26 protein-coding genes are annotated in these 41,966 nt (G+C 67.5%); 13 read left to right on the forward strand and 13 right to left on the reverse strand.

From position 1 onward, the window contains the following. Positions 1 to 334 precede the first annotated feature (334 nt). On the forward strand, positions 335 to 760 hold the full coding sequence (locus VGR37_12440) for a peptidylprolyl isomerase (protein ID HEV2148204.1): 426 nt from the start codon (positions 335 to 337) through the stop codon (positions 758 to 760). Between the two features lie 86 nt (positions 761 to 846). On the opposite strand, the gene VGR37_12445 is transcribed toward VGR37_12440, so the two are convergent. Beyond that, positions 847 to 2,325: a YdiU family protein gene (locus VGR37_12445; protein HEV2148205.1), complete on the reverse strand. Its 1,479-nt coding sequence runs from the start codon at positions 2,323 to 2,325 to the stop codon at positions 847 to 849. 273 nt (positions 2,326 to 2,598) lie between these two features. Beyond that, on the reverse strand, positions 2,599 to 4,218 hold the full coding sequence (locus tag VGR37_12450; protein HEV2148206.1) for a M20/M25/M40 family metallo-hydrolase: 1,620 nt from the start codon (positions 4,216 to 4,218) through the stop codon (positions 2,599 to 2,601). A gap of 843 nt (positions 4,219 to 5,061) precedes the next feature. Between VGR37_12450 and VGR37_12455 the strand changes: the two genes are divergently transcribed. From VGR37_12455 to VGR37_12485, 7 genes are all read left to right on the forward strand, one after another. Then, the gene (locus VGR37_12455; protein HEV2148207.1) at positions 5,062 to 6,450 is read left to right on the forward strand and encodes a hypothetical protein; all 1,389 of its coding nucleotides are present in this window, start codon (positions 5,062 to 5,064) and stop codon (positions 6,448 to 6,450) included. A 631-nt stretch (positions 6,451 to 7,081) separates the two neighbouring features. Beyond that, positions 7,082 to 9,829, forward strand: a complete 2,748-nt coding sequence (locus tag VGR37_12460) for a CHAT domain-containing protein (protein HEV2148208.1) — start codon at positions 7,082 to 7,084, stop codon at positions 9,827 to 9,829. Between the two features lie 24 nt (positions 9,830 to 9,853). Continuing rightward, positions 9,854 to 10,762, forward strand: a complete 909-nt coding sequence (locus VGR37_12465) for a hypothetical protein (protein HEV2148209.1) — start codon at positions 9,854 to 9,856, stop codon at positions 10,760 to 10,762. A gap of 762 nt (positions 10,763 to 11,524) precedes the next feature. Beyond that, complete coding sequence (locus tag VGR37_12470) at positions 11,525 to 12,688, forward strand: hypothetical protein (protein HEV2148210.1); 1,164 nt, start codon at positions 11,525 to 11,527, stop codon at positions 12,686 to 12,688. Between the two features lie 84 nt (positions 12,689 to 12,772). Beyond that, complete coding sequence (locus VGR37_12475) at positions 12,773 to 14,248, forward strand: MBL fold metallo-hydrolase (GenBank protein ID HEV2148211.1); 1,476 nt, start codon at positions 12,773 to 12,775, stop codon at positions 14,246 to 14,248. Positions 14,249 to 14,516: 268 nt separating this feature from the next. Continuing rightward, positions 14,517 to 15,890, forward strand: coding sequence for a hypothetical protein (locus tag VGR37_12480; GenBank protein HEV2148212.1), 1,374 nt, complete (start codon positions 14,517 to 14,519; stop codon positions 15,888 to 15,890). Between the two features lie 172 nt (positions 15,891 to 16,062). Beyond that, positions 16,063 to 18,000 carry a hypothetical protein gene (locus VGR37_12485; protein ID HEV2148213.1) on the forward strand — a complete coding sequence of 646 codons (1,938 nt, stop codon included), beginning with the start codon at positions 16,063 to 16,065 and terminating at the stop codon, positions 17,998 to 18,000. Between the two features lie 346 nt (positions 18,001 to 18,346). On the opposite strand, the gene VGR37_12490 is transcribed toward VGR37_12485, so the two are convergent. The 8 genes from VGR37_12490 to VGR37_12525 form a co-directional block, all read right to left on the reverse strand. Beyond that, the gene (locus VGR37_12490; GenBank protein HEV2148214.1) at positions 18,347 to 19,648 is read right to left on the reverse strand and encodes a DUF234 domain-containing protein; all 1,302 of its coding nucleotides are present in this window, start codon (positions 19,646 to 19,648) and stop codon (positions 18,347 to 18,349) included. 366 nt (positions 19,649 to 20,014) lie between these two features. Then, on the reverse strand, positions 20,015 to 20,908 hold the full coding sequence (locus VGR37_12495) for a hypothetical protein (GenBank protein ID HEV2148215.1): 894 nt from the start codon (positions 20,906 to 20,908) through the stop codon (positions 20,015 to 20,017). Positions 20,909 to 20,935: 27 nt separating this feature from the next. After that, the gene (locus VGR37_12500; protein ID HEV2148216.1) at positions 20,936 to 21,622 is read right to left on the reverse strand and encodes a hypothetical protein; all 687 of its coding nucleotides are present in this window, start codon (positions 21,620 to 21,622) and stop codon (positions 20,936 to 20,938) included. Between the two features lie 62 nt (positions 21,623 to 21,684). Next, positions 21,685 to 22,206 (reverse strand): hypothetical protein, encoded by a 522-nt coding sequence (locus VGR37_12505; protein HEV2148217.1) that lies wholly within the window; start codon positions 22,204 to 22,206, stop codon positions 21,685 to 21,687. A 455-nt stretch (positions 22,207 to 22,661) separates the two neighbouring features. Continuing rightward, positions 22,662 to 23,150 (reverse strand): JAB domain-containing protein, encoded by a 489-nt coding sequence (locus VGR37_12510; protein HEV2148218.1) that lies wholly within the window; start codon positions 23,148 to 23,150, stop codon positions 22,662 to 22,664. 214 nt (positions 23,151 to 23,364) lie between these two features. Next, positions 23,365 to 23,826, reverse strand: coding sequence for a hypothetical protein (locus VGR37_12515; protein ID HEV2148219.1), 462 nt, complete (start codon positions 23,824 to 23,826; stop codon positions 23,365 to 23,367). A 211-nt stretch (positions 23,827 to 24,037) separates the two neighbouring features. Further along, on the reverse strand, positions 24,038 to 24,583 hold the full coding sequence (locus VGR37_12520) for a hypothetical protein (protein ID HEV2148220.1): 546 nt from the start codon (positions 24,581 to 24,583) through the stop codon (positions 24,038 to 24,040). 1,737 nt (positions 24,584 to 26,320) lie between these two features. Beyond that, a complete protein-coding gene (locus VGR37_12525; GenBank protein HEV2148221.1) occupies positions 26,321 to 27,442 on the reverse strand; it encodes a MobA/MobL family protein in 1,122 nt (373 codons plus the stop codon). Between the two features lie 552 nt (positions 27,443 to 27,994). Between VGR37_12525 and VGR37_12530 the strand changes: the two genes are divergently transcribed. Together VGR37_12530 and VGR37_12535 are read left to right on the forward strand one after the other, a co-directional pair. Then, a complete protein-coding gene (locus VGR37_12530; GenBank protein ID HEV2148222.1) occupies positions 27,995 to 28,192 on the forward strand; it encodes a hypothetical protein in 198 nt (65 codons plus the stop codon). Between the two features lie 935 nt (positions 28,193 to 29,127). Further along, complete coding sequence (locus VGR37_12535; GenBank protein HEV2148223.1) at positions 29,128 to 29,661, forward strand: hypothetical protein; 534 nt, start codon at positions 29,128 to 29,130, stop codon at positions 29,659 to 29,661. Here the strand turns inward: VGR37_12535 and VGR37_12540 are convergent. Both VGR37_12540 and VGR37_12545 read right to left on the reverse strand, forming a co-directional pair. Continuing rightward, positions 29,647 to 31,032: an IS5 family transposase gene (locus VGR37_12540; GenBank protein ID HEV2148224.1), complete on the reverse strand. Its 1,386-nt coding sequence runs from the start codon at positions 31,030 to 31,032 to the stop codon at positions 29,647 to 29,649. The two genes, VGR37_12535 and VGR37_12540, sit on opposite strands and share 15 nt — an antisense overlap. A 601-nt stretch (positions 31,033 to 31,633) precedes the next feature. Further along, positions 31,634 to 33,265 (reverse strand): GNAT family N-acetyltransferase, encoded by a 1,632-nt coding sequence (locus VGR37_12545; GenBank protein HEV2148225.1) that lies wholly within the window; start codon positions 33,263 to 33,265, stop codon positions 31,634 to 31,636. Between the two features lie 419 nt (positions 33,266 to 33,684). Between VGR37_12545 and VGR37_12550 the strand changes: the two genes are divergently transcribed. The 3 genes from VGR37_12550 to VGR37_12560 are packed head-to-tail and all read left to right on the forward strand — an operon-like array spanning position 33,685 to position 41,725. Continuing rightward, positions 33,685 to 36,192 carry a hypothetical protein gene (locus tag VGR37_12550; protein HEV2148226.1) on the forward strand — a complete coding sequence of 836 codons (2,508 nt, stop codon included), beginning with the start codon at positions 33,685 to 33,687 and terminating at the stop codon, positions 36,190 to 36,192. Further along, positions 36,189 to 39,830: a helicase-related protein gene (locus VGR37_12555; protein ID HEV2148227.1), complete on the forward strand. Its 3,642-nt coding sequence runs from the start codon at positions 36,189 to 36,191 to the stop codon at positions 39,828 to 39,830. The genes VGR37_12550 and VGR37_12555 overlap by 4 nt, the downstream gene beginning before the upstream one ends. 29 nt (positions 39,831 to 39,859) lie before the next feature. Continuing rightward, positions 39,860 to 41,725: a hypothetical protein gene (locus VGR37_12560; GenBank protein HEV2148228.1), complete on the forward strand. Its 1,866-nt coding sequence runs from the start codon at positions 39,860 to 39,862 to the stop codon at positions 41,723 to 41,725. A 120-nt stretch (positions 41,726 to 41,845) separates the two neighbouring features. Here the strand turns inward: VGR37_12560 and VGR37_12565 are convergent. Continuing rightward, positions 41,846 to 41,966, reverse strand: a 121-nt coding sequence (locus VGR37_12565) for an IS5/IS1182 family transposase (GenBank protein HEV2148229.1), incomplete at its 5' end; no start/stop codon positions are given.

The following is a 41,966-nucleotide window of genomic DNA, read 5'->3' on the forward strand; positions in this document are numbered from 1 at the left end:
GGCGGGTTCCGGTATGCCTGCACCGCGGCGGCGGAAAGGGCGGGGCCGGTGTCCTGGCCGGGGGCCGCCCCGGGAGCGGCAGCGAGCGCGAGCGTCAGCAGGGCGGCGGTCCGGATGCCCCGGCCGAACCGGGACGGGCGAGCTGTATTCATCGTGGATCTCCGTTCGTGTAAGAATCAGGTGCCTCGATCGAACGGGAGGAAGCTACGCCGACGCGGTCAACCGGGAATTAACGGGCGGTAAAACGGGGCGCGTGGGCCGGCATCTTGCGTCCCGTCGCCCGCTTTCGGCGTGGTCCGCGCGCCGGGATCGGAACCCCAGACGGGAGGTGAGAATGGCCCAGGCGAAGAGCGGCGACACGGTGCGCGTCCACTACACCGGCAGGCTGGACGATGGGACGGTGTTCGACTCCTCCCAGGGGCGCGAGCCGCTTGAGTTCACGCTGGGCGCGCAGCAGGTGATCCCCGGCTTCGAGCAGGCGGTGGACGGGTTGAGCCCGGGCGAGGAGCGCACGGTGGAGATCCCCGCGGACCGGGCGTACGGCCCGCGCCGCGACGAGATGATGCTCACCGTGGGGCGCGACCAGTTCCCGCCCGAGGTGCAGCCCGAGGTGGGGCAGCAGCTGCAGATGAGCCAGGGCGAACAGGTGGCGGTCGTCACCGTGGCCGAGGTCAGCGACACCGACGTGACGCTGGACGCCAACCACCCGCTTGCCGGCAAGGACCTCACCTTCGACGTGCGGCTGGTCGACATCGTCTGAGACAAAGGAATCGGCGGCCAGATCGGCCGCCGATTTTCCGCTGACCGCTGCGGCCTCTGTGGCTCCGGCCACGCTCCCCGATCGGGCTAGGTTCCGCAGAAGGTCCGGAACACCCGTTCGTCCTCTTCGGGCGGGTCCGCGTATCGGGCGAAGGGCGCCTGCTCCTCGTAGGGATTCGACAGCACCGCCACCAGCTCGTGGAACGGGGCGAAGTCGTCCTCGTCGACGGCCGCCCGGATGACTGCTTCCACACGGTGGTTGCGCGGTACGTAGGCCGGATTCACCGCCAGCATGGCGGCGCGGCGCGCGGCTGCGTCTGTGGGCTCCTGGTCGAGCCGCCTCCGCCACCGGGAGGCCCATTCGTCGAAGGCGGAAGGGTCTGCGAACAGGCTCCGCACGCCCGCGTCGTCCGCGTCGCCGGACGCCGCCCTGCTCAGCCGACGGAACGTGAGCGTGAAGTCGGCACCGTTCGCACCCATCGCCTCCAGCAGGTCCCGCCCGAGCTCGGCATCGCCCTCGCGTTCACCGAGCAGGCCCAGCTTCCGTCCGAGCCCTGCCTGGTACGCCCGTTCGTATACCGATCTGAATGCGTCGAGGGCTTCTTCCGCCTCGGCGATTGCGGCGCCTGTATCGTCCGAGAGGAGAGGCAGCAGGCACTCGGCGAAACGGGCGAGGTTCCACTCGCCGATCGCCGGCTGCCTGAAGTACGCATACCGCCCCTGCCGGTCGATCGCGCTGAAGACCGCCCCGGGGTCGTAGGCATCCATGAAGGCGCAGGGCCCGTAGTCGATCGTTTCGCCGGCAATGGACATGTTGTCCGTGTTCATCACCCCGTGGATGAACCCGACCAGCATCCACTCTGCGATCAGCCCGGCCTGCGCTCGGACGACGGCGTCGAGCAGCGCGCGGTACGGTCGCTCGGTGCGGGCCGCGTCCGGGTAGTGTCGCGCAATCACGTGGTCCGCGAGCAGCCGCAGGCCTTCCACGTCCCCGCGGCTCGCGAAGAACTGGAAGGTGCCCACCCGGACGTGGCTGGAGGCGACGCGCGTCAGGACTGCACCCGGAAGGATCGTCTCACGAACCACGACCTCCCCGGAGGTCACCGCGGCAAGCGCGCGGGTCGTGGGGATTCCCAGCGCGGCCATCGCCTCGCTGACCACGTACTCGCGCAGGACCGGGCCCAGGGGGGCTCTTCCATCCCCGCCGCGCGAGAAGGGCGTCCGACCCGAGCCCTTGAGCTGGACGTCGCGCCGTACTCCGGCACGGTCGACGATCTCGCCGAGGAGGACCGCGCGGCCGTCCCCGAGCTGCGGGACGAACACGCCGAACTGGTGCCCTGCATACGCCGTCGCGATCGGCTCGGCCGTTTCGACGACGCGGTTGCCCGCCAGCACCTCCACACCCTCCTCGCTGGCGAGCCAGTCCGGACCGAGGCCGAGCTGGGCCGCCAGGGGACCATTGACCCGAACAAGCCGTGGGCCCCTGACCGGAGTGGGGGCGACTCGCGCGAAGAACCGCTCGGGGAGCCTCGCGTAGGTGTTGTCGAAGGGGAAGTGAGCTGGCATCTGGCGCTCCGGTCCCTCTCTCGTGCAGTCCGCGCAGAAGCACACGCCGTCGGTGCAGGGATCCCGCTTCCCTCGCACAACCCGCGCCCTCACCTGGAGCGCGAGCGCGTGTCCGGCGCCGTCCCGGCGTTTGCCGCTGCCACGAGGCTCACCCCCTGACGCCGTGCGGCCCTGCTCCCACGTGGACGAGTGGGGGTGTACGGCGGCAATGGACGGAACGAGGACAGGGCGGGCCGCACCCCGTGCGGCCCGCCCTGTCCTCCTCCATCACGATCACTTCGCCGCCGTCAGGGCGTACAGCAGATCGACGTAGAACTTCTCCACCTCGGCCAGCGAGGCGATTCTCGAGCCGGGCTTGGGAGCGACGACCATGTACTCGTTGGGCGCGTGCGCCCCCGAACCGTGGCCGATCCCCCCGGGGATCATGGGGAGGCCGAGCCGCTCCGTGAACACGTAGTACGGCGCGCTCCCCGCGAGGCGAGGAGTCACGCTCGGGGTGAAGCCGTGCTTCTTGTACGCGCCGATGGCGGCCTGGACCAGCGGCGCCTCCACGGAGGTCTGCGCAGGCGGGTAGCCGCTCAGCTTGCGGACCTCGACGTCCCTGAACCCCTGGGCGTCGAGGTGGCGCCGGATGAGGGCGAGCGCGCTGTCGGGTGTCTGGTTGGGAACCAGCCGCGAGTCCAGCTTGGCGGTGGCCCTGTGCGGCAGGATGGTCTTGACCCCCGGGCCGGTGTAGCCGCTCCAGATGCCGTCGATGTTGAGCGTGGTGTTGAACAGATGGTTCATGAGCGACTTCTCCCCGCTCATCCCATCGATCCAGCGCTGCACGCCCAGGCCCTGGCGCATCCTGGGCTCCCGCTCGGTCCAGGCCGGGAGCATGCCGTTGACCAGGCGCTGTTCCTCTTCCGAGGGGGGACGGATGGGGTCGTAGTAGCCCGGCACCAGGATGGTGTTGCCATCCGGGGTGGTCAGGCTGGAGAGGGCCTGCACCAGCCGCCACGCCGGCGCGTCGGCGATCGCCTTCAGCGAGCTGTGGATCTCCGCCTCCGCCGGCCCACCCTGCGCGCCCCCGCTGACCTCCATCTCGAAGTAGACGATCCCCTTCACCCCGAGCGTCATCCCCACGTCACCGGCCGGATCCTGCCCGTTGAAGGGGAAGAGCACGCCGTCCGCACGCTCGAGCCGCTCCGCGAACCGGTCGATCAGCTCAGGGTAGTGGGGGGAGCCCAGCTCCTCCTCGCCCTCTGCGAGCACCATCAGGTTGACCGGCAGGCGCCCCTTGGTCTTGAGGATCGCCTCCACCGCGTTCAGGAAGGCACGCTGGGGTCCCTTCTGATTCGTGGCCCCGCGCGCCATGAGGACGCGCCCGAGCGGGTGCTCCACGATCTCTCCGGCAAAGGGGTCCACCCTCCACCCCTCCGGCTCCACCGGCTGGACGTCGTACATCATGTAGACGGCCAGGGTCTTCTCCGCGCCGGCATCGAGGTAGCCCCACACACCCGGATGGCCGGACGTCGGGACCACCTCTGCCTCCTGGAAGCCGACCCTCTTCAGGTCGTCGCGGAGCATGGCCGCCATTTCTTGCACGCCCTGGTTCTGTGCGCTGATGGACGGCTGCCGGACCCAGCGGCGCAGGTTCTCCAGGTGCGCTGTCTGGTGGGCATCGATGTAGGCGTAGACCTCGGGATGGCTGCCGCCATACAGGGGAATCGACGCCGGGTCGAAGCTCTCGGTCGTGGTGATCTCGAAGTCGGGCCGCCGGGTCTCAGCGGTCCGGGGCGCGGGCTGCGGGGCCGGAGCGCTGGCCTGGCTACCGCCGCGAGGGGAGGTGCAGCCGGTGAGTGCCAGCACGGCGAGAAGCACGGGCACGGACGTGCGGACGTAGGGACTCATGTGCGCGTGGTGTGTGGAGGAGGAGCCAGGACTGCGGCGGCGTTTGTTCACTGGAGCAGAGTAGCCCACCCCGGAAATGTCCGCAAGCAAGGCCTGAACCGTCCCGGGACCGCCGAGGAGGCCTCCGGTCGGGGTGGTCCCGGCGTTCCGTGACCGAGCGTTCGGCAGGCCTCCCCGCATGGCCCTGCATCTGGCTCCGGAGGGGCGAAGAGGGGGTGAAGAGGAATGGGCGGCCACGCGGGCGGCCCATCTTCGAAACAGAGTTTATCGGGAACTGCAAGAGGCGCCTCTGTACCGGTAGTGCTCCGGTGGATCACCGCGGCAACACTCCTCAGTAACTTCACATCCTGCAACCAGTTGAGTGCACGACTCCGTTCAAAGGTGTGAAGAGGGTGTGAAAAATTCTGCCGGGAGGCTGCGTGTCTGACCGACGGAGCCGGGGCGCTGAAGGGGAGGTTTCCCGTGTCAGGGCTGGTCATCCCACGATCCGCGAGATCCGCCTCTCGACGTTTCAGGCAGCGCGTGTCGCCCCGCTATAGCACCAGGCCGACCGTTTAGATCGAGCCACTGAGATCTGCTCGGGAACGGCCGTCGAAGTGGATAGCGGGGAGGAAAATGCCGACTTGTGTCCATCTTTATCCACTGGGAGCGGCGAGCGAGCCGGGTAGTCGCCTGAACCCAAGCCTCGCTCGCGGTTCGGATGACTGTCTGGTGAAGCGGAGAGGGGAGCGTTAATACCAGGCGCGGTGCGCGCATCATCTACTAGCAGATGAGCGCAACAGTCGGGAAGATGGCTGCTGCAGGGCTGCGCCTCTGTCCCTCACGCAACGTAGCGAGGGTCTCATGAACGATCAACCACTCCGGGGAAACTGGGCTGGTGAGGCCGGCGAGATTCCCCCGTCCTTCTTCGTGAAAGGGAACGTGGCGGTGCCCATCGATGCGGTGGGGCTACACCTGGAGTTCAGCCTCGACATCGCGCGCAGGCGCGCCCACGGGCGGGGCAGACTCCGGTTTACCCTGCCGCAGCCGGGTCGGCCCCTTCTCGACCTGGTGCCGGATCCGACCCAGCTGGTCCTGGAGGGGCAGTCGCTCTCGCCGGAACGGCTCCGTCTGGTAGCGCCGCCTGACGAGACGGCGCCGTTACGGATGCTGGATGAGCCGCTCGCTGCCGGGGTGGAGCACGAGCTAGACATCCGATATCCACTCCCGAAGGATGTGGTCGGGTTCGGAGACGGAGGGGTCCGGCTGGGGCTCTTCATGACCGACCTGGACCCCCGGGGTTACCTGGAGCGATATGCTCCCGCCAACCTGGAGTTCGATCAGCTCCCGATGACGATGGAGGTCCGCGTCTCCGGAAGCAGCCGCGCGCATCGGCTCTTCACCAACGGCCAAGTCACCTCGTGCGAGGACGCCGCTTGGCAGGTCACCTTTCCCGACTACTTCACCTGCTCGTCGTGCTATCTGCACCTGACGGACGCCCCGTTGGCGGTCCGGGAGGGGACCTTCGCGGGGGTGAAAAGCGAGGTGCCAGTGACTATCTACGGCGAGGACACGGACGAGGTGGAGCGGACGCTGATGGACGCGAGCGGCATCCTGCGGGAGCTGGAGTGTACCTACGGGCCCTACGCTCACGAGGCGCTGCTGGTCTACTGTACCGGCGAGATCGGCGGCGGCATGGAGTACGCCGGGGCCACTATGACCCAGCGAAGCGTCCTGGGGAACGAGATCACCCACTCCTGGTTCGCGCGGGGTGTGATGCCGGCCAACGGCAACGCCGGCTGGATCGACGAGGCGATCGCGAGCTGGCGCGACCAGGGTTACCCCCGGGCGGAGGCCGCGCCCCTGCGCCCGCCCGTGCAACTGGCCGGGTTCTCCCCTTACCGCCGCCACACGCACGAGGACTCGTACTGCCTTGGCTCGCTGCTGCTCAGTGAGCTGGATCTGCTCTTCGCCCCCGGTGGCCTCCTGCCTGTCCTGGCGAAGCTCTTCTGCGAGAGGAAACGCCGGCTGATCACCACGGCCTCGTTCCAAGCGTACCTGGAGCAGGAGACCGGAGTGCCGCTCGGAGCAGTCTTCGACCGATACGTATACGGCAAGGCCGACGCAGACGACACCCATCCACCGGGGTGGGCCATGCGACCGGGCGAGTTGTTCCGGGCAGCAGGGCTGCAAGTGCCGCCGTCCCCGCCTCCACGGTCGTTCACCGCCGCCGAGCTCCGCTCCCTCCTCTGAGGGCAGCCTCCCGCCCGGAGATCTGCCACGAACCGGGAGCATTACGACAGCATTGTCTTTCCGGCGGCGGACACGCACCTTGACGTGAACGTCCGTCGCATGGCATCGCCTTGCTCGCCACCCCGGAGCAGATTCGACCCCGGCGCGTTATAGGGCATCGCTCCTCCACTCGCGCTCGCGCGTGCGTACATCCGCAAAACCGCCGCTCGCGGCGCGGACCCATCCTTCCCCACGGGTGGCGCGCCGAGTCGGCCTCATCCTAGTTCTCTGCGTTTTCGTGGGCACCCGTTCCAGTCCGGATCTGGAGCGGAGTGGCTCCGCTCCCGTTGGGCTGGTGGGCGAACTGGAACGGCTCGGGCTGCAGCAGACGATCGGGCCGCGGCTCTCGATCTCGTCCGCAGAACGGTCGTGTGCGCCGCCCCGCCCGGAAGCCACCTCCCCCCGCACCGACTGTGCGGCCGTCTCCGCTGTCGGGCCACGGCCGGACCGTCTCGGCGACATCGCCAGCCGCGCGGAGAGGGCCATCCGCGAGAGAGCCGACCCCGATGCCATACACGCGGCGGCGCTCATTGATCTGCTGTACGAGCCGGGGGTGGGAAAACCGCTCCACCGGTCCATCTCATCCTTGCAGATGGCCGCGTGGCGGGCGGACCGTCCGGGCGCTGTGCTCGCCGACTTGGCTGCGGCCTATCTGGTCCGTGCGGAACGCGCGCGCACCCCACGCGACCTGCTTGCTGCGATTGAGGCCGCCGAGGAGGCGCTGGAGCGCGAGCCGCGGAACCCGGCGGCCCTGTTCAACCGCGCGCTGGCGCTGCAGCGGTTCGGCTTGGTGGAAGAGGCCGAGTTCGGGTGGCGCAGCTACCTGGCGGTCGATTCCATGTCGGGGTGGGCAGGCGAGGCGAAGCGGAACCTGAGGGAATTGCTCACCGTCGACCCGCCGCCGCCCCCCCCCGGGCCCGATGCTCCGGAGTCCGACTACGCGGCGTACTCTGCCGCCGATCCGCAGGGCGCGCGCGTGCTGGGGTGGTGCCGTGTGCTGGACCGCTGGGCCGGGGCAACCCTAGCCGGGAATACAGCGCGTGCGGAGGAGCACCTGCGCCGAGCGGAGACTCTGGGGAGGGCGTTGGAGCGGCGCCCTGACGGAGACGCGTCGCTCGCTGACGGAGTGCGCGCCATCCGCGCACAGGCGGGCCGGCACGGGGCGCAGCAGCTGGCGCATGCGCACCAGGAGTTCGCCGCCGGCTGTGAGCTTGAGGAGCGGGTGGAATTCCCCGCCGCGGCGGCGCGGTACAGAGCCGCAATCGCCGCCGCCGCCGACTCCCCCATCCTGCAGAAGTGGGCGCGACTTCTGTACGGGAGCACGCTCTTCCGCAGCGGCGGTGCACGCCGGGGGGAGACCATCCTCCGGGAGGTTGCCGAGGCGACCGATCCGGTGCGCCACCCGGCGCTAGCCGGCCAGGCCAGGCTCCTGCTCGCGAGCGTGCTGCTGCGCGAGGACCGCTACGAATCCGGGCTGGCGGAGGCGTGGCGAGCCGCAGGTTTGTTCGAGCGGAGCGGCGAGCGTGAGAGCGAGGCGGCGACGCTGTACGCACATTCCGTCGCGCGGTTCAGGTTGCGCGAGATGGACGAGGGGTACGCCTTGGCGCATCGCGCTCTCGAGCGGCTGCGGCCGTACCGGAGCTCGTACCGAATGCACAATCTGCTCTCTTCCATTGCTGGGATCGCTGTCACCGACGGGTTTCCGAGGACGGCGATCCGGCTGCAGGACGAGGGAGTGCGGGTGGCGACGCGCAACGGCAATCCCGCCTACGTGGCGGAGGCCCGCCTGCTTCGCGCCCGGCTACTAGCGGCCGCGGGAGCCCTGCCGCGCGCGGCTGAGGATGTGGCTGTGGGGCAGGAGGCCATCTCCAGGCTCGCTGATCGTAGAGCCAGGGAATGGATGGTTGCCCGACAGCAGATGGCCGAAGCGGTCACCTCCCTCCGCGCCGACCCCGCACGGGCCGCCGCGGCCCTGGATTCGGCGGCGGCGTACTTCCAGCGGATGCACGCCCCGCTGGTCGCCCTCCCCGCCGTGGTGGATGGAGCCCAGGCCTGGCTCGCGGCGGGAGACACAGAGCGCGGGACAGCCCGCCTGGAGGCGGCCCTTGCAATCCTGGAGCAGCGACGCGACTCCATCCGCATGGAGCCCCGACGCGCGGCGGTGTTCGAAGCGGCGCGCGCGGTGGTGGACCGGGTGGCGATGCTGAAGCTGGCCGCCGGCGATACGGCCGAGGCGCTGAATTACCTGGACCGGGGGCGAGCCTCGCTCGCCCCGGTTGGCCGGCCGGACCGGGCGGACTCGGCCCGACCCGTGGCGGGGCCTCCGGGTGAGGTAGGGCTGGAGTACGCGCTGGTCGGAGACACGCTCCTGGTCTGGACCGTGGCCGGGCGCCGGGTGGAGGTGTTCCGCATAGTCGTCGACACGGTGCGCCTCGCCCGCACCGTCGAGCGCCTGCGGCAGCAGCTGGAGGGGGCGGCCGGAGAAGCGGAACTCCGGCCCGGGCTCACGAGGCTCTACGATTGGCTGCTGCGCCCGGTGGAGGACCACCTGGGCCGAGAGGGAGTCCCGCTGGTGATCGTTGCGGACGGCGATCTCGCCTCGGTTCCGTTCGCAGCGCTCTACAATGCGCGCCAAGGGCGCTACCTCGTGGAGGACCGCCCGCTCCGCTTCGCGGCGAGCCTGCGCGAGGCATGGCGCCGGCCGGACCGGACGGGCGCCGCAAAGCCAGCACTGTTCGTTTCCGATCCAGCGTTCGACCCGGAAGAGCACCCGGGCTTTGAGCGGCTGAAGGGGGCGGCGGACGAGGTCAGGGAGGTCGCTGCGGGATATCCGCGCCAACGATTGCTGTCCGGAGCGGGCGCGAGCAGGGAGGCTTTCCGCGAGGCACTCGCCGGAGCGGGCCTGGTGCACTACGCGGGACACGCGGTGTTCGACGACGAGCGGCCGGAGCGCTCTTACCTGCTCCTCGCGCCGACGCCGGGATGGACCGCCCCACCGACGCTCGCCGCTGCCGAGATCGCCCAGATGGACTTGCGCCACCTGTCACTGGTGGTGCTGGCGGCGTGCCAGACGGTGCGCACGGGGCCAGGCCGGGCCGCGGGGTTCTCCGGGCTAGCGGGCGCCTTCTTGGCGGCGGGGGCGGGCGGCGCCGTAGGGAGTCTGTGGGACGTGGACGACCGGCTCACCCGGGCGCTGATGGTCGAGTTCCACCGCGCCTACCGCAGTTCGGGCAACGGACCCATGGCCCTCCGTGCGGCGCAGCGCCACGTGCTGCGGTCCGGCGACGAGGCGCTCCGCTCGCCAGCCGCCTGGGCGGGATTCCAGTACGTGGGAAACTGAACCCATTCAACCACAGAGGAAGACATGGCTACGCTGGAGATCTCCCTCAACTGCCTGTGCCTCTTCGTGCCCGACCCCGACCCGCAGAAGCACGTCGTGCACGTCCTGCTGCCCGCTTCGAGCGCCGGTCACCACCCCCACGTCGCCAGGGTGCTGCACCCGAAGAACGAAGAGAAGTTCAAGGACGTTGGCCTGCCGCTGGAGGGGTGGGTGCTGAAGCTGGGGGATGTGAACGGCGCATCGGCGGACACCGACCTCCGCCCGAAGGAACCGCCCAAGAACGGCGATCAGATCTTCGACATCACCGACCTCGCGGGCAAGCTCAAGACGAGCGTCATCACCGACCCGGCCGCGGTGGTCTCGCGGGTCGAGCTCCGCGCGGGGGGAGTCAAGGAGCTTAAGGCGGACGCGGTCTGGGAAATCAACGGGGTGCCCGTGGCGATGGCGCATCGGGTCACCTGGGAGATCCCGGATTTCACCGCCGACAAGCTGGACTGGGCCCCCCAGGGAGGCAACGGCGGCAATCCCCCCTTCACCCACGCCGACCTCATGGCCGACGACGGCGGCGTGTTCACGGTCAACGTATTCCACGTGACTGAGGATGCCCTCCCGCCGAACGACAACGGGACCCTCAACCCGACCGCGGTGCGGCACCACTTCCTCGAGTTCTATCGTCTCTACGGCATTGGCGATCCGGGAGAAACGAAGCTGCCGAAGAACCCTCGCAAGATCAAGTCGTCGCGGGGCCGGGTAGGACGCGTAGCGGCGGCCGCCCGCGAAGGCGCCGACCCCGAAGCGATTGAGGCGCTGGCGAATTTCGCTGAGCAGATCGAGGCCGCCTTCCACGAGCGGGGCGGTGTGGCCGGCGTGCTGGAGGCCTTCCGCGCGATCGAGAACTACAACTGCCCGACCATCAAGGGGAGGTTCGGATAGGGCGGATTGCGCCTGAGGGAACCGTTCAGGGGAGAAGGAGCAGGGACTAGGATGGACGGGAACCGCTCGAGCGTGGTAGTCGATCGCACAGACGCCATTCTGGCGCGCCGTCTTGGTGAGTGTGAGGATGCGCTCGCCAAAGCTCAGTCCCGCTCCGCTCTGGCTGCCGAGGCAGCCTTTCCTCCAGATCATTGCGCGCCGCAGCGCCTGTTCGGCCTTGTTATTGGTCGGCTCGACCTCCTAACGCGCGTTAAGGTGCAGAGCGCAGTGGCCTGCGGGGCAGCCACTTTTCTCAGCGAGGCGCACCTGCGCAGCCTCGCCTGGCATGGGATCGGATGGAGCGGCGAGTGCCAGCCGCCTCGGCCGCTTCGGACGCGTTCGCAACTCCAAATTCCTCCTCGGCTTTGTTTCCACAACGCGAGCCAGAACCCTGGATCTCAAGAGCATGCTCTGAAGTGGACATGTGGCCCGCCAGAGAAAACCTTCGGGCGTGTCCGTCCAAATTCACAGTGCCCCGGGTGGAGCTCGTCCAGATCGGGCGGTCTTTCGATCCTGCTCCGCGGGAGCCGACCGCGACCCGCACTCGCGTGCGGGGAGTCCGCGATTGACGGAAAGGGCCTACAGCTTCGTCCACCTTGACCGCCGGAGGCCATCATGCGGATGCTGTGCACACTGTGCCTAATTGTACTGTTCGTCCCGGCGTGTATGCCCCTGCGCCTGAGCCCGGAGGTGACTCGGCGCTACAGGCAGAGGTCGCACGTCGTGGATACCACTATTCACTATGCTGAGCTCACCGCGTTCTCGCTGCCGGTTCCGAATTCTGACCCCAACAACATTCTGGCCCTGGCACCGGAGGCGCAGGCGGAGTTCGTCAGGGGGGTAGCCGCGCACGCTAGTACGGGACGAGCGATCGCGGCGGGAATCGCCGCACCCATTAAGTCCGACTCCCCTCCTCCCGGCGCGCGGAACCTCGCCCGCATCTCTCGTCGTGTGGTCTTCTCCATCGAGAATCGGTCTCCGAGTCCAGCCGACCGACTCCACTCCGTACGCATCCGGATGGAGCTGCCAGACAGCAACATGTCCTACGTTAGCTGGGACAAGATCGCGACCAAGCACAACACGGTAGACGTGGGGACACTGTCATTTACGCAGGGGACAGAAGTCGGGGCGGAACTCGGCCTAACGCTCCCGGTGCTGAGCGCGGCGCCTAAGGTATCCGGTTCCGCCACCAGCGGCATGAACGAGAGCGTCACCCTGCGGCACCGCTTCGTGGATCTGAATGGTGCACTGACGGAGCGGCAGGCCATTCTGCTGCAGCAGAGCACCGCTGGGATCGATCTGACAGGAAACGTGATCGCTGATTTCGTGGTGGACGTTGAGGAGAGACAATCCGAGTGGTTCTACGCCTTCTCGGGGGATTCGAGGACGTGCGAGCAAGCGGTAATCCGGGGAGAGTTCAACGACATCGCTAGGAGCACGCGTCCGCGCAACGCAAGAGTAACTCTCGAATATGTTCTCCGGCGCGTAGACGGAGGGGATGCCACCATCACGGAATCCGACGATGTAGTGAGTTTTGTCTCTGCCAAACACGACACTACCGTTGAACTGATCCCAGAGTCCGCATTGATCGTCAATTCGTGGTACGTTCGAACCAACTCCACACCGAGCGGTGTTCTGCATCTACGCTCAACCGTAGGTGGATTGGGCCTGGAGAGGTTCCAGCCAGTGCAGTTCGCTTCATACGAGGACGCAGAGCGCATGGTGCAGTGGCTGCGTCGCTGCAAGGGCAGCATTCCCGGCTTCAACATCTCCATCCCAGGGCGAGATCTCGACGCAAATAGCCTCTACATCGACCGCGTAATAGCGAACACAGACCCCATCGTCGGCCCGAAGACGCGCTCACCGGAACAGCGCCTGGGCCAATGAGGAACGCGTCGGGCCGCTGTTCTGCGGAGTCGCGGATCCGGGTGTTCTGATCCGATCTTACCTGAGCCCGATTGGAGGCGCGCCGTGACTGAAAAGCGTCGCTTGGCGGTGGACTTGGCGAACGTGTTCGACCGCGAAGGGGAGGACGCGCAGCAGATCGCCACCCTCGCCTGGGGCGACATCGTACAGTTCGAGGAGTCCACGGAAAGGGGAGTGCTAGTAACGTTCGACGGGAAATCCGCCTTCATCAAGGGGAAAGCGGCGAAGCTGTTCGAGAAAGACGGTGAGGCCGACCGCGTCCTGCGCGTCGACTTCGTGGACGTCCAGCAGGGCGACGGCGCAGTAGTCGAGACGCCGGAAGGACGCACGATGCTGATCGACGGTGGCGAGTTGCAGCTCTTCGCGCGCTACCTAGCTGCACGCTTTCGCGGCACCACCGCTGAGCATCCGAAGGAGATCGACTGCATCGTAGTCACCCACGGCGACGCCGACCACTTCGCGGGGCTCACCGAAATTCACGCCGCCGAACGGAACGAGCGGGCGCCGCTGTTCATCCACCCGAAGCGGGTGTACCACAATGGCCTCGTAAAACGACCCGGTAAGCTCGACGGGAAGGAGCTCCAGGATGAGGAGATGCTGGGCGCCACTGAGCGGCTCGAGGACGGGACGCTGGTGATCACCGGTCTAGTCAACGATCCACGCGAGGTCCCCGCGAAGGAGCGGAACAAATTCTTCAAGCCGTGGTGCCGGGCTCTGGACGGCTGGGAGACGCGCGGCGGGATGGAACTCCGGCGGCTGGACTTCGGGAGCAACGGCAGGGAGCTCTTCTCGTTCTTGGACGAGGGGGTCCAGGACGGCCCCCGCTCCGAGGTGGAGATCCTGGGCCCGATTCCGGTGGACGTAGATGGGGAGCCTGCTCTCAAGTTCCTCGGCGCGCCTACCCGCAGGGTCGGCCGCAACCCGGGCGAGCCGAAGTTCAAAGGATACTCGGCCGGACACACCATCAATGGCCACTCGGTGATCTTGCGGTTGAGGTACGGCAACGTCCGCTTGCTATTCGCTGGTGATCTGAACGAGGAAGCGGAGGAGATGCTCACCACTGAGCACCCCGACTCGCTCCGGGCGGAGGTGCTGAAGGTGCCGCACCATGGGTCGGCGGACTACTCTGCGGACTTCCTCCGTGCGGTCGCGCCGGTCGTTTCCGTGGTATCGTCGGGCGACGAGAGCGAGCGTGTGGAGCACATCCACCCCCGCGCCACACTGGTCGCCGCTCTGGGGCGGCACTCGCGCGAGGAGGTCGATGAACCAGTTGTGCTCATCACCGAGCTGGCCGCCTTCTTCAAGTACGAGGGCAAGGCCACCCTACCCGCCAAGACCGGCCGGCGAGCCAAGGAGATCCCCGCGGCGTTCTCGCGCACGGCGTTCGGGATCGTGAAGGTGCGCACCAATGGGGAGCGGCTCCTGGTATACACCTACTCGGGCGCATCTGACATGAAGGAAGCGTATGCCTTCAACGTCGACGCGGAGGGGAACGTTACCGCTACAGCGATCCGGAAGTAATGGGCGAGCGATCCCCCCATATGGGAGCGGTGAGGAGGCGCGAAACGAGATCGGCGGCGGAACCGTCGCATCCGAATGATGCCACTCCCGGCACGTCGCCGAAGGCCAGGGCGCAAAGAACGATAATGTGTCGCGGCTCTCGCCGGATCGGTCGTCAGTGAAACGATGAGCATCCCTGGAAGAGAAACAGGCTGCATCGGACCATCAAATTGTGAGCCGTGCGCGCCGCCACCCCGCGGCGCCAATCTCATCTTCTCTGGATCCTGACATGCTCAAACTCTCCATCCTGTCCGTTGCAATCGCGGTACTCATCGGCAGTCCATCGGCTGTGGGCGCTCAGTCGGCCCCGCCCGCCGCCTCGAATCCGAACGCGCCGCCAGCTGGGAAAGACAGCAGCTACGTGCACATGCTGAACATTCCCCTTCCCCTGATCAAAGGAGCCGCGACCACGCAGATCCAGAGATGTAGAGCCAACACCCCGGACCCGATTGTGGCCGACACGTCCGCAAAGACCCGGGGCGATACCCTGATCGTGCGGGTGATGGATGGCGATACCGCCGTCTCACCCCCCGAAGACGCCCAACTCCTGGTCCAAGTACTGGACAGGACGCAGGCATTCACGCATGGGATGAAGAGCGTACGGTTCACAGGGAAGCCCCGGGAGTTCGCTGGCCAGGTAGTGGTCGTAACCGCACTCGCCTCCGGACGGGTCATCTGCACAGGACTGCTAGCCCGGCCCGCCCGGGGTCGCGAGCCCGGTACTCCGCCGGGTGCTGCGGGGAGGCCAAGAGAGTTCGAGATCCCCCGAGACGACGAGGCTGTAGTATCTATTGGAGCCAGCTTCGACTTCCTCGACGGAGTTCGGGCCGCGGACCTCTACTCTGACCTTCGCGTTTTCAGCCCATCGCTTTGGAGGCCCAAGTTCCTAGGAGCAACATTGCCGATGGGGGTGCATGGGGGCATTTACCAGGGCCGCATCAGTTCCTCCGCGACTTCGACGCCGGACAGCCTCGATCGATTCGTGTTCGAGTCGCCGGTGGAGCCCCGCAACGTAGAGGGAGGTCTGCTTATCCGGCGGAGAGGCTTCGAGCGCCATGCTTCAATGCGGCAGAACAACCTCGGCCTATACGTGGGACTCAACGCCGAGATCGCTCCGACCCTGTACTGGATCGTAGGTCAGGTGGAGGTCCGCAAGGAAGACGTCCGCCTGGCGATTCGGGACTCGGTAATCAGCGATACGACTGTCAGGGTTCCTCTAGACCGGCCACTTCGGATGACCGTAGTTCCGGTGTCCCGCGTATTCGGCGAGACTGTCTACGTCCCGTCCTTCACGACGGGGCTGAGGCTGGATATGCATCGTCCGGGCTTCGATGTAATCATTCAGCCTTTGATCGGTGCCACGTTGCGGGACTGCTCGTTCGACCTCCATCCTGCCCCCCGCTCCGGAAGACGACGTAACTGTACGACCAAGTTCCGGATGGTCCACTGGGAGATCACCTACGAGGTGGAAGCGGCAAAGAGCGGGATCAAGCTGGGTGGTGAGGTCCGGGGTTTCGCGGTCAGAGAACCCGCGATCCTCGTCTATCTAGCGAAGGAGTTTGCTGTCGAAAAGCTGGCCGAACTTATTACCGCGAAGCGGTGACGGAGGCGCACACCTGCGGATGATTCGGGACCAGAGCCGCGTCGGCACGCGAACTCCTGCATGCCTCCGGCTGTCCGGGCACCTAAGCGTTGAAGTGGCATTGACGAGAACCGCGGGGTTAGCTGCGCTGCTCTTGGTGGTCACGGCGCCTTTGCTCGCGCAGCACGCGCCGGTGATCGGTCGCATCACCCCGGAGGTGCTACGGCCGGGAGGACAGCTGGTGGTGGAGGGACAGAGGCTGACCGCTCGTGGTCAGCGCCCCTCCAGCGTCACGGTCGATGGTATCCCCGTTCCGCTGATGTCTGCCACCACGGGTCGGCTGGAGGGTCGGCTTCCGGAACGAGGGTTCCGCTGTGCTCCGCAGACCGCCGTCTGGGTCGCAATTCAGGTTGGGGACAGCCTGGACTATACGGAGCACCCCCTGGAAGTAGCCTCGCAGGTGCAACTGGAGACCGGCGAGGGCCGGCGCCTGAACGGGGCGTCCGATCATTGCCTCGAGCTGGTCGGCGCGAGTAGCTACCTGGTGCCTGTGGTGAACGCTTTCCCGCATCCGGACTCGCTCCTGGCTGTGCTGTTCCGGACGACAGGTAGTGCGGCGACGGAGCGGAGTCCGGTCACTGATACAACCATACTCGCTGTCGAGCCCGCTGCCGCGGGCACCCCGCCGGTGCAATTCGAATCCCTGCGCTCGGAAGCGCTGGCGCATGCCCTCACCCTGGAGCGCAACCAGGAGGTGATCGCGATCCAGAGCAGCGAGGCTCGCGCCCCGCTCGGCCGGTCCCGCTCCCCCGCGGATCCAGTATCCGGGCGCCGCCGGGACCTGAGGCGGAACGATGTCCTTCCCCTGCGGTTCGCACTCGATACGAACTGCCGCGACTTCGACTCGATTCAATCGCGAGCCGTCTACGTGAGCCGAAAGGTGGCGGTCCTCGAGGATGTCGCCGCACCACTTGGCGGGCAGGTGGACTCGCTCTTGGAGGCGCTGGGCCGCGAGTACGATAATGTCATCCACCCGATGCTGCTCGATTACTTCGGTGATCCGACCGCCTTCGACGGATACCTCGACGGGGATGGGCGGTTGCTGGTCCTCATCACACCACGTGTGAGCGGTAGGCTCGGCCTCATCAACGCGTGCGACTTCTACGACCAGACGCAGGATCCCGCGAGCAATCAGGGAGAGATCGTCTACATCCGGAGCCTGGCACCCGAGGATGTGATCGAAAGATGGTGGCGGGAAACACGGACCACCGTAACGCACGAGGCCGCCCACGTGGCCGCATACGCGGGGCGCTTCCGGAACCGCCTCGACCATCCTTTCGACATGCTGGAAGACTCCTGGCTCATGGAGGCACTGGCCATGCAGGCGGAGGAAATCTTTGCCCGCCGCTTCTCAGGGGCCCGGTGGAAGGGGAATGCCAACTTCGATGAATCGCTGGCGTGTTACTTCTGGCCGGAGAAGCCGGACTGTCAAGCCCGGCCGCAGGGTGTGGGAAGCCACTTCGATTTCATCTGGGATTTCTACCTCCAGCCCGAGACGAGGTCTCCCCTGCGCGACCTGGACCAGAGCGCAGAGGACATCGCCCCGGAGAATTGCATGGCGGACGAACCGTACCGTCGCTCTGGGGCCCCATTCACCGCCGACCTGTCATTCTTCGGCAGTGGCTGGTCCCTGCTGCGATGGGCCGCAGACCACTTCGGGGGGGACGAGAAGGCATTCTTCAGGAAGCTCACGCAAGAGCACTGCCTCAGCAGCACGCGGAACCTCGAGATCCAGACGGGCCGGAGGTTCGCTGACCTGGTGGTGGACTGGTTGGTGGCCACCGCTCTCGATGACCGACCTGGCTTCACGCCACGCGACCCGCTCCACACGATCCCCAGCTGGAATACCTACGAGATCCTCAGTAGGCTTACCCCCGAGGGCATGTTCCCACTGCGAGTCACCCGGGTGGATGCCCGCCCGTTCGAGGAGCCGTTCGTGGTGCGGGGGGCGAGTGCCCGCTTCTTTGAGATCGAGGTGCCCTCGGGGATGCGGCGCATCGTCGAGATCCGTGCGGGGAGCGGCCCGCTCGCGGGGGGCTTCCTTCACGTGCCCGTGGTGCGGACACAGTAACGGCGCGGGATGGATGAGTACCCTCTCCCCTGCGCCAACGCAGTGCGGGTCGGCCCCGGGTGGAAGCAGAGATGTACCGCCCGCGGGCGCTGAGTGCGTGACCATTACAGTACGGGTGGAAACGGCGGATGAATATGATCGTTTGACATGACCACCCCCCCTGTTTCTCAATGTCGGTTGTGATCCGATTAGAGCCAGCTACGCCGAATGCACATCCCCCGCCTTACCATGTACTTACGAGTTCGAAAGCGCCAGCTTCGTGAAGAGGGTGTGAAGCTGCGCTGCTGCGAGTTTCGGGCGTAGCGATCTCATATCGGCGCGGCGGGAAGCTCACGTGCGCGGAGGCTCAGACAGCGTACAGATCTTCGAGCCTCCAGCACACCACGCGGTGGCCGCGCGCCTCCGCGGCGGCCTGGAAACCTGGGGCGAAGCCGCCCGCCGCCGTGTACAGCAGGAGCGAGTCCGGCTCGAGCGCCTGGTGGGCCCAGCGCCGCCCCGCATCCGCTGCTCGCCGCAGCATGTCCAGATGGTCCCAGTGGACCTTCGCCCCGATGGGCTCGCGGTCCCACTTCACCGCTCCGGTCAGCGCGCCGCCACCTACCAGCGAGGCGACCAGGTCGATCTCCAACGGCCGCCGCGCTCGATCCACCCCCTCCCACCGCCCCCATTCCTGCACCATGGGGAGGCCCAGCGCGGCACGCCGCCGGTCGTACGCCTGGGTGGCGATGCGCTCGAACTCCAGGCCCATGTAGGCATCTACGTGCGGGGCGACGTGGGACTCCCAGACCTGCTCCGCGGGGTAGCGCTCCAGCACGGAGGTGTTCGGCTCCACGAAGCGCTGGTGAAAGCGGAACGCCGGATCCGCGATCCCGTACCGGACCGCCTCGTTGGGCCTGGCGTCCACGTTCTGCCGTGTCTCCAGGTAGCCCAACTCGATCAGACGCGCCAGCTTGTCGCGAAGCGCCGCGTCGTTGGGGAGACCCGCGCGCTGGGCGATCTCGTTCCGCTCCGTGCAGCCGCCCGCCACCGCCCGCAGGATGGCGCGGTACTTGGACGCGTCCCGGAGCCCCTCCTCCTGGTCCAGCGCGGTCTCCACCAGGAGGCGGACCTCCCCGCTCTGCGAGAGGAGGAGGCGCGTCGCGTTCTCGGCGAAGCTGCGGTTCGCATCCACGACCGAGAGGTACCGCGGCGTCCCCCCGAACACACCGTAGGCGAGGGCGCGCTCGCGGAGGTCGGCGAAGGGCGCCATCTCGCCCGCGTACCAGTAGTCGAACGGCTGCAGGCGGTGCTGCCAGGCGAAACGGCCGTACAGCGGCCCCCCTCCGCCCGCCAGGGCCTCCATCGTCCCCACCGCCGATCCGGAGAGGACCAGCAGGAAGGGCCGGGGAGGCCGCCTGCGCTCCCAGGCCGCGTTGAGCTCCGACGCGACCGCCGCCACGCCCGCCTCGTTGTCGGCGAGGTACTGGAACTCGTCGAGGACGACCACCAGCGGCTCCGGAGCCCGGAGGTCCAGGAGGAGGTTGAAGACCGCGCGCCAGGTCGGGTAGTCGTCGGGCCGGAGATCCTCCCCGCTCCAGCGAGCCAGGTCCGTGATGAGCTGGTGCCGGTTGATCTCGGGCGTGGTCCGTGCGGCCGTGAAGAGGAACATCGGCTCCGGGTCCCACGCATGGGTCAGGAGATACGTCTTCCCAATCCGGCGCCTCCCGGTGAGGAGGGCGAGCTTCGGCTCTCCGGAAGCAAGAACCTGGCGCAGCTCAGCGCGCTCTCGCTCTCGATCGACTAACACCGGGTACGATATCGATTCGGCAGGCATGCCTGCAACTATATCTGCATGCAATCGTACATGCAAGCATGTGTGGCGGTAGGCACCAGCAGATGATGGGCCCCGTGGGTGCTTCACCCGCGCCATGTGGACGAGTGATTCCGTACCTCGTCGGGGAGCGCTTCTACGAGAGCATTCGGCGTTCCAGCAGGACTGGATCGCCGGCTGATCTAAAGGCAGGAGCGAAATGGCTCATTCCGGTGCGAGCTTCGAGAGCAGCATCCCCACCCGCTTGATCTGGGCCTCCATACGCGCCATCTGCTCCTGGCTCGCGGTGTGTTGCTCCTTCATCTGTGCCAGGCGGGCCATCAGCTCTGCGTTCTCCATCCGCAGCTTCGCGTTCTCCTCTTTCACGCCCGCGGTCGCCTGCCGGTACTCCGCTTCGATCTCGACCGGCCGCATCCCCTCGACGGCTGCGTAGAGCAGCCGCGGATCATGCATGACGTACCGTACCTCCTTCGCGCTCCCGTTTTTGCACGACCAGCCGATGATGAAGTTCACGTGCGCCGCACGGTGCTGGTTGTTCTCCATCTCCGTCGCCCGCAGACCGCGAAACCCGTGGAACACGGAGTTGAACAGCACCGGCACCTCCTTCTCGAATCCCTCTGCCCGTGCAAGCTCTTCCGTGGCGTGCAGGAGCTCGATGAACTGCACGACGGTTGTAGGCTGGCGCGGGTCCTCTGCGCTCGGGAAGAGAGGACCCTCGGGGTCGAGATCGGGGTGCCGCACGAGATAGAGATCGATTTCCTGGCGGATCAGCGTAGAGTTGGGAACGAGCCGCTGATACCCCTTCTTGTCCCGGTCACGGTCGAAGAACGTCCCACCTCGCAGGAACTCGCGGGCAAAGCTCTCCGACTGGATCCCGTCCCGGGCCTGGTGACCACGCTTCTCGATCAGCCGGATGGTTTCCAGCATCTCGGCAGGGGTGAGGCGGAGGTCTTTCCGCTGCAGCCCTGCAATCGACCCGAGGCGGCGGCCAAGCCACCGGGCCAGGACCAGTAGGAGCCGGAGCTGCCCCGTGGGATCGATCCGGTCGACGAAGCGCATCAGCACCTCGTACCGCTCTGCGGTGGGCTTCGTGCGCAAGGCCTTCTCCGCCTCGGGAAGGAGCAGCTAGTCGAAAGGATTGACCTTGAAAGGCATCTCCTGTGTCTCCGCGTCGACCTCCGACTGGAGCCTCCGACAGAGTGCGGCGAGCACCTGAAGGTCGTTGGCCGCCGTGACCAGCTTGCACGGCTGGAGCCGGGGTCTCCTCGAGAACTCCGACGGTAGCACGAGGCCGGTCTCCACACGGACTTCGATGTACCGGGTGATGTCCCGCCCGGAGAGACTGGTGTACGGGCGATCCAGGTTCCAGACCCGCTCCGTGCAGTGGAGGATCATGAGGATCTCGCGCCACCGCTTCTCGTTGTAGCTGTCCCGGAAGTGCGCCCGGATGTAGTCGTAGGCGTCGCGAATGGTGGCGGTGGACTGCTTGAGACCCTCGGGGGCCTCTTGCGGTGTGCCGGAGCGGAGGGACTCCGCCACCTTCTCTCGCAGGTACGTGTCCGCGAACAGGAACGCATCACCCACCGCCCGCGCACCCGTGCGAGCCCGGTCGGTGCCATGCGGCCTGCCATCGGGCGGCGTGTAGCGGTAGGCGATCGTGCCCCTGTCTTCATGGTACAGGGCGATCCGGTGGCCATACAGCGTGCATTCACCGATCACCCGTCGCGGGCTGTCCTTGGTCGAGGGCTCGAAGGCGCAGATCAGATCCTTCTCGCGCGCGATGCGGGCGAAGAGTTCCTTGGTGTCGGACATCGGTCAGACTTCGACGGGGCCTGTGGGGGAGGTTTGGGGAGCGGGAGTGCCGTCCAGGGAGCTCAGGCGGCGCCTCCCTGGCGTTGACGGCTGGCTTGCTCCTTTGCACGGGACTTGATGGCCGCGTCGCGCCCGCGGCGACCGGGCTTCGACCAGACCGCATTGGTGGAGGTGGGGGCCAGGGGGGGGTCGGCAGCCCCAGGAGCCGGCATCTGGCCAGGGGCGGCGATGCCGGCTGGCGAGCTCACCGGTTGAACCACGATCTCCCCCTTGGGCTCGGGGGGGGTGCGCTGTCCGGGCCTCAGGGGCAGCTCACCGGCCCGGTACAGGGGCGAGCGCCGCCGGCCGTAGTTCGTCAGCCGCCCCTCCGACACGAGTCGCCGGAGCTGCCGCTTCGAGTAGCCGCTGATCTCGCTAGCCTCACCGGGACCGACCAGACGATCGCGACCGCCGGTCAGGGCACGCTCAACCTCGTCGATCGCGTACCGAATACCGGCCGCAACGAACTCGGGATGAAGGGGATTCACCATCTTGTCTGCCTGTTCTCGCAAGGCAGTCAGGGTGGCAAGCACGTGGTCCACCATGGTAGTTCCCTGAAGCGCTCGGGTTAGACCTGTCCAGGGAGCAGGAGGTGATCGCCTCCTGCTGCGTCGGTCACGAGCCTCCTCTTCGCATACCCCGGGAACCCATCACTCAGCAGGGCAGGAGTCGCTGCGCCGATGGCGGGCATCCCCGGCTCGCTCACAAGCAGCGTGGTGCGCTTCTCCCGGAGGTCCCTCTCGACCCAGCGGCAGACCGCCTGTAACGTCGAACTCATCTAGACTCCATCGGCTCAGGGGTGGGTTGTACCTGCAAGGCCACGCTCGAACGTGTCCCTACAACCGCATACCCCGCACGGCCGGGGTGCAGAACGCATTCGTCCAGCCGGTGGTGATCAAGCACCCTGGGTGAGCTCCGCCTGAGCAGGCGCGTCGCTCATCCCTGGCCTCCGGGCTGCCCAACCTCGTGAGGTTCACCCGCCCGGAGTCGCGACACCCGCCTACTTCTTCGTCTTGCGCCGACGCCGCGGCTTCGGCTCCGGGAGGTCGTAGTCGAGCAGGCCCATCTCCATGAAGGAGGCGTAGGAGGCCTCCCCCACGACGATGTGGTCCATCAGCGGGATGTCGAGCAGCTCGCCCGCCTTCTGGAGCTCCCGGGTGATCCGGACGTCCTCCTCGCTCGGGGCCGACTCGCCCGAGGGGTGGTTGTGCGCGAGGACAAGGCTGGAGGCGTTGCTGAGGATGGCCGCCTTGAAGACCTCCCGCGGGTGGACCACGCTGTGGTCCAGTGTGCCGATCGAGACGGTGTGCAGCCCGAGGAACCGGTTCTGCGTGTCGAGGAAGATGGCGATCAGGTGCTCGCGGTCGGAGTCGCCGACGAAGGCGCGAAAGAGGTCCGCCGCCTGTCGGGGGGTCGAGCAGATCTTGGTGCTGAACGGGACGGATCCGTCGCGGACGAGCTGGACCTTGTACTTGGGGACGCGGTGCACGGGTAGGCTGCTGTTCTGGATCCCCGCGCTCGCCTCTGTGGGCTGAGCGGGAGAGACCGGGAGGGGAAAGAAACAGGCCCGCCGGACGGGATTCGTCAGGCGGGCGTGTGGGGGAGGAAGGGGGGCGCCACTACGTCTCGTAGCGTCCTTATCTTCTTCGCGTGCGGGTACGGTGCTGCGGGAGGGGCGCTGCCCCGCAGCCTCGCCGTGCGGCTCAGGCCACCTGCCGCAGGTGGCCGGCCGGGGAGTTCGCGGCCGCCACTCGGGCGAGGACGAGGGCTCGGTCGGTGGCCCGCTCCACCACCTCTGCCAGGAGCAGGTCGTAGACGCCGTAGATGGCGAGGGTGAGCGATACGTTCTCCCGGAGCACCCAGTAGCGTGGCAGTTCGCCGCGGCCGGGAGCGATGCTCGGGTAGTGGTCCGCGACCGCGTCCCAGAGCGCGTCGGGCGAACCGGTGAAGAGCCGGGCACGGAGGACGCCGGGACGCTCCGACGGGTGCACGGCCAGGAGCTCTCCGCTGCGGGTGAGGAGGAGCGAGCCGGCACCGGGCAGGTTCGCCAGGCGCGTGGCTCGCCCGTCCTCGCAGAGCTCGGGCTCGGTGCTCCAGAGGCCGAAGCACGCCTCCAGCACAGGGCGGCTCGCTTCGACGGGTGCGCCGTCATGGAGGCGGTACAAGACAGGGCGGTACTCGGCTACGGAAGGGCGAAGGTCGGTCATTGGCGGAAGAGGTGGGAGCCCTCGTCCCCAGCGGCGTCGGCGAGGCACACGCTGGGCGGGAGCAGGCAAGGATGGAACGGCGACGGCGAGGGCACACCTTCGCCGGGCGGCCGGCGCGGGGGCCGCGGCACGCCGCGACCCGTGTGGCGCCGGACGCCGGGTGGGGGCGCTAGAGGGCGACGAGGGCGCGGATCAGCGGGACGAGCTGCTCCAGCGTCTCGCGCTGCCCCTGCAGGCGGTCGAAGATCGACGTCATCGGCCGCAGCGACTGCCACAGCGGCTCCAGCCTCGCCTCGTCGCTGCTTCCGGGAGCCGGGGTGATCGCGTTGAAGTACAGGTCCGCCGCCGCGAGCAGCTCCAGTGCGTTCGGCGGCAGCACGCGCACGAGATCGTCCGCGCGCGCTGCTGCGCCCCTGGGGGAGCTCCCGCGGATCAGGATCGTGTAGGCGTCGGGGAAGTGCTCCTGCTGGGTGCGGCACTTCTCCAGCATGCGGCGGATGGTCTCGCGGTCCAGCCGGGTGCGGTACTTCACTTCCAGGAGCCGGGCGGAGCCCTCCGGCGGGAGGAGAAGAAGATCGGGCAGGAGGCGCAGCTCCGGCCCGAGGCTGAGCGCGTCGTAGCTGGCCCAGTCCCGCAGGGTCAGTGAGGGGATGAGCGCCTCAATTGAGGTGGGGACGACCAGGTAGCCCGACTGGCGTAGCAGGCAGTGGATCATGGTCTGGGCAACGGAGCCTTTGACCGAGTTGAGGAATTCCAACGGACGAACCTCCAGGAAATTGAGGGGTGTTCCGGTCCGGGCTGTTCCGTGTAGGGGATTGGACCGGGTAAACGGACGGGATGTCCGTTCTGCCCCTCTTCTTCTTCAGGTCAGTCCGGGTATCTGAGGCAGGTGCGGGCTCTTAGATGAGTAGCTCGGCGGGTGCAATCGTTCTTCTCGCCTTGAACGGACCGCCCGCAGGCCGTTCCCTCTCGCCAGACGGCTGGCACCTACCACCCGACGTGGCGCTGGGATGCGCCTCATCGACGAGCACTGCGAGGAGTACGGAGTCGAGCCGATCTCCTGCGTACACGTTGTGTGGTGGGTCTGGTGGTTCAACCACCAGCGCCTTCTGGAGCCATTCGGGTACGTTCCGCAGGTGGAGTACGAGAAGGCACTTTACCCCGTCAGGAGACCCGAATCCTGTGCCGGCACTCACGTTTGGGGGCGCCAGAAAAGCCCGGCGCATTTCACATCACGCAGCCTCACTGGCGCGACTATCGCGAGCATCGTCCAGCCGCCTGCGGAGGCTCTCCACCAGCGGCTCCAGGATGTCCAGCACCTCCCCGGCCTCCGCCGCGCTAAGCGCGTGGGGATCGGGGCACCGGAGGATCTCGACGCCCCCGCGGTCGCTCCCCCGGAGTGTGTACTTCGACCGCGCCCTCCGCCCTGCAGGCGCAGGGCTCTGTTGCCGCCCATGGATCGCATTCCGTAGCGCCTGGACCCTCGAGTCGGGGCTCCTTCGCGCCGCCGCTCGGAGCAGGCTGGCTTTCGAAAGAGCATTCACGTCGTGAACCGAGAGGCCGTTCGTCTCCAGGAACGCCAGAGGGAAGGCCTGGCCGATGGTGAGCCGTTCCGACGTCTTGCCCACACCAGGGGAGTTCCGCCGCGAGTTCGTCCACGGTGACCTCCCTGCCCTCCTCCTGCTCCACCTCCGCGCGCATCCGGACGGCGAAGAGGCTTTCCTCGAGCGCGCTCCATTTCACGTCGGTGTTCGAGGCCGCCGCCATCGCCATCGCACGGCGGGGGTCCACGTGCTGGAACCGCACCGGCGCAGTCACAGGCCTGCCCTCCCTCCGTTCGATCTCCTCCATGGCCCAATAGCGCCGCACGCCGCTGACGAGCTGCACGGTGCCACCCTCCATGCGCACCACCAGGGGATCGCAGAGGTCGCGTAGCTGGACGCTCCGCACGAGGCGCTCAAAGTCGGGATCCGGCCTGAGGTGCGGGGGGCGGATGCGGGGATGCCACGCCGGGATCCGAATGACCCGGATCGGGAGCTGGTACGTCCTGTCCTCCGCGAAATCTTCTGTCCTGCGGGAGCCGACTGGCTGCGGGGGCGAGCCCCGGTCGTCGCTGAAAAGGATCTGCTGCCCGGTCATTTGGATGCTCCTCGATGAAGTGAGGCAGGGAGGTGGGTCCTGGCTGCCTACTTCCAGCATACCCCGGTTGCAGCCCCACCAGACTGGGGCGACGCCGACCTCGAATGGGAGGGTGCCCGGACACGCTTCCGGGGCTGCACGGAGCGACGTGAACCGTTCCCCGTGGCTTCCGTCGGGGCGTTCACAGCGTGAACGACAGCCCAGTGAGCGAGCCGCACCGTGCTACTCGCAACACGCACCCCCCGGCCATCGTCGGCCGGGGGGTGCGTGTCTCCGCGCAGAAAGCCGCGCAGTCCTGTGTGCGCCGGCCACCTCAGCGGCCGAGCCCAGTCGACAGGTCGGGGCTCCGGCTCGCCCGCTCCACCTCCTGCGGATGGGCCTCGCGCAGCAGCTCCCTTGCTGGGCTGGGCAGAGCGACCACGGCCTTCCTCAGGTCCGTGACCCCGCCCACCTGCCTCATGAGCCGGGTGTGGCGAGACACGTAGTCGCCGTACTCGTGGGAGTCGATTGAGGGTGCGCGGGCGATCAGCTCGTCCAGTTCCGCGAGGCGGAGCAGGCGCAGGCGCAAGCTGCGGATCAGGGGGTCGCGCGCGATCCGCGCCCGGTTGCGCTGGTGAACCACTGCGCTCTCCGCGCGGATGCGGTCGTTCGCGGCAGCCACCTCCGACTCCGGTGGCGCGTTCACCCGCGCCGCCTTCCTGCGCTGGGCGGTGACCGCCGGTCCCTCGTGCTGCATGGGGCGCGGCACCTCCAGGCGCTCCAGGCCCTCCCGCGTGCGTTCGGCGTTCAGGCCGGCGTAGATCTCCCGGTAGGTGCGGTGGTCCCAGCGCTCGTGCTGGACACCCATCGCCGCGAACGCCCGGTTCGACTCCATACAGAGGTGGGCGCGAAGCTCGTTCAGGTACGCTCCGCATGCGGCGCGGTCCTGGAACAGCGGCACCTTGAAGGAGGAGAACGTCCCGTCGTCGCGCACCTTCCGATCGGTGGACATCGCGTGGCAGTGCCAGTTGCGCTCATCCCCCTCCTCGCCGGGAGCGTGGAGGCTGATCTGCACCGCGACGCCCAGGTCTCCACGGAGCTTCCGCCCGATCCCCAGCGCGATTTCTTTGCGAACCTGCTGCCACTCGGGCGCATTCCCGCCCGGCAGGTCGAAGCGGAACTCTCGCGCCTCGACGGCGTTACTGGCCGCCTCGGCATCCTGCGCGGTGCTCCAGAGCTCCGTGAGCGCTGCCGCGATGCGGTCGTCGCGACGCATGCTCCAGCCGACCAGGTGCGTCTCCAGAACACCGCGCCGCCGGGAGAAGTCATGGACCTCCCCATGGTGGTCAGTGACGGCAGCACCAGCCCGGTAGGCGCTCGCCCGTGCGGCGTTGTGGCCATCGGAGCGGGAGAAGGCGCGCAGGCGGGTCGAGGGGACGGTGGGTAGGATGAGCACGGAAAATCCTTTGGGGCTGGAATCGGGACGGAGTCGGAAGGTGGGGGATAAATCGATTCTGCAGCGTGGCGAATCCGTCGTAATCGAATTCGGTTCCTCTGTGCGCCCTTACTCCCGGTTTTCGATTTCGCGGTCCTCGCTGCTTGGCCGCAGATAACACGGCGTCGCGGATCCATCCGCCGGGGTATGCAAGAAAGGAGGGATCACCCAGGCATACCCCGCACCCACCAGGAGCAGTCGATGACGCCCGACCAGAGCTCGCAGCCCACCCCTCAGCTCGCCCGCAGCTCCGACGTACCGAGCCAGGCCACAGCCCGCCCAGGGGATGGACCGAAGCGGAGGGGACGCCCCAAGGGCCTACCCGCCGCAGAGCAAGCGCGGCGCGCGCGGGAGCAGGCTGAGCGTTACGCAGCAAGAGCTGACGAACTGGAGAGACGCGCGGCGGAGGAGGAGGAAAGGAGGCAGGAGCAGGCCGCAACGCAGGCGCGGCGGGAGGCGAAGCGGAGGGAAAACGAGGAGAAGAGGCGCGAGAGGAACATACGGGACCGGAGGATGGTCCTCGGGACGGCGCTGGACCACATTCTCGAGGACTGGTCCGACCGGGTGAGCGCGGGAGACAAGGCGGCCGAGCAGAACTTCCGCACCATGATGCGGATGATCGCAGGTTGTGTACACGAAGCTCGGGCGCGTAAGCTGCTCGGTCTGCAACCGCTGCCAGACGGCAGGGCCGCCGGGCCGTTCACGTCGTGAATGGCCGGCCCCTACTCCCTCTCGTGCTCCGTGAGCTCTGTGGGTTCTCTAAACTCTGTCGCTGATCCTCTCTAAAGTTTGTCGTCGTCCGGGGTCCCGCTGACCCATAGCTTTCCGCCGTTCCGCAGGGGGGATGAACCCGGGCCGGAGGCGGAGGAGGATGCTTCGGATGATCGACCGACACGCCGTACACGCCCTGCTGAAGGCGGGGCAGCCCACGAAGGACATTGCGCTGCAGATGGGCGTGACGCAGCGCACCATCCAGCGCATCGCGCAGGAGCCGCCGGTACAGGCGGCGGAGGAGGCCGAGGCGAGGCGCCTGCGCGGACTGGGCCGGCCTCCTGTCCCGGAGGCGGTGCGCCGACGCCTGCGGGAGCTGATCGCGGCCGGTCCAGAGGCCCCGCAGCTGGAGTTGCTGCGCCAGCTGCGCGAGGAGGGGATTGCGCTGGGGGAGAGCACCTTCTACCGGATCTTCCGCCTGGAGAAGGCGGCGCTGCCGGCGGAGCTGATGGTGCGCTTCGAGGGCGTAGCCGGAGAGTTCGCCCAGTTCGACTTCGGCCAGACGGAGGTGCGCCTCCTAGACGGGCGCACGCAACGGATCCACTTCGCGGCGTACCGGCTGAAGTACTCGCGCTGGGTGTGGGTGGTCCTCGTCCCCGACGAGCGCGTGGAGTCGCTGGTGCGCGCGCTGCTGGCCGCCTTCGAGCAGTCAGGCGGAGTGCCGCTGCGCGTGGTCTTCGACAACCCCAAGACGGTCGTGCTGGGGCGCGACGTCCACGGCCGGCCGATCTGGAACGCGACGCTGGCGCAGGCAGCCATCGACCTTGGCTTCACCATCGAGCTGTGCACGCCGCGCACGCCGCAGCAGAAGGGCGCGGTGGAGAACCTGGTGGGCTGGGTCAAGAAGAGCTTCTTCCGCGCGCCGCTTCGCCGAGGTGGAGCACGACCTGCCGCGGCAGCTCACCGAGTGGCTCCTGGGCGTCAACGAGGAGCGCCCCTCGCGCGCCACGAAGCAGATCCCGGCCGAGCGCCTGCGTGCCGAGCGCGAGCGGATGAAGCCGCTCTCCATCCCACCGGCCGAGTACGGGCTGCGCTTTCCTGTGCAGGTGGGCCCCACCGCGCTGGTGGAGCACCAGGGGATCCGCTACGCCATGCCCGCCGGGGCGTGCGGGCTGCCGGCCACGCTGCACCTGTACCCGGACCGGGTGCGCATCACCACGGCGGGGGCTCGCTTCGAGGCCACGCACCCGCGCTTCCCCCGGCAGGGCAGGACCAGCTACCTGGCCGGCCAGCGCGCCGAGCAGCTCGCCGCGGTGGCCGGTGCCCGCAAGCGGCTCTACTTCATGCGCGAGCGCATCCTGGAGCTGGGTCCCATCGGCGAGAGCTACCTGACCGAACTGATCCACGCCCGCCCCTTCACCTGGAAGGCCGACGTGGAGCGGCTCTTCGCCCTCCTAGAAGGCTGTTGAAGAAGTCGCTCTTCTGAGTTGAGTTGCGCGTAGCTGGCGTGCCGGTCGCCTCCGAGCGATGACAGAGGAAGGCGTCCAGCGAAGGGACCGGCGGACGGAAGAAGGGGTGCGGGAGCGGGCCTGGAGGCTCCCGCGCCTTGTCCGGCCCCGGAAAGCGGCCAGCCGCTTTAGGCTCTGCACGATCCCGACAAGGTCCGCCTGCACTTGCACGCGTTCACAGCCTCTGCCGCGTGCCCGGGCCATCCCGTGCCGGGTCTTTGCCTCGGCGAAGGTGTGCTCACTGCGGATGCGCAACTTGCGGCTGACCGCGTAGCCGCGGCTGCGGTGCAGGGAGCGCACTCGGTTGCGGGCCTGCGCCTGGCGCACCTTCTCGCGCCGGCGCCGCTGCGTTGCCAGATCAGAGGTGCGACGCTTCCAGGTCGGAACCACCTCGGGCTCCGGGCTGGCCTGCAGCGGCACGTGGGGGAGGACCACCCGCTCCAGCATGTCGGCGGCGAACGAGCCAATCCCGTAGCCCGCGTCCAGACTGGCCACCTCCGGCCGGTTCGGCAGCGCCAGGGCCTCTTTCTTCTCCAGCACCTCGTCGAGCATCGCCAAGGCGACCTCCCGCTCGGCGGAGGAGTGGGCTCGGCTGACCTTGCGACGCAGGATCACGCGGCTCTTCGTGTCGATCAAGTCGTGCAGCAGATAGCACAGCCGCGTCTCTTTCCCCTTCTCCTTGCGGTAGAGCCGCGCCTGGGGATCGCTCGTGGAGCGGTGCGTCTGGTTGCTGTACTTGACCCCGTGCCCGCTCCACGCCCCTTGGGGCTGCGGCTCCTTCGCACGGCCTCCGCCCGGCGGCGGGTCCGGATCCTCTTCCGGCGGGATCGGCGTGAGGTCCGGCTTCGGCTCCAGGGGCGCCAGGCTCTTCATACTTGCGTTGGCCTGCACCTGCGTGCCGTCGATCGAGACGTGCCGCCCCGAGACCAGCCCCGCTTCAGCGCACTGGCGTACCACCTGGTCGAAGACTCGTTCGAAAACGCCCGCCTCCGCCCAGCGCTCCTTGAGCTTGGAGAGCGTGGAGTGGTCCGGCACCGGGTCGTGCAGGTTGAGCCGGCAGAACCAGCGCATCCCCACGTGCATGCCGATCTCTTCGCACAGCTCCCGGTCCGAGAGGTTGTAGAGCGTGCCCAGCAGCAGCATCCGGATGACCAACTCCGGATCGAGGCTTGGTCGTCCTCGACCTGCGCTGTAGCAGCCAGCGACCGCCCCGCGCACGAACGAGAGGTCGAGCACCGCGTTGAGCTTGCGAAGGCGATGATCCGCCGGGACCAGAGCCTCCAAGTCCACCATCTGGAACAGCGCCGGTTGGGAGTCGTTGCGTCCGAGCATGCGCAGCAGGCAAGGAGGGGAGGGCGGTCCGGGCTGGCGCTCAATCTACTGCCGAGCCGCCCTCCTCGCCCGCTTTTTTCGACAGCCTTCTAGCGCCTGCACTTTCTGGTTCTCCTCCAATCGGGTCAGGTCCAGACCCGTAAGGACGCAGCCGCTCACATAGCAGTTCCGGCGATCGATCAGCAGCTCCCTGGCCACCTAATAACAGGCTGGTTTGAAGGCTCTGTTCAAGGTCAAGCCAGGAGAGCCAAACCGGGTCGGAAGACCCTCTCGCCCGCTGTGCTGACCCAGCCGGTGGAACACCTAAGGGTAGACGGCTTTTGGGGCTAACTTGACCTTGGTCCAGTGCTGGGTGGCCGAAGAACACACTTCAGGTGCCGTAATCGACAGTGTGCAGGCTGCTGCGCTACCGTCCCAAGGCTAAACTGAAGCCCAGCTTCCCTTGGGACGCAACAAACGAGGCCGACGCTCAGCAGGGTTCTCGAGATCTGGTGTGACACCTGTAACCAGTAGTAGCCTCTACACTCACGTCGAACCTCACAAATAAATCACCGCCTCAGCAGGATGCTCGTGCCTTGTTATTCCGCAACACAGGCGTAAATTAGCGCATTGGCGCGGCCGGAGCGGAAATCTCGTGCGCCGGGTAGTGCCGGCGTGGTGGGGCCAGCAGCTGCGTGTACTCGGCCCCGCCGAAGAGGCGGCTCTCCGTGGCGGTGGTGAGCTGTAGCACTGAGTCGGGCCGGAGAGCTGTGAGCACGTTCTCGGGGTTGGCGGTCGCGACGATGAGTGCAGCGCTGAGGCGGCGCGCGAGGTGCTGGGCGCGGTCGGCGACGAGACTAGCCGTAATCGGGTCCAAGTTGGCGCAGAACTCGTCGGCGATCCAGACGTTTGCGCCCTGCGCGAGAAGATCGGCCAGCATGGCACGATATTGCTGCCCAGCGGAGAGCTCAGCGAAGCGCTTCAGGTACACGAAGGCATCCGAGAGCCCAACCCAGCCGAGGAGTTCTAGGGCGGCGGCTACCCCCACACCGGGCGCGCTGAAATGCTCGATCAGAGGCTGCTGCGAGGCAAGCGGCCCTAGCACGGCGACCTTGACGCTGCGTGGGAACTTGAGCTTTCCCCCATTCGGGACAACCTGGGCACGGAGGGTCTCAATAAGTGTCGACTTGCCGGAGCCGGAAGCCCCAGTGATCAGCAGCACCTCTCCAGGGCCCACAGCAAAGCCTACGTCGCTGAGCACTGGCTGCTCGATCGGACCCTCCGTGAGCCCGAACGCCCGCTGGACTTCGATGGTGCGTTCGGTTCGGCCTGGGTCGCTGCGGCGGATAACGCTGAGTCCCTCTGCCACGACGGGCTCCGTGAGCGGCGTCGTCCCTGGCCGCCAGCGCTCCCGTGGCACTGAAAGTCCTAAGTCCTGGGCGCGGCGCCGCACCCAGCTGTCGACCTCCGGCGTGAGCCCCATCAGGTAGGTGGGCTTTGGGAGGCTGAGCAGAGTGCGGAAGACGTCGAGGTCGCCTGGCTTGCCGCCGTTCGCGAGGCTTGAGAGACGCTCCACCAGCTCGTCTGATGTGATTCCAAGCTGGTCTAAGAGCTCGGCCGCACGGTTCATCCGGTTGACCTGGATCTGCACGATCCCGTGCGTCTCGGGATCGAGGATGGACCTCTCGTTGACGCGCTCGCGGTTGCGGAGCAGATAGCCCATGTCCTTCGCAACACGGGCAAGGTTACCCTCCGTCTCCCCGATCCAGGTCATGCCGGCGGCTTCGGCAAAGGGTACGAACCGCAGCATGTCCGCGGAGATCTCAAGGAAGAGAGGTTTGAGTTGGCCCGACTGCCAGCGGGTCCGCGCAAACTCGGTCGCGTGCGCTACTAGGCGACGGCCCAGTCCAAGCCCGCGGAACTCCGGGTAGACCACGCAGCGAGCGATCCGCACCACGCGGTGCACGTGCCGCTTCTGCGCGGCGAGATCCCACATGTCCCACCGAACCCCGTGATGGTCGAACGGCGCGTCAAGAAAGCGGCTCCTCGCCTTGTTCATGTAAAACGGCGAGGTTAGCTCCACATACCCGATGATCGAGGGATAGAGCGGGTGGAAGGCGCGCACCACCAAGCGGGCTGTTCGGCCAAAAAGCGTCTCGTCCCGGTAGTGGAATCGTGTCAACGCCTGGTAGGAGCGGAACTCGTCCAGCTCGGTAATCTCCTTAACCACCAGCGAGAGGTCGAGGTCACCCATCTGGACTTGGTCTTCCCGAGAGTACGAGGGGGCAAGCTGGACTAGGTCTCCTCCATCGGCCACGAGCCAGGCATGGCCTTCCGTGTCCACGCGCACAATATTCCCCTCGGTCACACACGCCGAGCGTGGGAGGAGCAGCGAGGGGCCACCACGGAGTCGAACCCGCTTCAGGTGCTCGCCCACCCAGTGGATCGGGCCCACTGTGCCCTCGAAGGGCATGGGGGCAACTGCTGCAGGCGTGTCCATCGAAGTAGTGGGAACGGTACGGGGCACGGGCTTGTCTATTGGGGGAGCAGGATTGTCGGTCACAGGTAAGGTAGCACTCCTGAAGGGGAAGGACCAGGTGAGTCCTCCGGGTGTACGGCATGAACCAAGGGCATGGACCCCGGGAGCACCGCGAACCGTTCCGCACTGGCCAGATGAGCCGATCGCCGGGCATTGAGCCGTCTCGCTTCTCGACGCTGCCGGGCAGCGATGATCCACTGTTCGCACGGCTGTGGGTGGAGGACCGGCTGCGCTTCGGGACCGACGCTGCACCGGGGGATGCCTTCGATGAGGCGACTGCGCGCTTGGTGTGCGCCGCAGTCCGCGCACGTGGCCGGCTCGTCGTGATCCTCCCCGACGCCCTGGAGCAGCGCGCTCCTTTCCTCTTAGCCAGCGCACTCCTCCGGGACTGGTACGACCGTCATCGCGCTGGGCGGCACGCGTCTGCCCGCGAGCGCGTGCTCTACTTCGGTACGTCGGTCGGTATCCGGGACCAGCTGGCCCAGATCCGCGTCGCAGGGATGGGCACGGAGATCCAGCTCGCGGATGTCTTCCGCCAGCGGCACCTCGCGCGAACGGGTGGGAGTGCCGGTGCACGAGGTGCTGCGGCCGCGACGTCGGCCGTACCACTCCCGGAGGTCGTCACCGCGTACGCTCCCGCCGATGTGGCCGGGGTCTTCGACCGCGAAGCGCCCCAATGGGTCTTCCTCGACCTGACCACCGGACGGGCGCCCTGGGCCTTAGGCGTCCTGGCCGAGGCGGAGCGAAGGGGGCTGCCGGTCCTCGCCTGGACCTGCGACCGAATGGCGGAGTGGATCTCCTCCCTGGGCACCGAGATGTTGGTGTTCCGCTGGGCGCGCCGCCGCGGCAGCGAATCCGTACCCGACCGGCAGGCCACACGCCGCGACCCGTCCCTCCTCTTGAGCGTGAGGACAGCGGTCCTCACGCCCTGCGTATTGGCCGGGGAGGCCGCGCAGCAGATCGGCGAGCACCTCGGCCGGGCCACGGCCTCGCTCGTGCGAGCGGCCGCCGAGGCACCGTCCAGCTTCTACCGGGACGCGGTAGGCGTCCACTGGCAGTACCTCAGGGCGCTGGAGACGCTCTGTATCCCGCAGCTTCTCTACGAGTCCGAGGCGGCGCTTCTGTGGGGTGTCAAGCGGCTCCGGGATCTCAGCGCGGCGTGTGAGCGGTTCCGCGACTCTGCCCGGACGAGCCGACCTGGCCTCGTCCAACTGCTCGACGCGGCATCCTCCGCCCTCGAAGAGGCTCGCTCACTACTCTCCGAGCCCCCGCTCTGGCGCGCCGCGCGCGACACCGCGCTCTCTGCGCCGGCCGTCGACCGGCTCGTCATAGCCTTCGGGAACGCGGCGAGGAAGCGCCTCTTCAGCTATGCGCTACTCGCCGGCGCGAACGTGAGCGAGAGCGAGCTAGAAATGCGGGGCACGCGGCTGGCCACATTCTCCGAGCTGGATGGGCTCGACCCGCCGCCCGGCCGTGTTCTCTGCGTCGGATTGCCGCCGACCTCGGCGGGTAACCGAGCGCTGAGCTTGTTCTCAGCCGACTCGGTAGAGGTGCTCGTCCTCCCCCACCAGAGCGCCGCCCTTGGCGCGCGCGCGCGACACTGGGCCGACGTGCTCGGACCTGATCCTGCCCACAACGTGGCCACGGTGGCTGCCTTGGGCGGGGGGGTCGAGCTTGCGCTCGCGGATGCGAAGCCTGCGCTCCACATCGCGCCGGTCCGCTTTATAGAGGGCGGGGACGGAGGCTCGGCACGGACGACGGCGCCTACGGCCTCCTTTTCGCTGCCGACGCTGGACCCGGCCGCAGAGCTTGCCCGTCTCTTCGGTAACGGCGAAGACGAGGAATCGCCTGCCGTCGGCTCCGGGGCGGAGGACTCCGCGTCGCAGGAAGCGGGTAGTGGGGGGGGCGAGGTATGGAGCGACACAGCCGTGTCGCTCCGGTTCGAGGGCGGATGGTGGGCCGAGTTCGCCCCCGACGACCGCATCACCGTAGTTTTAGGTGGGGGACGAAGGGAGCTGGAGGAGCGGTTCGTCCGCGCGGTCCGGCCCGGGGACGCGGTGCTCGCCATGCCTGGCCAGCGGCGGCAGAGCCTCTATGGCCTCCTCGTCTCGCGCGTCCACCGGCACCCCGCGATCCAGCTGCACCTCACGCTGGTGGAGCGTTGGCATGCCGAGCTCTCCGAGGCATACGCCCGTGCTGCGCGGCAGTGGGTCGGCCCCGCAGACCTCTTGCTGCGCGAAATTCAGGCGCGCGGCAGCACGATCACGTCGACCATCACCATCCAGGCGTGGATCCGAGGCGCGATCCTCTGCCCACAGGACCCGAAGGATCTCTACCGCGTCTCGGAGGCGCTGGAGATGCCTTTCACTAATGAGCATCACCGCCAAATTTACGCCGCGGCTACCCGCCTGCGCGGCCTGCACCGGAGCCTTTCGCAGCGCATCGGACGCTGGCTCGATCAGCAGCTCTCAGGTGGCTACGCGGCCGACGACGCCGGCGACGACATTGATGCCGAATGGGGGGTGCGCTTCTCCGACTTTCGGGATTCACTTCTGCTCCTGCGCGCTGAGCAGACAGAGATCATCCCTGGACCCTTTTTGCGCGCCCGCCTCGGGCAATTCAACCGGGAGACCACACTGTGAGCAGCCGTTCCCCCTGGGGGCCGGCGGACGAGCAGACTCTGCTCGCCCGCTACCTAGCGCGCCGCGTCGCCGAGAACCTCTCCGGCCGAGCACAGGCCGAGTGCCTCGGCAACGCGCCACACGACGTCTATTTCGTGGGCAACCTACGTCCGCTCACGCACCCGGATCCGAACTCCCCGGGCGGCGCCGCGCGCGACGAGCTGCGGAGCAAGCTCGCGCCGATGGCGTTCGGAATGGACTTCGCGGTGCACCCGGACGACACCGACCGGCTTGAGACGGAGGTCCGCGTGGGGTGGTCGGTCTACTACCGCGTCTTCCCGGGCCGCGAGCAGCAGCGCCGCTACCAGATCGAGCGCTCCACGCTCGGTGGCTCGCCTGAGGCGCGGGTCGGGAGGAGCCGGGACGCCAGCGAGGAGAGCGCTGGGCGCGCCTACAGAGAAACCGTGCCCGCAGGCGCGCAAGCGGCCGAGGGCGGTGACCTCCCTTCGGGTGGGGTCCAAGCGGATGACGAGGATGAGGAAACCGCTGAGACCGTACCTGAGGCGGTCGAATCTCCGATTGACCGCCGCGCAAGCCGGCGTTCCAGCGACTCTCTCTTCAGCCGATGGCGCAAGATTGAGTGCGCGACTTCGGCCCTCGTGCGCGTCTACCGGGAGGGAGAGGTCTGGCGCGTTGATGCGGCGGTGCTTGAGGCCGCACTCGGGGCCGAGCTCCGGCGCGCCGAGGAGGTGGTGAAAGCCGATCCGGATGCGCTGCGCGCGCGGACGGTGGCCGCCCGCGTACAGGTGCCGGAGGACGTACTCTCCAGCGATGCGGCCTACCAAGCCTTCCTGACCACGCTGCGCACGCCGGTCGAGCCCCGCTGGGCGTGGAACCTTGAGACGAGCATCGGACCGAGCGCAGACGCGGGCAGTGGTCTCGTCCTCTCCGTGGTGCTCGCCAACGCGTCACCCGAGGAGCAGCAGAACGATTCCAACATCGAGCCCTTCTTCTTCGACGTCCACGCGCGGGCTGAGTTCCGCCAGGGCATGTCCGTCCCCTTCCGCCTCGACATGGCCCAGCGGGACTTCCGATACGACCCGCACCTCCCCGCACGCGGCTTCAACTGCGCGGTCGAGCCGGTTCAGGGCCGCGCCGGTGTGTTCCAGACCACGATGTGGCCCGTTTACTCGCAGCTGCGCTATGCGACTCGCACGCAGCCTACGGCCCGCTTTGCCGACTTGGAGCAGAACCCGGTGCCTGTTCTCGAGTCGATCACCACGTCGATGCGCGCCTCACTCCGCGACTGGGCGGACGCCGAGGCAGCGTACAGAAGGGACCCGACCTGGGCCGGAAGGCACGGCGCTGCATTCGAGGCCGACCGAGCAGCCTTCGAGGACGAGATCCGTAGGTTCGAGGCAGGCCTGGAGCTGATCCGCACCCAGGCCGACATCGCCGAGGCGTTCCGGCTCACCAACTCCGTCTTCCACCGCCTCGGTGACCATCCGGTGCCGGAGAAGCGGAAAGAGAGCTGGCGCCTGTTCCAGATCGTGTTCCTCGTCTCGCAGCTGCCGGGGATGGCTGCCCTGCTGCCGGGTGCGGGTCCGGCCGCGCTCCTCGAGCGTGAGAGCGTCGACATTGTCTACTTCCCCACTGGCGGCGGGAAGACCGAGGCCTACCTCGGCGTCATCGTGTTCCACTGCTTCTTTGACCGCTTCCGCGGCAAGCGCGCGGGGGTGACCGCCTGGACCCGCTTTCCGCTGCGGTTGCTCACCCTGCAGCAGACGCAGCGCATGGCCGACGTCATCGGCATTGCAGAACTGGTGCGCCGGGGCCATCAAGACGCTCGCCTCTCGGGAGCGGACATCGATCCTTTCGCAGTCGGCTACTTCGTTGGAAAGACCGGCTCACCTAACGAGCTGGTCTCGCCCACCTCTCCGAACGCCAAAGCGGAGGACCAAGTCACGTGGGCAAAGGCCTCCGACCCGATTGCCCGACAGGACTGGAAGCGCGTCGCCCGCTGCCCTGCGTGCCGCACCACAAGCGTGGAGGTCGACTTCGATGCGCAGGCGATCCGCATCCTCCACCGGTGCACGAACCAGGGGTGCCCCTTTCCGGGCGGCGTCCTCCCCGTGTACGTGGTCGACAACGATGCCTTCCGCTACTTGCCCGCGGTCATGGTCGGGACCATCGACAAGCTGGCCGGGCTCGGCAACCAGCGGCGGATTTCCCAGCTCTTCGGATTCGTGACGGGACGGTGCCCTGATCACGGATATCTCTCGGGCAACTGCTGTCAGAAAGGGTGCACCCAGCGGCGGCGTCTGCCGGCACCCCAAGGGCTCTCGGGCCCGACGCTCTTCGTCCAGGACGAGCTCCACCTCCTCAAGGAGGGGCTTGGCACCTTCGACGCTCATTACGAGACCTTCGCGCAGCGGCTCCTCGCCCGCTTCGGCCAGGACCGGCCGCTCAAGATCATCGCGTCCTCGGCGACGATCGAGGCGTTCGACCGGCAGGTGGAGCACCTCTACGGCCGGCCGCGCGACCGGGCGCGCATCTTCCCAGGGCCGGGGCCGGAGGCCGGTCACTCGTTCTACGCCGGCACTCAGGACTTCCCGCAGCGGCTGTACGTGGGCCTGATCCCCCACAACAAGACCATCTTCAACGCCGTGCTCGAGCTGCTCGAGCGATATCATCGGGAGGTCTCCCACCTCCAGCGCCTGCCTGCCGGCTCGCCCAACCCGTACGGAGGCCAATACCCGCCCGGGACGCCGCAGTGGGCCGCGCTGCTTGACCTCTATCAAACCTCGCTCACCTACTTCAACGCCACGCGGGAGCTGAACTCCTTCCGCACCGACGTGGAGGGTGACGTGAACCCGACGCTGGAGGGCGACGGCATAGGCCGGGTTGGGCTGTACGAGATGACGGGGTCGACGCCAACCGACGAAGTCTCCTCCACGCTCCAGCACCTCGAGACGGCTCAGCCCGGCGGCCAAGACGCCGTGCTCGCCACCAATATGGTGAGCCACGGCGTCGACGTGGACCGACTGAACGCAATGATCTTCTACGGGATGCCCCGCCAGAATGCGGAGTACATCCAGGCATCCAGCCGTGTGGGCCGCTCGCACGTAGGCATCGTCTTCGTCTGTCTCCATCCGGCGCGCGAGCGGGACCGGAGCCACTTCGCCTACTTCACGAAGTACCACGAGTTCGTGGGCAAGCTGATCGAGCCGGTGGCGATAAACCGCTGGGCAAAGTTCAGCGTCGAGCGCACGCTGCCGGGCCTCTTCATGGCCACACTGCTCCAAGACATCGCCAACCACTCGGGCGAGGCGAACCCGAACGTCTTCTACATGCTGAACGCGCTCCGCCAGCGGATCACCGATGGGCGGCTACGGGCGGAGCAGTTCCTCCCTCTGCTTGAGGACGCCTACCTCGTTTCCGCCCCCGCGAACCCGACCGAGGAGGCCGTGCGCACCGAGATCCAGCGCCGGGTCCGGCTGTTCCTCGATCAGATCGTGACGGCCGACCCCGCCAAGCTGTTCGTCTCCGACGCCCTGCGTCCCGGCGCGCTGACCAGCCTCCGGGATGTCGACGAAACCGTCCCCATTGAGCTCGACACAGACGGCGCCGTCTGGGCCCGCGCCGCCGCCCGGGTTTGACCGACCGCCACCCCCGATCCGGACCTGCTATGGCTCTCAGCATGGCGCGCGGCAAGCGCCAAATCCTCTTCGACTTCCTCCCGGGCCGCACGTTCGACTTTGAGCGTGTCGCCACGATCGCACGCGTCACCGAGGTGCGCGGGACACCGCGCACGGACGTCAACCCGCAGTTGCTGCTCCGCCGCGTGGCGGAGGCCGCAGGCGCATGGGACCCTGCCTTCAGGCCGGGGCTCACCGACCAGGCACTCGCGGACGCCGGCCGATTCGTGTTCCTCGATCCCACGGAAGTGCGCTCGGAACTGTACCCGAGGGTCTTCTGGTGCCAGAACCGATCCTGCGGCCGGGTCGTGGATGCCACGAACAGCACACACGCTCTGCCCACGCGCTGCTCCGCATGCCGGAGTCGGCTTGCCCAGGTGCGCTGGATCCGGGTGCACCGCTGCGGGACGATCGAGCCGCTTCGGCCGCCCTCGTGCCCCAACTGTCACAACGCCAGCCGGATCTTCTTCGACACGCGCGGCAGCGAGCGTATCTCTGAATTCATCTGGGGATGCCGGCAGTGTCGGTGGACCCAGAAGGTCATCGACCGGGTCGGGAACTGCTCATCTTGCACCTGGCCCAACCCGGACTTCCGCCGGATGCGCATCGACGTGCACCGTGCAGGGACGACGTTCTATGCTCAGCGGACCGTCGTGGTGAACGTGCCGCATCGCGACTACGATGTCCTGCTCGCCACGCCCGGCTGGTGGGCCTTCGCGGCCGCGCGCTTTCTCGGCGTTCCGCCCTTCGACGTGCGCCGCCTGGCGGACCTTCCACGCCAGAGCGTGGCCGACCCGGCGGACCAGCGCGCCAACGTCTCGAACCGGGAGCTCAGCGAGCTTCTCCGGCAGTTCGAGGCCGGTCTCATGGACCCGGCCGTCGCCATGGCGCGCCTGCGCGAAGCCCAGCAAGCCGGGGCCGCCGCCGCCGCCCAGGCGACCCCGCAGGCGGTCGCCTCTCAGGTGGTCGAGGCGAGCGGGGTGGGGGCGTCCGTGTGGGAGGAGAGCGCTCAGGAATTCCTTGAATTTGTGGCACCGCACGAGACCGGCCGGCCCCGGGACCTCAGCGACCCGACCATCGACGATGCAACACGTACAACGGCCGCATCCCTCGGCCTCGCTGGGATCGACTTGATTGCGGACTACCCGATCTTAACGGCAGTCTTCGGTTTCAGTCGGTCGGAGTATGCACCCAACGAGTGCTACCTCCTGCCCTTCGCCGGGGGCAGGGAACATGGCGGACGCTTTCCGATCTTCGTCGACGAGGTGCAGGCCGACGCGCTCCTGCTGCGCCTCGATCCGGCCCGGGTGCTCCGATGGATGGCTGCCAACCACCGCGCGCCCACGCTCCCGGGAGGAACGAATCCAGCGGTTGCCGCGCGCGGGTACTTCGCGCAGGTGTTCTCCGGCATGCGGACGAACCAAACGCTCAGTGGCGTGACGCAAGCTGAGGCGAGGATGGTGTTTGGACTTCTCCACACGTTCTCCCACCTCGCCATCCGGCACGCCGCACTGCTATGCGGGCTGGATCGCACCAGCCTATCGGAGTACATGCTGCCGCGCACGCTCACCGCAGGGATCTACTGCAATCACCGTTTTGGTGCGACGATCGGAGCGCTCACGGCGCTCTTCGAGCAGTCGATGGCCGAGTGGCTCGGCCAGATCGCGTCGGAGCGGCGCTGTGCCTATGACCCGGTGTGCTCAGCCACAACGGGCAGTTGCCACGCCTGCTCCCACCTGGCCGAGACGAGCTGCCGCGCGTTCAACCTCAACCTCAACCGCGCGTTTCTCTTCGGAGGAACGGATCCCCAGCTGGGCGAGATCCCGGTGGGCTACCTCGATCCTTCGCTCGGATGACCCTGTCGGGCATCCGGCCGCCCGAGCTGGTCATCACGACTCCGGAGGCCTACGGCGTGGACCTCGCGACCCGCACGGGATGTCGGCTCACCCTGGGGGTCCTAGGGTGTGTCTGACGGATCAGAGCCAGAGCACAATGCAGGCAAGAAGCACCCCGGCCAGGTAGTTGTAGCCGCGCTTATCGTAGCGAGTGGCAACCGCGCGGAAGTCCTTGAGGCGGTTGATGCAGCGCTCGACCACG

The sequence above is a fragment of the Longimicrobiaceae bacterium genome (genome assembly GCA_035936415.1).
Classification (GTDB): Bacteria; Gemmatimonadota; Gemmatimonadetes; order Longimicrobiales; family Longimicrobiaceae; genus JAFAYN01.

Coding starts and splice junctions, on each gene's coding strand:
- VGR37_12440 (HEV2148204.1), top strand. CDS start 335: ATGGCCCAGGCGAAGAGCGGCGACACGGTGCGCGTCCACTACACCGGC.
- VGR37_12445 (HEV2148205.1), bottom strand. CDS start 2,325: ATGCCAGCTCACTTCCCCTTCGACAACACCTACGCGAGGCTCCCCGAG.
- VGR37_12450 (HEV2148206.1), bottom strand. CDS start 4,218: ATGAGTCCCTACGTCCGCACGTCCGTGCCCGTGCTTCTCGCCGTGCTG.
- VGR37_12455 (HEV2148207.1), top strand. CDS start 5,062: ATGAACGATCAACCACTCCGGGGAAACTGGGCTGGTGAGGCCGGCGAG.
- VGR37_12460 (HEV2148208.1), top strand. CDS start 7,082: ATGGCCGCGTGGCGGGCGGACCGTCCGGGCGCTGTGCTCGCCGACTTG.
- VGR37_12465 (HEV2148209.1), top strand. CDS start 9,854: ATGGCTACGCTGGAGATCTCCCTCAACTGCCTGTGCCTCTTCGTGCCC.
- VGR37_12480 (HEV2148212.1), top strand. CDS start 14,517: ATGCTCAAACTCTCCATCCTGTCCGTTGCAATCGCGGTACTCATCGGC.
- VGR37_12490 (HEV2148214.1), bottom strand. CDS start 19,648: ATGTTCCTCTTCACGGCCGCACGGACCACGCCCGAGATCAACCGGCAC.
- VGR37_12500 (HEV2148216.1), bottom strand. CDS start 21,622: ATGTCCGACACCAAGGAACTCTTCGCCCGCATCGCGCGCGAGAAGGAT.
- VGR37_12505 (HEV2148217.1), bottom strand. CDS start 22,206: ATGGTGGACCACGTGCTTGCCACCCTGACTGCCTTGCGAGAACAGGCA.
- VGR37_12520 (HEV2148220.1), bottom strand. CDS start 24,583: ATGATCCACTGCCTGCTACGCCAGTCGGGCTACCTGGTCGTCCCCACC.
- VGR37_12530 (HEV2148222.1), top strand. CDS start 27,995: ATGGTCCTCGGGACGGCGCTGGACCACATTCTCGAGGACTGGTCCGAC.
- VGR37_12540 (HEV2148224.1), bottom strand. CDS start 31,032: ATGCTCGGACGCAACGACTCCCAACCGGCGCTGTTCCAGATGGTGGAC.
- VGR37_12545 (HEV2148225.1), bottom strand. CDS start 33,265: ATGGGTGACCTCGACCTCTCGCTGGTGGTTAAGGAGATTACCGAGCTG.
- VGR37_12550 (HEV2148226.1), top strand. CDS start 33,685: ATGAGCCGATCGCCGGGCATTGAGCCGTCTCGCTTCTCGACGCTGCCG.
- VGR37_12560 (HEV2148228.1), top strand. CDS start 39,860: ATGGCTCTCAGCATGGCGCGCGGCAAGCGCCAAATCCTCTTCGACTTC.